Below are 57,671 nucleotides of genomic sequence, written 5' to 3'. Positions count from 1 at the left end.
AGACCTATACAGTCGACAATAGCGGCCCCATTCTCGCGTCGATTACCCGGTCCGCCCCGACAAGCGAGCTGACCAATGCCGATACGCTGGTCTGGGACTTCCAGTTCAGCAATATCTCGCCGCTCTATAATGTGAAGACGAGCGAATTCACGCTGACAGGGACGACAGCTACGCTGTCTGTCGAACGCTACAGCATCGGATTTTATGTGACGGCATCGGGCGGCGATCTTGCGAGCGTCAACGGCCCGGTCACGATCACCATGAAGGCCGGCTCAACCGACGAGTTCGGCAACCCGCTGCTGAGCGGTGAGCCGTCAGGCACGAATGAGAACAGCTATACGCTGGACAATACGGCGCCGACCATCACCAGCATCGACCTTTTCGAAGGGACGCAAAGCCCGACCGATGCCGACACGCTGGCCTGGGGCGTGCGTTTCAGCGAGCCAATGGACGGCGCGTCAGTCGGTGCGGCTGACTTCAGTGTCGCTGGCACTTCGGCAACGCTCAGCCTCGAGCCTATCAGTGCCGACTATTACAGGCTGACCTTGGCGGGCGGCGACCTTGCCGAGTTGAATGGGACGGTGACGCTGACTGTCGCAGATGCGGTCCAGTTGCTGGACGCCGCGGGCAATGCGCTCATCATCAAAACCCCGACCGGGACCAACAATAACCAGATCGTCCTGGACAATGACTCCATCGGGCCGTCGATCGTGATCTCCAGCACCGCTGCCGGCCCTGTGCCCGGGTCTTTCCCGGTCACCTTCACCTTCAACGAATACGTGACCGGTTTTGCCGCTGAAGATGTCACGGTCGCAAATGGGACGCTCGCCAGTTTTGCCTCGACGAGCGCGAAGGTTTTCACCGCTGATGTCACGCCGGCGGCCGATGGCGCCGTTACGCTCGACATTGCGGCGGATGTGGCAACGGATGCGGCCGGGAATGGCAACAAGGTGGCGGCTCAATTCTCAATCCTTGCTGACGCAACGCCGCCGGGTCTCTCCATCACTTTCCCGGATGCCGAAACAACGGGGGCGTTCACCGCGACCTTTACCTTCACCGAGGATGTGACGGGTTTCGAGCTGGCGGATATCGTCCTCGGGAATGCAGCGGCGAGCAATTTCGCGGCGACCAGCGGATCGGTCTATACGGCGCTGATCACGCCATCGGCGCCAGGGACCGTCAGCATTGCGGTCGCGGCAGCGGCGGGTGTCGACGCGGCGGGCAATGATAGCCTTGAGGCGAGTGTGTCTCTGGCCGCTGTTTCCGAAATTCCTGAAGTGGTCATCGACCTGAGTTCCGACATTGCTGACCCTGAACAGGCGGCGACGGTTGCAACCATCTCCAATCCGGGCAGCGCGCCACTTCCGTTCACGGTGCAGGTCGATGTGCCGTGGATCACGGTGACGCCGCTATCGGGCACGATCTCACCGCTTGGTACGTTCGACCTGTCGGTCAGCCTCAATGATGAGGTGAACAGCCTCGGCGCGGGCGACTATGTCGGCACGGTTACTGTGACGGTGGGCGATGCGCCTGTTGCCTTCGCTTCGCTTGGCGGCGCTGATGGTCAGCCAGTCCAGTCGGGCGGTGGCGGCGCGGTTGGCGTGGGCCTTCGGCCGGGCACGATCCTGGTGGAGCTGCCGGTGAATGTCGCCGTGCAGGAGCGTTTCGGCAATGTCCAGCTGATCGCGACGACGCCGCCGGGGCCGTCTGGTGAAGCGAGCTTTACCTATGTTTCCGACGTGCCGGCATTCAATAATCTGACCCTGTCGACGAGCAATAACCGGGCGAGTGCGGGCAGCGGCGACATCCTGTTCGGCAGCTATGACATCACCCAGACCGCGCCTCCGGGCTGGCGGGTGGAGGCCTTCAACTGCTCGGGCGATCTGGACGGCGCGACGCGCTATGACCCGGTCACCGACACGGCGACCGTGGATGTCGACCCGGGCGAGAGCATAGTCTGCGTGTTTGAGAATGTGCGCGATGAGGATGCCGTAAGGCTGGCGACCCAGCGCGCGATCCGCAACTTCCTGTTCCGCCGGGCTGACCGCATCATCGACGCTGCGCCAGAGCTGTCGCGCCGCTTTGCTGAGCGCAATTCGGCCCAGCGGGGCGGCATGTCGGCCAACGCGTCGGGGGCGGGGTTCTACCAGATGGACTTCAGTGTCTCTCTGGCTGGCGCCCGCAACGCCGTCGCCGCTGAGGAGGCTGATAGCGGCGCGCGGTTCGGCAATTCGGATGCGCCGTTCCTCGACGGTTGGGACATCTGGCTGGCGGCTGAAGCGTCCGGTGTGCGCGATGACCGGGCCGGTGAGCGGTCAAAGACCGACTTTGCCGCTGTGCAACTCGGCGTGGACTACCTCCTCGGTGACGACCTGATCATTGGTGCGATGGCCCAGTATGACTGGATGGAGGATGAGGCGCGCGAAGTCTTCACCGATGCTGGCGCTGTGCGGGGGGCGCAGGTGCAGGGCAATGGCTGGATGGCGGGTCCCTATGCCGTCTGGCGTGTGAAGGACAGCCTGACTGTCGATGGCCTCGCCATGTTCGGTGAGTCGGATAACCGCGTGAACCCGCTTGGCCTCTATAGTGATGACTTTGATACCCAGCGCATCATGGTTCAGGCCAATGTGACCGGCGAGCTTCGCTCTGGACCTTGGACGGTTCGTCCGCAGGCAGGCATCACCCAGTATAAGGAAACCCAGTCTGCCTATCTCGACAGCCTTGGTATCAAGATCCCGTCGCAGGATATCAGCCTCGGCCGCTTCCGGGCGGGGCCTGAAGTGGCGTGGCGCAATGAGTTCCGGGATGGCGGCTGGTTACAGCTGAGCGGCCGCCTCGATGCCATCTGGGACTATGACAGCGCTGACCTGCTGACTGAGAGCGGCTTCCTGAGCAGCGATGAAACCGACCTTCGTGCCGATGCGCGGATTGGCGTGGCGACACAGACCAAGTGGGGCCCTCTGGTGCGTCTTGAGGTTGGGATCGCAGGTGTGGGCGCCGGAGATTTCCGGGCGGAGACGGCGCGGCTTGAGATCCGTGTGCCATTCGGGTCAGGCGGGCTGGCGCAAGGCATCCAGCAGATGGCCTTCGGTCCGGCCGGTATGGGCATGGGCGGACGCTGTGATGTGCCGGGCGGCGGTGTGCATAGCGCCTTCGCAAGCCAGTCTGGCTGCGGCGGCGGCGAAATGCGGACTAGCTGGTAGTCTGCAAGTCGCCTAGCTGCTGGCGCCGAGCCCGGCGGCGAAAGCGATACGAAGGGCGGCAGAAAGGCTGTCCACGCCAAGCTTGTCCATCATGTTGGCGCGGTGGATTTCCACCGTGCGCGGTGAGATATCGAGTGAGTTGGCGATACCCTTATTGGTCAGCCCGTCGACGAGGCCATCAAGGATGTCGCGTTCACGCGGGCTGAGATGTGCGAGGCGCTTTTCAGCCTCGGCCTTCTGGACCGCGCCCTGGTGGAGACTGTCGAGGTGTTCGAACCCCTCATTGATCGCCTGAAGCAGGACCTGCTTTTCATAAGGCTTTTCGACGAAGTTGACCGCGCCCGCCTTCATGGCCTGCACTGCGACGGACACGTCGCCATGTCCGGTGAGGACGATGATCGGCATTTCGCAGCCGCGCTCATTAAGGGCTTTTTGAACCGCGAGGCCATTCATCTGCGGCATCTGGACGTCGAGAAGCACGCAGCCTGATTCCAGATCGTCGAGCTTTGCCAGAAAGCTCACCCCGTCCGGATGGGTCTGCACGCGGTAGCCTGCGAGGCGCAGCATGAAGCTGGCGGAATGGCGGATAGCCTCGTCATCGTCGACGAGGTGGACGAGCGGCTTTTCTGAATCGGTCATGCGTCAGTTTCTACAGGTTCAAGCGTGAAGGCGAAACGCGTTCCCGTGTCGCCTGCGGGCATTGCCTCGATGGTGCCGCCATGCGCTTCGACAATGGTGCGGCAGATGGAGAGGCCAAGGCCCATGCCCGTGGACTTGGAACTGGCAAGCGGGCGGAAGAGGTGTTCGGACACCTCCCGGTCGATACCGGGGCCATTATCTTCGATGGTGACGAGCACCATGCCGTTGCCGCCGATCATTGCGCGGATTTCGATCTTCGGATCGATTTGCGTCCCCATCGCTTCAATGGCGTTGCGCACGATGTTGATAATGACCTGCTGGATCTGGATCGGGTCGATCATCACATGCGGCGTGCTTTCCGCCACGCTGACCGAGATGGCACCTGTTGCTGTGCTCATTTCGGTCTGGACGAGGGCGACGGCGTCGCCGAGCAGTGGGACGAGATCTGTCGGACGCTTCTCGACTTCGCCGCGAGAGACATAATCTCGAAGCTTCCGGACGATCTGGCCTGCACGAACAGACTGCTTCGCCGCTTCGTTCAGCGCTTCCTGCACCATCTTCATGGTTTCTTCGTCCGGCGCGTCGAGCATGTCGCGGGCCGCTTCAAGGTAATTGGTCACGACGGTGAGCGGCTGGTTCAGCTCATGCGCGAGGGCAGATGCCATCGTCCCAACCGAGCTCAATCTCGAGAAATGGACGAGCTCGGCCTGCAGGGCCTTCATGCGCGTTTCATTGCGCCGCTGCTCGGTCAGGTCCCGCATGAATGCCGTGAAGAGATAGTGATCGCCGATCTTGGCTTCGCCGATCTTGAGGTCGATCGGAAACAGGGAGCCGTCTGCGCGCCTTGCCGTGACCGTGCGACCGATGCCGATGATGCGGCGCTCGCCTGTGCGAAGATAGCGCGAGATATAGCCGTCATGCTGCGACTTGTCGGTGGGCGACATGAGGATGCTGACATTGCGGCCGAGCAGCTGGTCCACTTCATAGCCGAACAGGGTCTCTGCCGCCTTGCTGACAGCCGTGATGATCCCGGCGTCGTTGATGACGACCATGGCATCCGGCACCGATTGGAGGATGGACCGGAAGTGCTGATGGAGCGCGTCAACGTCCATCTCCGCCATATCGTAGATCTGGTCCCGGCTTTTCAGTGTTCACACCCCGTCCGTCTGCACATTCGCAATGCGACAGGCAGGGCCGGGAGGTCAACAAGTAGCGTGACGGCAGGTGCTGATTTCTCATGGCATGACCCGGGCCAGCCGCTGCATCAGCATGCGCGCATGCTGAAGGAACGGGCTGACGATCATGACGGCGATACCGGAGACGAAGACCGGACACCAAACGCAATGCATGCCGAAAAGGCTTTGCGTGCCTGGCGCCTGGCCTGACGACGAGCACCAGGCAAGCGGCAGCAATTCACTGCGCAGGTGATGCGACTGGACTTGCGGCCACGCGATCATCGCAATGGCCAACCCGACGGTGAAGATGATGACACGGTTCATGCGGGGGCCTCCTATTGCCCGCAACCTACTGTGTCTGCGACAGGCTGGCCCATACGTATGAGCCCGTATACCGGACATCCCGGTCCTTACGTAATCCCTCAGCCATGATGAGACAGCCGCCGCTTCTGGTGGCGTCTGAATGTTGAGGGGTAGGCAAATTGAGCACCAGCATCCTTAAGAGAGGGGCAAGGGACAGCAGCACCGGAATGGTGTCGGCCTTCCTTTGCGTCTTCGCTGTCCTGGCGATCCTGATCGCCGGTAACGCAGCAGACAATCTGATGGGCGTTCACGCGCTCCTGTTCTTTTCCGCAATCATCGCCTGGCTGGTGGGGATTGCGCTCTGGGCCGGCAAGCTCGGCGACCGCAATCCCTTTGATGAGACCCAGTATGAGGACACGCTCGTCAAATTCGGTGTGGCCGCTGCCATGTTCTGGGGGCTCGCAGGCCTTCTGGTCGGCGTTCTCATCGCGTGTCAGCTGACCTGGCCAAATCTCTTCTATGTTGAGGAGCTCGGCTGGACGAACTTTGGCAGGCTACGTCCGCTCCATACGTCGGCCGTGATCTTTGCCTTCGGTGGCAACGTCCTTCTCGCCACCAGCTTCCACGTCGTCCAGCGCACCACCCGCGCGCGCCTGTTCGGCGGCATGTGGCCCTGGTTCGTCTTCTGGGGCTATCAGCTTTTCATCGTGATCGCCGCGACCGGCTATCTGATGGGCATTACCCAGTCGAAGGAATATGCCGAACCAGAATGGTATGCCGACCTCTGGCTGACCATCGTCTGGGTCGCCTATCTCATCATCTTCCTCGGCACGCTCTGGAAGCGGAAAGAGCCGCATATCTATGTGGCAAACTGGTTCTACCTGTCCTTCATCGTGACCATCGCGATGCTGCACATCGTGAACAACCTTTCGTTGCCGGTCTCGCTCGGATCGTCGAAGAGCTATCAGCTGTTCGCGGGCGTGCAGGATGCGCTGACCCAGTGGTGGTATGGCCACAATGCTGTCGGCTTCTTCCTGACGACCGGCTTCCTCGCCATCATGTATTATTACATTCCGAAGCGCGTGGACCGGCCAGTCTATTCCTACCGCCTGTCGATCGTGCACTTCTGGTCGCTGATCTTCATCTATATCTGGGCAGGTCCGCACCACCTTCACTACACCGCTCTTCCGCAGTGGGCGCAGACCCTCGGCATGACCTTCTCGATCATGCTGTGGATGCCAAGCTGGGGCGGCATGATCAACGGCGTGATGACCCTGTCGGGCGCCTGGGACAAGCTTCGCACCGACCCTGTGGTCCGCATGATGGTCGTCTCGCTCGCCTTCTATGGCATGTCGACCTTCGAAGGCCCCCTCATGTCGGTGCGGGCGGTGAACTCGCTCAGCCACTATACAGAATGGGGCATTGGCCACGTGCATTCCGGTGCACTCGGCTGGGTTGGCTTCATCTCCTTCGGGGCGCTCTACTGCCTCACCCAGTGGCTGTACAAGCGCAAGAGCCTCTACTCGATGGCGCTGGTCGAGTGGCACTTCTGGCTCGCGACGATCGGTATCGTCTTCTACATCGTGTCGATGTGGTTCGCGGGCATCATGGAAGGCCTGATGTGGCGCGCCTATAACGACTTCGGCTTCCTCGAATACAGCTTCGTGGAAACGGTCGAGGCCAAGCATATCAGCTACATCATCCGCATGGTGGGCGGCCTGCTCTACCTCAGCGGCGCTGTGATCATGTCCTACAACCTGATCCGGACCGCGATGGGCCATGAGCGCATCAACCAGCCCGCCGATGCAAATCCCGTAAGCCAACCACCGGCAGCCGCTGAGCTGCAGCCGGCCGAATAGGAGCGTCGAGAACAATGGGACTGCTCAACAAACACGGCGTGTTCGAACGCCACTCGCTCATCCTGACGATCGGCATCCTGATCACGGTCTCGATCGGTGGGCTTATCCAGATGGCACCGCTCTTCTACATGGAGAACACCATCGAGAAGGTGGAAGGCATGCGCCCCTACACCCCGCTCGAAGTGGCTGGCCGGAACATCTATCTGCGCGAGGGCTGCTATGTCTGCCACAGCCAGATGGTGCGCCCGCTGCGCGACGAGGTGGAGCGCTATGGCCACTACTCTCTGGCGGCAGAGTCGATGTACGACCACCCGTTCCAGTGGGGCTCGAAGCGGACGGGGCCTGACCTTGCCCGCGTCGGCGGCAAGTATTCCGACGAATGGCATGTCGATCACCTGATCGACCCGCGTGCCCTGGTGCCGGAATCGATCATGCCGCCCTATGCCTTCCTGGCAGAGAAGTCGCTCGACTTCCGCAATATCCAGGATGACCTGAAAGCGCTTCGTGCGGTCGGCGTTCCCTACACCGACGAGATGATCGAGAATGCCAGCATGGACCTTCGGGCCCAGGTGGACCCCGACATCTATTTCGATGAGCAGGACGCGCTGGTGGCTCGCTACACCGAAGCATCCGGCCGCGAAGGCACCGTCCAGATCCGCGACTTCGACCAGGATCCAGACCGGATCACCGAGATGGATGCGCTCGTCGCCTACCTGCAGATGACCGGCACGCTGGTGGATTTCTCCACCTACGAAGCCGAAGACCTGATGAACGCGCGCTAGGGGGAAAGTGACATGTACGAACGACTGTCCAGCTTCGCCCAGACCGGCGGCCTGATCTACTTCGTGGCGATTTTCGCCGCCGTTCTGGCCTACGCGCTCTGGCCCAAAAACCAGAAGAAATTCGACAAGGCGGCAAGCCTTCCACTTTCAGACCGGGAGCCGGGAGATGAGTGAACACCACAAGGATATCGACCAACCAACCGGCGTAGAGACCACGGGCCACGAATGGGATGGCATCAAGGAGCTGAACAACCCGCTCCCCCGCTGGTGGCTCTATATCTGGTACGGCACCATCGCCTTCTCGATTGGCTATATGGTCGTCATGCCAGCCATTCCGGCCCTGCCGGGTCTTGGCACCAATACGCGTGGCCTTGCAGGCCAATCTGACCGGATCGCGGTGGCTGAGCAGGTTGAAAGCCTGCGGTCGCAGCGTAGCGCATCTGGCGCAGCCCTACTGACGGCGAGCCTCGAAGAAATCGAGACGGACCGTGAGCTGCAGCAGTTTGCAATGGCATCTGGCGAGAGCGCCTTTGGGGACAATTGCGCCACCTGTCACGGCGCGGGCGGCCGGGGCGCGAAGGGCTATCCGACGCTCGCCGACGATGCCTGGCTCTGGTCGGGTACGCTTGAGGGCATCCAGTACACGCTTCAGCACGGCATTCGGCATGAAGAAGACCCGGAAACGCGGTTCTCCCTTATGCCAGCCTTCGGCCGCGACCGGCTTCTGGAGCGTCAGCAGATCGACGATGTCGTCAATCATGTCCTGTCGCTATCTGGCCGCGAGGTGGATGAGGCAGCGAGCAATCGCGGCGCCGATATCTATGCTGCACAATGTGCGTCCTGCCACGGCGACAACGGGACCGGCGACCGCACTGTCGGTGCACCAAACCTGACGGACGATATCTGGGTGTTCGGCGGCGAATACCGCGATGTCTACAACACCGTCTACAACGCCCGCAATGCGCACATGCCTGCCTGGGGTGAGCGTCTCGACGAGGCCACGATCAAGTCGCTGGCGGTCTATGTCCACTCGCTTGGCGGCGGGGAGTAGGGGCAGAGCCGATGAGCCGCGTCACCCTCATAACGCCAAAGTCTCCGCCACCGGCCCCTCCGCCGCAGGATCTCTATGCCAAGCGCAAGCAGATCTATCCGAAGCTTGCCCATGGCAAGTTCCGGACGGTGAAATGGGTCGCCATGGCGGGGATGCTGGGCATCTATTACCTGGTGCCATGGCTGCGCTGGGACCGCGGGGCAGGGGTTCCTGACCAGGCGGTGCTGGCGGACTTTGCGGGTGAGCGGTTCTTCTTCTTCGGGATCGAGATCTGGCCGCAGGAGGCCTATTATCTCGCAGGCCTGATGATCCTTGCCGCGCTTGGCCTGTTCCTCGTGACATCGCTGTTCGGGCGGGTCTGGTGCGGCTATGCCTGCCCACAGACGGTGTGGACCGACCTCTATATCTGGGTTGAACGGGCGTTTGAGGGGGACCGGGCGGCGCGCATGCGGCTCGATGCCAAGCCGATGAGTTTCGACAAGGCCTGGCGGAAGGTTGGCAAGCATGCGGTCTGGCTGCTGATCGCCTTTGTGACGGGCGGCGCGTTCATTCTCTACTTCCATGATGCCCAGATGATCGCGCAGACCTTCTTTATCGGCGAGGCGCCGCTCTCGGCCTACTGGTTTGCGGCCATCCTGACGGGGACGACCTATGCGCTTGCCGGGACCATGCGTGAGCAGGTCTGCACCTATCTATGCCCGTGGCCACGCATCCAGGCCGCACTGACCGATGAGCACGCCCTCAATGTCACCTATCGCTATGACCGGGGGGAGCCGCGCGGCCCTCACCGCAAGGGTGAGAGCTGGGAAGGGCGCGGTGACTGTATTGACTGCAAGCAGTGCGTTCAGGTCTGCCCGATGGGGATCGATATCCGCGACGGCGCGCAGCTTGAGTGTATCCACTGCGCGCTGTGCATCGATGCCTGCGATGAGATGATGAAGAAGGTCGAGCGCCCGACCGGTCTCATTGCTTATGACACGGACATTGCCGTTGCGCGGCGCGCAGCGGGCATGCCGGCGCAGTACCGCCTGATCCGTGCGCGGACCGTGCTTTACGCGGCGCTGATGGTCGCCATTGCGGTGCTGATGGCCTGGGGGCTGCTCAATCGAGGCACATTTGAGGTCAACGTACTGAAGGACCGTTCGCCGCCTTATGTGCGCCTGTCTGACGGCGACGTCCGCAACGGCTATACGCTAAAGCTGGTCAACAAGTCCGGCGAGGCGCGCGAAATGAGCCTTGAAGCCAATGGCATTGATGGGCTTGAGCTGGAAGTGATCGGTCTCGAAGCCACTGAGGCAGGCCGTATCTTCCTGCCAGTCGCAGCCCATGGTGTGGACCGCTACCGCATCTTCGTGACCGTGCCGCAGGAAACCGCAGGCGGGCGCGACCACTTCACCCTTCTTCTTCAGGACACAGCCACAGGCGAGCTCCATGGAAACCGCACGAGTTTCATGGCGCCGGGAGACTAGATCATGACCACCGCAACGCTCATCGACGCCCCGCGTGAACGCCAGCTCAAGGGCTGGCACGTTCTCCTGATCATGCTCGCCTTCTTCGGCGTCATGTTCACGGTGAACGGTTTCTTTCTCTATTCGGCGATCACCAGCTTCCCCGGTGAGGATGTCGAGAAGTCCTATCTTCAGGGCCTCAACTATAACCAGACGCTCGAAGCGCGCCGTGCGCAGGCAGAGCTTGGCTGGACGGTGCGGGCAGGCCTGTCGGGGCTGGAAGCTGTTGCTGTGCAGGTCGCAGATGCAGACGGCGCGCCTGTCGGCGGCCTTAGCGTTGAGGCGAAGCTGCGCCGGCTTACGACGGGCGCGCAGGATGTGACCGTCGCGCTGGCTGCTGCTGGCACGCCCGGCCTCTACCGCGCCGACCTGCCAGAGCTTGAGAGCGGTCAGTGGGAGATGATCGTCACCGCTACGGATATGTCCGGCGACGTCACAATCGAAGCGCGCAAGGATGTGAGGGTGCCGTGACCACTGCAGGTAATCCCTCTGCAGGCTGCCCCAGCGGGCTCGCACCCGCTGAACAGGCGCATGCGAGCGACATCAGCGCGTTCGTCCGCCGCTTGCCTGAGGGCAACACACTCCAGCTGACCGTGCGCGGCGCAAAATGCGCTGGCTGCCTCTCCAAGATCGAGAAGAGCGTGCAGGCCCTTCCCGGGGTGACGCAGGCGCGCCTCAACCTCTCCAATGGTCGGTTTGATGTACGCTGGCGCGGTGACCTCTCGGCAAACGACGTCGCAGGAACGGTGTCCGCGCTTGGGTATGGTGTCGCCCCCTTCGCGCCCGACGCGGCAGACAGCGCGGCCAAGAGCGAGGAGCGCAAGCTGCTTATCGCCATGGCTGTCGCAGCTTTCGCGGCAGCGAATGTCATGCTGCTCTCTGTTTCGATCTGGTCTGGTCATGGAGAGATGGGTGAGACGACCCGGCGGGTCATGCATGCGATCTCTGGCGCCATTGCCCTTCCGGCCGCGCTCTTTTCGGGCCGTATCTTCTTCCAGTCAGCCTGGTCAGTGCTTCGCCGCGGCCATGCCAATATGGATGTGCCGATTTCGCTCGCCGTGCTGCTCGCCCTTGGCGTGAGTGTCACCGAGACAATCCGGGGCGGCGAGCATGCCTATTTCGATGCCGCTGTCATGCTGCTCTTCTTCCTTCTCATCGGCCGCTTCCTCGATGCGCGCCTCCGCAGACGGACCCATGCCGCCGCGCACGATCTGGCGGCCCTGCAGGCGCGTACCGTGACCCGTCTGGAAGGCACTGAAGCGCGCTCTGTACGTGCCGATGAAATCATCGCCGGCGATATCGTGCTGGTTGCGCCGGGCGAGCGCCTGACCGTCGATATCGATGTGCTGGACGGTGTCAGCGAGGCTGATGAGAGCCTCGTCAGCGGTGAGAGCCTGCCGCGTGCCATTGCGCCCGGAGCGCGGCTCTTTGCGGGCTCAATCAATCTGACGCAGCCCCTGCGCGGGCGCGCGATCTCAGCCGCAAGCGATTCTCTGCTCGCCGATATCGCACGTATGCTTGAGGCGGGTGAGCAGCGTCGCTCCAAGTATCGCCGCATCGCAGACAAGGCGGTCTCGCTCTATATTCCGCTGGTTCACACTACCGCTGCGCTAACCCTGATTGGCTGGCTTCTGGCTGGGGCAGGGGTGCGTGAAGCGATCATGATCGCTGTCTCGACGCTGATCATTACCTGTCCTTGCGCGCTCGCGCTGGCCGCGCCTGTCGTGCAGGTGGTCGCCGCCGGTCGCCTGTTCCGTAAAGGTGTCTTCCTTCGCTCCGGCGATGCGCTTGAGCGGATTGCAGAGTGTGATCACGTCGTCTTCGACAAGACGGGCACGCTGACCCTCGGAGAGCCTGAGCTTGTCCGCAGTTCCAACGATGAGGACATCTTCCAGCGCGCCGCACGTCTTGCGCGCGCGTCCCGCCATCCGCTGTCACGCGCGCTCGTCGCCGCGGCTGGCGCAGGCAGCGTCGCTGCCCATGTGAAGGAGCATCCGGGCCTTGGTCTCGAGGCTGAGATTGATGGCGTTCGCTGCCGTCTCGGCTCTGCCGAATGGGTTGGCGAGGAAGCCTCTGCTGCCACTACCAGCCTTCAGCTCTGGTATGTCGAGGGCAATGCGGCCCCTCATCGCTTCCTGTTCGAGGATGCGCTGCGCCCCGGCGCGGGCGATGTCGTCGAAACGCTGCGTCGCCGCGGCATCAGTGTCGAGATCCTGTCGGGCGATCGCCCAGATGCGGTTGCCACGATTGCATCGGCGCTGTCGGTGACCAACTGGCGCGCGGGCGCAAGCCCGGCCGACAAGGTTGCGCGACTGGAAGAGCTGCGCGCGGAAGGACGCAAGGTTCTGATGATCGGCGACGGCCTCAATGACGCTGCCTCGCTTTCGCTGGCGCATGCTTCGCTCGCGCCGGGCGGCGCCATGGATGTCAGCCAGTCTGCGAGTGATGGTGTCTATACGGGAGCGGGCCTCGGCGCGATCCTGACCATGATCGACGCGTCGAGCCTTGCCCGCCGCCGGATGGTGCAGAACTTCTCACTGGCTGCGGTCTATAACTTCATCGCGGTGCCGATTGCGGTTGCAGGCTTTGCGACACCACTTGTCGCGGCGATCGCCATGTCGGGGTCGTCCATTATTGTGACGCTGAATGCGCTTCGGCCCGGCTGGAAGAGGTCCTGATATGGAAATGCTCGCCTTTCTTATTCCCGTTGCTCTGATGCTGGGTCTGGTTGGCCTCGTCAGCTTCATCTGGGCGGTGCGCGAAGGCCAGTTCGATGACCCGGACGGCGCCGCAGCCCGCATCCTGATCGATGAGGATCACCCCGCCGAACAGGCCTGTAAGTAGGTCTACCTAAAGACCCTCAACCGCTCCGCAGCTAGTTTTCTGCCAAGACCGAAGCAAGGGATTGGCAGGCATGAGAGACGACTGGATCGAGTTCGCTGGCGCGCAGGTGCCCCGCTATACAAGCTATCCGACCGCGGTTGATTTCGACGCATCCGTGACTGCTGAAACGGTGAAGTCATGGCTGTCTGCAATCGAGGAAGGCGAAGGTCTCTCCGTCTATGTTCATATCCCGTTCTGCCGGAAGCTCTGCTGGTATTGCGGCTGCGCGACCTCTGTCCCCAACGGCTATGACCGGATCGCTTCCTATTTCGACGTCCTTCTGAAAGAGGTCGATCTCTGGTCCGAGCAGATCGGTGAGGGCGAGGTCCGCCATCTTCATTTTGGCGGCGGCACACCGAACGCGCTGTCGCCAGACGATTTCCGGCGCCTCACTCGGCATATCCGTTCACGGTTCCGGGTTGCAGCAGATGCAGAGCTCTCAGTTGAGCTCGACCCCCGCGTCCTGAGTGACGGGATGATCGAGGCGATGGCCGATAGCGGTGTGACGCGTGCCAGCCTCGGCGTTCAGACGCTGAGCCTGCCTGTCCAGAAGGCCATCAACCGGATCCAGCCGCGCTCGATGATCACCCGGCATATCGCATCGCTTCGACGGGTCGGCATCCGGGCGCTGAATGCTGACCTCATGTATGGCTTGCCGCTTCAGACCGAAGCCGATGTTGCGGAAGCGGCCGACTATTGCGCTGAGACGGGTATCAACCGCATCTCAGTCTTCGGCTATGCGCACGTGCCTTGGTTCGCCAAGCACCAGCGCGCCATCGCCGAGGCGGACCTTCCGGGTCTCGCCCAGCGTATGCGTCAGGCTGAGGTCGCCGAACGCATCTTCGAAAAGGCAGGCTATGCGAGTATCGGTTTTGACCACTACGCCTTGCCGACCGACAGTCTTGCCATCGCGGCTGCCAATGGACGGCTGCGGCGCAATTTCCAGGGCTATACGGACGATCAGAGCCGCTACCTCATCGGTATCGGGCAGACGGCGATCTCAGGCTTCCCGCAAGGCTATGCCCAGGGCCAGAAGGGCCTTCTGGAATGGCGCAATAGCGTGCTGGACGGCGAGCTGCCTATCGCTCGCGGCATTGCGAAGACGGGCAAGGATGAGATGCGGGCCTATGCGATCGAGCGTCTGCTCTGTGATCTGAAAGTCGATCTGGGCGATGTGCTGCATCGCTTCGGCTATGACCGCCATGAGTTCGACGCTGCGCTAGCGCGGATGCGTCAGCTTGAGGCGCATGACCTGTGCGTCATCGATGGTCTGAAAGTCAGCGTGCCTGAGACCGCGCGCCTCCTTATCCGCAATGTGGCGGCCGCGCTCGACCCGCGCCTCGTCCAGGCTGCGAAGCGCCACGCCATAGCTGGTTAGGCGCTCAGCGGCTTTTCAGTTTCCGGGATTCAGGGGCAGCCGATTGCCCGGGCGAGGCTGTTGCGGTGAATTTCGCTCGTGCCGGAATAGATCGTCGCGGCGCGGGTAAAGAAGTATTTCGCAAGCGCCTTTTCATCGTGCGGCGCAGCCTCCAGCGCCACTTCGGTGATTTTCTGATGCAGCTCGCTGGCGCGTAGTTTCATCATCGCTGAACGGGAAGCGTCGTTAAGTTCCGCGTGCTCTTTTGAGAGCCTCGCCTCCAGAGCCTCGAATCCGGTTATATCTGCCTCGAGCAGGTCCAGACGGCGCTTGAGGTCAGGGTCTTTCTCTGCCGCTGCCACGAACCGCGATGCGGCGCGCCATGCCTGTCTCAGCGTTCCTGTGGTCGTGTTATTCGAGCGGGCGATCTTCATCAGGACGCGCGCGATGCGCCAGCCATCGCCGGCCTTGCCGAGCGCGCTACTTGCAGGCGCCTTCACATTGTCGAAGTGGACTTCGCAGATCTCTTCGGAGCCGTCGATACAGCGGATCGGGCGGACCTCGATACCGGGGAGCGACATGTCCAGCAGGAGGAAGACGAGCCCGTCGCGGCCGCTTGAGCCCGGCTCGCTGCGGGCCAGCATATACATATGCGTCGCCATCTGGGCGAAGCTCGTCCAGAGCTTGGTGCCATTCAGCAGGAAGTGGTCACCAGTCAGCTCTGCTTTCATGGAGAGGGCAGGGAGGTCTGACCCCGCTCCGGCCTCGGAGAAGCCCTGACACCATTCATGTTCGCCGGTCAGGATGCGCGGCAGGTAGTGGGCCTTTTGGGCGGGGGTGCCTTCCTGCATCAGGAGAGGGCCGATGGTGCGGATTCCGGACGACATGATGAGGGGCGCGTCATTGGCGGCGCAAGCCTGCTCAAAGTAGAGCCGCTCCGCCGTCGACCAGCCCGCGCCGCCATGCATCTTTGGCCAGCTTGGCGCGAGCCATCCCTTGTCTAAGAGCTTCTGGCGCCATTCCTTGCAGGCCCATGAGGGTGATTTGAGTCCGGTCGTCGCGCGTCCGGCGTCTCTCAGCTCTGGCGTCAGTTCCTCTGCCAGAAAGCGGTCTACCTCACGCCGGAAACCTTCCGTTGCGCCGCGATCTGTATCGGTCGCTGTCTGGCTAAACTGCGAAGAAAATGATCCATCCATGGGCAAGGGCCCTCACGTTTCAGCGTGGGCCTAGCAGACGCGTCATGAGGGCAATCGCCAATGAGGAACACTACCTAGCGCGGCGTCAGGCGCACCTGCGGCTGGGTTTGCCGTATGTCGGCTCCAACGGAAAAGGCCCCCTCCCGGTCTTGGGAGAGGGCCTGATCTAGTGGCGACTTTGAAAGGCTCAGAAAGCGACGGCGACGCGAGCGTTTAGGCTTTGCTGTTTTGTTCCGTCGCCAAATTGCCCCTGATAGCCGAGGCCCAATGTCGCCGTGGATGAGATATCCAGATCGAGACCTGCCTCGATGACCGCTGCATCGCGCGCCGCGGTGACACCTTGAACCGTGAAAGCAACGCTGTTCGCGAACCTGTTGGTCGAGAAAGTATCCAGGTCGCCATGGGCACGCTGCCACCCGGCGGAGGCGTGGAATCTGCCCGTCATATTCGAGAGACTGAAGGCAGAGGAGGAAAGCCGTGCGCCGAGCGTGGTGAGCGTCGTGTCAACCGTGTCGCCTTCCACGGTAAGTGCACTTGGCCCGCCATTTTCGGTGAAGCCGTCCGTTTCGATATTGACGTAGGCGACATTCGCGAAAGGCTCGATTTCGATGCCTCCCGTCGCAAAGCTGTAGCCGATCTCACCAAAGGCCTGCGCCGTCCGTGCGTCCATACTGCCCTTTGTGCGATCGATCAGGTTTGCGCTGACGATGCGGCGTGAAACCTCGCTGTCATGCCAAGTGTAGGCTGCGCCTGTGCGAAGTGACAAAGCCCCCCAATTCTTGCCGCCATAGACGCCAAGATGGACATTGTTGCTCTCACCCGATGACGCGCGCGATTCGACATCGTGACCTGACTGGCTGAAGCCGCCCATGACACCTGCACGCAAACCATTCGAGAATGTCCGGTCAGCCCCAAAGAGGATCCCTGCCTCATCAGTGTCCAGCGATACGATGGCGCCCTCTCCATCGACGCTGCCCCATCCACCGAACAGACTTGTCCAGACGGTACCCGTTTGATCGGCCGCATTGTCATCGGCCTGCTGGCGCAAGCGATAGTTGATCGCGTCCCGCGAGCGGCGGCTCTGATTGATGAAGGCCGCCTGGCGCGAGGCGTAGACTTCTCCCGAAAGAAGATCATACGAAGCCCGTGCCGTTGCAGCGTCCTGCACGATGACGGCGCCGAAGAGCGGGTCACCTAGATCAAGACTTGCAAGACTGCTCGCGACTGCGAGCTGGCTTGCCGTCTGGGCGACGTCCGTCAGCGCGACGCCGTTCCTGGTGAGCGTCAGCGCGACTGAGTTGGCGTCATAGCCGAGAGAGGCATCAAGGAAGGCGAAGTCGGAGCTGACGCTGCCAAACGTTCCATTGATGCCGCCATCCGCGGTGAGGATTGTGTAGGTGCTGCTTGCTGCATAAAGGCCGTCAAGGCCGATGTGCTGGACTGATGCACCGCTATCAATAGTGGCCGTGCCGGAGATCGCGATCAGGTCGCTTGCAGAGCCCGCCGGGTCCACTTCGACTTCATAGACAGACCCAGCGTCAAAGCTTGCATCGCCCGCGACGGTCAGCGTTCCAATTGAATTGCCAGGCGCGATGGTGCCGCTGACAGCCAGGCTGCCAACCGATCCGCTTCCTCCAAGCGCGCCATTTTCACCGATAGTGATGTCGCCGCCTAGTCCGGGCGTGGTTGCATCGCCGCCATTGATGATAAGCGTGCCCTCGGAGATCAGCGTGTTGCCGGAGAACGGATGGAGGCCGTTCAATGTAACAGCACCGCTGCCCGTTTTCTCAAGGGAGCCGTCTCCTGACAGCGTGCCATTGAAGTCACCGTCATCATCCTGATCAAAGATCAGCGCGCTTGCATTCGAGATGTCGCCGAACAGGGAGTCGGTATCGCCGATCAATGTGCCTGCCAGTATCTGCGTGCCGCCCGTATGCGTATTTGTCCCGCTGAGGCGCAGGCGCGCATTCCCCTGCTTGATCAGAATGCCAGAGCCGGAAAGATCGCCGCCATACTCGTTATCGATGCCCTGATCGAAGATCAGTACGCTGTCATTGACGATAGGGCCGACCAGTCTGCTGGAGTCGACGATGAGTGTGCCTTCGCGAATTTCCGTTACGCCTGTGTAGGTATTGAACCCGCTCAGCCGCAGACGACCGTCGCCAATCTTGATGAGACCGGCTTCACCCTCGACGCTATTGGTAAATCCAAGTTCAGTCCCGTTGGCCACATCGACAATGCTGTCGGCGGTCAGGATGACTTTCCGATCGGTGTCGAAGGACGCGGTGGTAAAGAGCCTACCGCCAGCGAGCACCAGTTCGCTCGCTACGTCGCCAAGTTGGCGATCCTCGGTTATCAGCAGGGCACCTGCTTCGATAATCGTTCCGCCTGTATGTGTGTTGTTGCCTAGCAGGCTGAGCACGCCATCGCCGCGTTTGATGAAGGTGCCGCTGCCCGAAATGCGACTTCCATATAGACCGCTGTCACTCTGGTCGAAGACGAGTTCACCCGAGTTTGCGACATCGCCCCGGATAGATGCTGAATTGCCAATCAGCGTGCCTTCGACAATTTCGTGGTTGAAGGACCCATTTGCGCCGCTCAGGCGCAGAGTACCACCGCCGAGTTTCCGGAACTGTCCTGAACCGGTCACCCGCCCTGAAAGGTGAAGCTCGGTGTCGGCAGCGACATCAACGCTGCCGCTCGTCGAGATTGACACAGTGCGCGCGCTTTCGAAGCTTTCCGTCGTTGCCAACGTGCCGCCGTAAAACCGTAGAAGTGCACTGCTGCTTCCGAGATTGGCGTCAGACGAGACCGAAATGGTTCCACCCTCAATGTCGGTTGAGCCGACGTAGGTGTTTTGGCCGGTGAGAATGAGGGTGCCCGCCTCTCTCTTTATCAGGCTCGCGGGTCCAGTGATACTCGACGAGATGGTTGCGGTCATATCTGGATCGCCGGATCCGTCGCCAACCCTGAATATGTTCTGGCCGTTCGAACCAGCAAGCCTTAGAGCGTCGCCCTGAACCAGGATGCCATCGCTGGCGAACTGCATGCCCGATGCAGAGATGTCGCCGTTCGAATTATCGACAGTGATCGTGATGTCCTGGCCCTGGAAGACGGCAAAACCGCCTTGCCATTCATCATTCGTATTCCCGTCAGGCCGGGTCCAATTTGTCTGGCCGAGGCTCCAGGTACCCGATCCTGTATCGATTGCGCCATTCGCTTCAGTCTGCGTCCCATCCCAGAACTGAACCGTGAGGACATCGGGGTCTGGACCCGGGGCGGCCGTGTCGACAACTAGATTGACGCGGTTGGCTAGCGCAGTCTGAACGATGACACTGTTTGTGCCGGCCGGCACCGAACCAACCTCCAGTCCATTGTCAGTGAGAGACCCGCCATAATCCATCAGGCGATACACGCCGGGACCGAATTGGCCTGCATCGGAGACATTCACCGTGCCATCAAGCGTCAGATCGCCAGATATGTCGAACAGGGCAGAGTCTGAAGGCGCGCCGAGGGCAACATCGACGTTCGAGCTCTCTGACAGTGTGAGGCTCCCCATTGAAAGGGTTTGGCCAGTGCCGCCTTCCAGCGTCGCGCCATCTTCGATGGTGATCAGTCCGCCGACGCTGCCCGAGCCCGAAAGACGGGCGCCTGTGCGGACATCGGCATCACCTTCTATGGAGCCATCAACGATCAGTGTCCCGTTCTCGACGGTTGTGCCGCCTGAATAGGTATGATCTGCAGTCAGACGGAGAGTGCCTGTGCCTTTTTGCGAGACACGTCCGCTTCCGAAGATTTGTCCATCAAAAGTTAGCGCGTCGCTTCGGTTGAAAACGAGAGAAGCGTTGTTTCGGACACTGCCAGTTATGGAGCCGCTTGTGCCGCCATCACCGATCTGAAGAGTGCCGCCGCTAATTGCTGTGCCTTCTGTGTAGGTATTCTCGCCTGTTAGTATTGTCGTGCCGGCACGCTGCCCAACTGACCCAGACCCGCTGATGTCGGCGGAGAGGACATAGTCGTCTTCAGTGTGGTTGAAACGGATTGCACTGAGGTCGCCACCCATGACCAGCGCGGCGGCGTCTATTGTACCGGCACCGACTGGGGCGCCTAAACTAGACCCGATATTAAGGTTACCGCGCGCAGAGCCGGACTCTGCATTACCAACCATGATCGTTCCAGCGCCATCGCCAGCGGAAATTGTTGCTCCGTCGCTGACTGTCAGACTGCTATCGCCTGCGCTTAAGAGTCCGCCAATCGTAAAATGGTTCGCAACAGAGAGAACAGAATTTGCGCCAGAGACTGTTGCGTCCCCTCTCGCATCAAAGCCCCCAATAGTGAGATTGGTCGTCTCAACGACACCGCCATCGGTGATATCGAGAGTCCCTCCTGCTTCGGCCCGTCCTATAGTGAGAGAAGATGTGGTTATCGAAGACCCAGCGCCGCTAACGACGACATGTCCACCTTCAACCACGTCGAAGCCACCGGCCGTGATTCCATTAGCGGTGACAGTACCACCATCAAGAACTTTAAGCGATGCGGAGCTGAGACTTATCGAATTCGCATTGTACGCAGCGCCGCTGCCGCTCACAGTCACACTGCCTCCGCGGCTGATATCTCCAGGAAACTCAGAGACGCCGATCTGGTCGAAGCCGGATGTGCTGATTAGCGTTCCATTTTTAATGACAACTTCGGCGCCATTGATGGACATACCCGACGTGGTTGTCAGTGTTGCATTGTCGATGACAACATCGCCGTCTGTGATGATGAAGCGGTCACTGAGTGTACTGGTCCCCGTCAGCGTGAGCGTGCCATCGTCTTCTTTTTCCAGCGTGCTGATATTTGACAGCCCATTGATCGTTGTGTCGCCATCTCCCTGGATGGTGAGGTTTTGGTCAGCACCATTCCCCGCCACACCCCCGGACAGTGTCAAGGATCCGTTGGAGGTTCTGATATCGGCCGAGCCACCAAGATTGATCACACCGGTAAAGGTGTTGTCGCCGGAGTCGCTTTGAAGAAGCGCTAACGCCGTGTTGTCACCGATGGAGTTGAGCGCCTGCTTGTCGATTGTGACGCCGCCCCGAAGTAGTAGCCTTGCGTCAGACGAAATATCGACACTGCCAGATGCGGCGCCAAGCGCATTATCGCTCTGAGCGATGAGAGTGCCGCCTGAGATTGAGGTATTGCCGGTATAGGTATTGTTACCCGTAAGAGTCAGTAAGCCCGTGCCGGACTTTAAGAGAGACCCTGATCCAGAAATCGTGTTCGAGAGCGTGTAGGTTGAATCTCGAGTTGATATGTCGAGCGTTCCATCGGTCCGGATGCCGCCCGAAATCACGCCGGTCCTTTCAATGAACAGCGAATTTGTACCGCCCGTAAAGTGGAGAGCGTATGCCGTTTCTGTGCCTGCGCCGTTGGAACCGCCTGCCACTGTGCCAAAGAGTCTGAGGTCCAGATTTGCGCCTTCCAGTCCGGTGCCGCCAGCACCGCCACCACCTGCGCCGTCGCCATCAGCGCCGCCATCGCCGCCGTTAACTCTGGAACCGGCACCGATCGCCACGATTTTTTCGGACGTATCGGTGAAAAGGAGGCCCTTGCCGCCATCCCCGCCAAAGCCAGCGGACTGTCCACTTCCGCCATCGCCGCCATTCGCGCCACTTACAACAGCTGAGAGTGTGCCGAGGGAGCCGGAGCCAGTGACAACATAGCCATAGCCGCCAGCGCCGCCGCCCCCACCGCCGGAGGTGGCTCCGCCGTTTTCTCCATCGCCGCCGTTGTAGCCGGTAACGGATCCTGCGGGCAGGCCAGCTCCCACTCCACCATGTACGCCGCCATAGCCGCCCGCTGCGGGGCTTGCGCCTGCGCCAGCACCGCCATTTCCGCTCACCTCTCCGGCACCGCCGCCGCCGCCGCCCGATGTGCCAGACCCCGCCGTTCCATTATTGCCGCTGCCTGTGGCAACGCTTTGACCGCCCTCTCCGGCGTTGGTGCCACCTCCATTGCCACCCCTCTCTGCGTGGGCAAGCCCAACCGGAAGCGCCACTATGAGGGCCAACAGCGCTGTCGATTTCATCAACTGGCCTCTGACAGCTTTCGTGGAATGTTGGCTCATGGTCCCCTCCATCGAGAATTTCCGGCGAAGGGTAAGAGTTAACCCCGATGCGCACGGCCTAACGACATTCTGAAGAAAGACGGTCTATCAAGCAGAAATAGAATGCAAGCCAAATCCAGATCGGCGCGAGATGGCTTGTCCTCTCAATATTCGCAATGGTCATAATAAAAGGCCCCCTCCCGGTCTTGGGAGAGGGCCTGATCTAGTGGCGGCGTCGAAAGCCTCAGAAAGCGAAGGCGACGCGGGCGTTTACGCTTTGCTGGTTTGAGCCGTCGTCGAACTGGCCCTGATAGGTGATGGCGAGCTTCGCCGAACCCGACAGGTCGAAATCAAGGCCGGTTTCGACCACGCCTGTGTCGCGGGCCAGGGTTACGCCTTCGATCGTAAAGGCATCGCCGCCGCTGAGACGGTTAGTCGAGAAGCTGCGCACATCCCCAAACGCGTGCTGCCATCCGATCGAGCCATTCAGGCGGCCGGTCACGCCAGCCACTGCGAAAGGATATGACAGACGCGTCCCGAGCGTGGTGAGCGTGCTGTCTGCGGAACTGCCATTCACCGTGAGGGCGCTTGGTCCACCGACCTCGCTGACCCCATCGAGATCAATGTTGACGTAAGCGACGTTGAGGAAAGGCTCGATCTGAGCCATGCCGGTGCTCATGTCATAGGCGATTCCGCCATAGACCTGCGAGGTGGTGGCATCGGCGCCAGACCGTGCACGGTCGAACAGGTTCGCGCTTAGGATACGGCGGCTGGTCGAGATATCGTGCCACGTATAGTCAGCGCCGCCGCGCAGCGAGATCATGCCCCACGCCTTGCCGCCATACACGCCGAGGTGGACATTGTCGCTCTTGGCTGAGGAGGCGCGTTGGTCGACATCGTGGCCAGAATGGCTGACGCCGCCCATGATGCCCGTCTGCCAGCCTGACGCGAACGTCCGGTCGAGGCCGAACAGGACGCCGTCAGTGTGGTTGTCCATCGTCGCCGTGTTACCCTTTCCGTCAACGGTGCCCCAGCCGCCAAAGGCGTGGGCCCAGCCGGTGAAGCCCTGACCGTTCTCTGGCTGGGCAATCTGCGAACGCAGGCGCAGGCTCGCTGCGTCACGCGTGTGGCGGCTGTCATGGATAAGGGCGGTCTTGCGGGAGGCGTAAACCTCGCCCGACACCATGTCGTATGATGCGCGGGCCGACACCTCATTCTGGACGAGAATGGCGCCGTAGAGTGCATTTCCGAAACCGAGGCTCTCAACGCTGCCCGCTGCAGCGCGCTGGTTCATCGTCTGGGCGACGTCCGCCAGGTCGATGTCATTGCGCGTGAGGGTCAGCGCGACCGAATTGGCATCATAGCCGAGCGCCGCGTCGAGGAAGGCAAAGTCGGTATCGACGCTGCCGAAAGTGCCGTTGACCCCGCCATCAGCGGTCAGGATCGTATAGGTGCTGGTCGGGGCGTAGACGCCATCGAGGCCGATATGGCGAACCGATGCGCCGCTATCGATATTGGCGCTGCCCGAGACGGCAATCAGATCGCTTGCGGTGCTGGTAGGGTCGACTTCCACTTCATAGACAGCCCCGGCGCCGAAGCTTGCATCGCCCGCTACGACTAGGGTGCCGATGGAGTTGCCCGGCTTGATCGTACCATTGACGTTGAGGCCGCCAACGGAGCCGCTGCCGCCCAGCACGCCATTTTCGCCGACGGTCACTGTTCCGCCAAGCCCGGCTTCATCCGCGCTGCCACCATTCACGACAAGCATGCCGTCAGAGATCAGCGTGTCGCCTGAGAAAGGGTGAAGTCGGTCCAGCGTGACCGTCCCGCTCCCGACCTTCTGGAGGGAACCGGAACCGGAAAGCGTGCCGTCGAAGGCGCCGTCTTCATCCTGATCGAAGATGAGGGTGGCCTCATTGGCGATCATGCCCGAAAGCGACGTGGTGTTGCCGATCAGCGTCCCTGCAAGGACCTGCGTGCCGCCAGCATAGCTGTTCGCTGCGCTGAGGCGCAGGCTGCCATCTCCGAGCTTGATGAGGGCGCCAGCGCCTTCAATGGCGCCGGTGAGGTCAAGTTCAGTGTCGCCGGCGACGTCAACATTGCCGTCGGCATTGAGGACGAATGTGCGGCCAGACTCGAAGCTCGCTGTCGTTGCCAGCGTGCCGCCGCTGAAGGTCAGCGCGCCTGCATCGGCACCGAGATTTTCATCGGCAGAGACCGAGAGAATGCCGCCCGCGATTTCCGTGCCACCTTCATAGGTGTTGGTGCCAGCAAGGCGCAGCGTGCCGTCGCCGCTCTTTGTAAGTTTGCCTGCGCCCGAAACTTCGCCGTTCAGGGCAAGCTCGGTGTCAGCTTCGGTGCTGACCTCGCTGTCGCTCTCGAGCACAACCTTGCGCTCGCTTGCGAACGAGCCGGTCGTGGCAAGGTTGCCGCCAGCGATAGTCAGCGTGCTGCTGGCGCCGCCAAGATTGTTGTCGGCTGAGATGGAGAGCGTTCCGGCCTGAAGGCGCGTGCCGCCAGTATAGGTGTTGGCGCCAGCGAGCGTCAGGATGCCGTCACCGCTTTTGACGAGGCTTCCGGTGCCGGAAATCCGGTTGGCGAATGTGCCTGCAGCATCCTGATTGAAGACCAGCTCACCCACATTGGCGATATCGCCGCGAATGGAGGTGGTGTTACCTATCAGCGTGCCTGCGTTGATTTCGGTGCCACCTGTATATGTGTTCGTGCCGGTCAGGCGCAGCGTGCCATTCCCACGCTTGATGAGACGGCCTCCGCCGCCCACCGTGCCGGTGAGGCCGAGTTCGGTGTCCGCCGCAACGTCTACACCGCCGCTGGCCTCCAGAAACACCGCCCTTGCACTGTCGAAGCTTGCTGTTGTGGCCAGCGTGCCGCCTGACATGGTCAGAGCGCCGGATGCAGCCCCGAGATTATTGTCGGACGATACCGAGAGAGTTCCTGACGCGATATCGGTGCCCCGGGTGTAGGTATTATCGCCCGAGAGAACGAGCGTGCCGAGGTCCGATTTGACGAGTTCGCTCGCGCCGGTGATCACTGACGAGACCGTCGCCGTCATCGCGGCACCCGCCGATGTGCCGTCGCCGACGCGGATGACTGTGCCGCCATTCGCGCCAGCGAGGGTCAGCGCGTCGCCCTGCACCGTCATGCCGGTATTGGCGAACTGCATGCCGCCAATGGATATGACGCCATTGGAATTGTCGATCTCGACGATCCCGGCAGGGCCCTGGAAGACAGCGAAGCCGCCGTCCCAGGCGTCGTTCGTGTCGCCGTCGGCACGTGTCCAGTTGGTCTGACCGAGGATCCAGGTGCCAGAGCCGCCATCGATCGCACGATTCGCACTGGTTTGTGAGCCATCCCAGAACTGGATGTAGGGCGCGGGGCTGGGGGCCGGGGTTGGATCTGGCGTTGGGTTCGGACCAGGGGGAGGTGGAGGAGGGGGCGGCGGCGGTGTCATCCCGCCAACGACCAGATTGACCTGATTGGCAAGCGCAGTCTGAACCACGACAGCGCTGCTGCCTGCCGGTGTTGAGCCGACTTCCAGTCCATTGTCCGTGAGGTTGCCGCCATAATTCATGAGGCGATAGACGCCGTCCCCATACCCGCCGCTATCGGTTGCGTTTACGGTGCCGTCGAGCGTGAGGTCGCCGGTCACGTCGAACAGGGCGGTCGTCGAAGGCGCACCGAGCGCGACGTCGATGACCGACCCGCTTGAAAGGGACAGAGCCCCCATCGACAGGCTTTCCTCGCTGCGGCCTTCCAGCGTGCCGCCATTCGCGATGGTGACGAGCCCGCCGACACTGCCATTGCCCGACAGGCGTGCACCTGTATCGACATTGGCGTCGCCAGCGATGGAGCCATCGATGACAAGCGCGCCGTCAGAGACGGTCGTGAGACCCGAATACGTGTTGGCATCCAGCAAGCGAAGTGTGCCTGCGCTCGTCTTGAAAACGCTGCCAGTTCCGGAGATAATGCCGTTATAGGTCAGGTCGTCGCTACGGCTGAAGACGAGCGAACTATTATTGACCACATCGCCGAGGATCGAGCCGGTGGTGCCACCATTGCCGATCTGAAGCGTACCGCTAGAAATGAGCGTGCCGCCAGCATAGGTGTTCTCGCCAGTCAGGATGGTTGTGCCGGCAATTTGGCGAAGTTGGCCTAGGCCGCCGACCTGCGAGGAGAGGACGTAGTCGCTATCGGTATGGTTCAATACGAGCGTGCTGCCGCTCGTGTCGAGCTGAAGCGCTGCTGCATCTACGATGCCCGCACCGACCGGCGCATCGCCTTCACTCGCCCCGATCTCAAGCGTTCCGTCGGTCAGAACATTGCCGACTAAAATTGAGCCAGTGCCGTTTCTGGCAGAGACCGTACCTCCCTCGCTAACGGTCAGGATGCCATCAGCGTTGCCGAAAATACCCCCCACACGAAAGTCGCCAGAAGATGACAGGCGCGAGTTCGCCCCTGTTACGCGAGCGGTTCCCGGTCCTTGCGTCCCACCAATGGAGATGAATCCTGCATCGACCGAACCGCCGTCGGTGACTTCCAGCGTTCCCTCGCCTTCTCCTCCGCCAGCATAGAAAAAGTCTGTTGTTACAGTTGAGCCGGCACCGCTGACACGCATGGCTCCGGTGGTGGCTGCATCATTTCCTCCAACGGTAATAATGTTCGCATCCACCGTACCGCCACCGACAACCTGCATTTCACCGTCATCACCCGCATTGGTGCCAACCTGTATCCGGTCTGCATTGTACAGACCATTTGCGCCGCGAACTGTCAGCAGCCCGCCGCGGATCAGGTCCGTGCCAGCGGCCCTGTTGACCGTCCCATTCTCGACCAGGATTTCACCGTCGAAAATACCGATGCCGGTATTCACCGTATTCGTGCCTGACAGGGTCAACGTCCCACCAAGGCGCTTTTCCAGAATGGTGATATCCGACAGCCCGTTGATGGTGGCATCGCCATCGCCCGTGACGTTGAGCTGTTGCGGCGTGCCATTGCCTGTAACGCCGCCAGCCAGCGTGATTGAGCCTGCATCGGAGGTAATGTTCGTCGTGCCGTCCAGGTTGACGGCGCCGTTGAAAGTATTGTCGCCAGACACGTTTCTGATGAGGCCGGCACCCGTGTTCGCGCCTGTTGCGTTGATTGCCTGCTTGGTGACCGTGACGCCGCCCTGGAATTCGAGCGTTCCATTGGCCGACACCTCAACTGTCCCGGTTGGTGAGCCGAGCGCGCCGTCGCTTTGAACGTTTAATGCGCCGGCTTGGATGAGAACCTCGTTCTGAATTGAGTTCGTGCCGCTCAGCGTCCACGTCCCTGCGCCATCCTTGATGAGGTCGACGATCTGCGAGCCGAGGTCACCGCTCACAATGCCATCTCCATCGCCGCCGAGTGCGAGATCGACGTTTACGGGGCTGCCACCGCCCAATTCACCATTGATATCACCCGCGAGGGTGAGTGTCCCCGCGTCTGAGTTAACGCGGGTGTCGGTATTGAGAACGAGGTCGCCAGTAATGGTGTTCTCGCCCGCAATATTGCGGATTGAGCCGGTATTCGCGATGCCGTCGCCAAATATGACAATCGAGTCCCCAGTCGTAATCCCTCCCTGTAGATGAAGGGCTGCGTCTGCAAGCACAACGGTCAGCCCAGAAGAGTCTCCAAGTGCTTGGTCGCTGCGGATGTTCACAACGCCCCCGCGAATGCTCAGCATGCCGAGGAAGGTATTGTCGCCGCTGAGGACAAGCGTGCCGTCCCCGGTCTTTGCGAAGCCCCGATCACCTGAAATGTTGCCCGAAAGCACAAATTCAGTTGAGGCGGCGACATTGATATCGTTGCCACCGGTGCCGAACAGGAGTGTTACGTCGCGTGCAGAAGCGAAGCTCGCTGTTGTTGCCAGCGTGCCACCACCCAAAGTCAGCGTGCCCGATGATGCGCCGAGATTGTTGTCGGCCGAGACTGAGAGCGTGCCGTCTGTAATCGTGGTGCCGCCAGAATAGGTGTTGGCTCCGCTTAGCGTTAGCGTGCCGGAGTCCGATTTGGAGATCGAGCCCGTGCCGGAAATGATGTTTGAAAGCGTGTAGGTCGCATCATCGTGGGCGATGTCCAGAGCGCCATTGGTGCGGATGCCGCCGGTGATCACCCCTGTAGATGCAATGGAGAGCGTGTTCGTGCCGCCAGTGAAGTTGAAGGCGTTCGCTGTTGCGGTCCCGATACCATTCGAGCCGCCTGCGACCGTGCCCGCGAGTGTTACATTGAGGTTGGAGCCTTCGAGACCGGTTCCACCTGAGCCGCCTGCGCCCCCATACGGGCCACCATTCGTCCCTCCATTGCCTCCGGTTACGGTTGTGCCAGTTGCGATTGTGAAAGTCGCGCCAGCCTCGTCGGCGAAAACGAGGCCTTTGCCCCCGTCGCCGCCCGTGCCGCCCGAAAACCCGTTCAAACCATCGCCGCCATTGCCGCCGCGGCCTCCGGCGGTGTCAACGGACAACGTTCCCAGACTTCCTGTCCCAGTGACAACATGACCATAGCCTCCAGCGCCCCCGCCGCCGCCATTCCCCGAGCGGCTGCCCCCCGCTCCGCCATTGCCGCCGTTTCCGCCCGTTACGCTGGTTGTCGCAAGACCGGGCCCGACGCTGCCGTGGGCCCCGCCCCCGCCGCCACCACCACCCGCAAATACGAGACCCGTTGAGTTTTGTCCGTCTTGACCGTCGGCGCCAGCCGTTTGTCCGCCTTGGCCTCCGTTTGCATCTTGTGAATTGCCGCCATTGCCACCAATTTCACCGGCCCCGCCGCCGCCCGCATCTGAGATGCCGCCGTTGTCTCTGCCAGCTTCGCCAGTGCCAAGCGTTACGCTTTGCCCACCCGGTCCGTTGGCTCCGCCATTACCTCCCTTCTCGGCATGGGCGAGCCCGGCAGGCATCACAGCCACCATGGCCGCAAGCGCGCTCGAAATCATAAGTCGGCCTTTGACGGCCTTGGTGGTGCGTACGGTCATTTCTGGTCCTCAGATGCTGGGGCGTATGCCGAAAACGGCAGAAACCGGTCGCGCAGATTGAGCAGACAGGGTTCACCCGGTGGTTCAGGCGGCTTTCGAGCGCAGGCACGCATTCGCTACCTGAGGTCGTCTCGCCGCCCGGGAAATGAACCGCAGGCGCACGCGACAGCAATGGCCAGTATTTGAATATGAAATATTTGTCGGGTGAATATCGAGCCGATAACGTACGAAAAAACGCCTCCAGCTGTATCTTGTATTGCGTATTGCTGGATTATGCATAGAGCAGGCACTAGATCATCTAATATTCTCTGTGGGAATGATTTAACAATGTCTAAAGAAGCTGTAGCCGAGCGCCATGTTCGGGACTTGAGGCGGATCGATCTCAACCTGCTTGTGGTTTTCGAGGCGATCTTCAAAGCTGAGAGTGTCAGCCAGGCCGCCCAGACGCTCGGCATGGCGCAGCCGACGGTCAGCAATGCTTTGAACCGGTTGCGAGAGCAGTTTTCTGACCGTTTGTTTGTGCGCTCTGATCGCGGGGTTAGGCCAACGCCGCTTGCCTTGAGCCTTGCCGGACCGATCTCGGATGCGCTGAACCTGCTGCGGAGCGGCCTGCAGGCAGAGGCGGACTTTGACGTCGCGACGGCAAACCGGCACTTCAAGCTGGTGCTGCATGATTATAGCGTGCCGTCTGTTTTGCCCCCGCTTCTGAAGCTGCTGGACCATCGCGAATCCAGCTGCAAGCTGGAAGTCATTACGCCGGACTGGCAGCGCCCGCATGATGCGCTGACGAATGGCGCAGCCGATCTCATGCTGGACGTGTACCCGGTGAAGACGCCGGGCCTTGTGTTTGAGCCGATAACGGATGTTGAGGCGGCCTATATCGTTCGCGAAGGTCATCCGGCCGTGACGCATGAGATGACGAGGGAGCATTTCGAAACGCTGGGGCACGCGGTGTTACAAACGCCAATCCAGCAGCGCCTGCAGGTGCCTCATATGTTGATGGCCGAACAGCTGAAGCGCAGGGAGGTGTGCATTCTGCCGAATGCGTCGGATCTGGCGCTGACCGTTGCGACGACTGACCTGATCGCGGCCGTCCCGAAACGCTTTGCAACGCTGGTGGCGCCGTTCTACCGTCTTCGGGTGCTGCCGGCGCCGTTTGATTATCCGAAGTTCAAGATGTTCCTGTCCTGGTCGAGTGACAAGAATGATGACCCCGGCCTGCGCTGGATCCGCAATGTGATCCGCAACATCTTCATCGACTAGTCGAAAGAGGCTGCCGCGCGAGGCCGGGTGTCTATATTCGGGCGAGCTTATTCGCCGCTGACGATGGTCATTTCCTCGATCAGGCGATCGGCGTCATCAACCTTGTCCATGACCCAGAGCATGTAGCGGGAATCGACATGGATGGTGCGCGTGGTGCGCGGGTCGAAGTCCCAGTCGGAATTCACGCTCTCGATCGTGCCATCGAAGAGAAGGCCGACCAGTTCGCCCTTGCTGTTCATCGTCGGTGAGCCGGAGTTGCCGCCGGTGGAGTCGAGGTCAGACAGGAAGTTGACCGGCACCGAGCCAAGCGTGTCGAGCGCGTACTGGCCGTAATCGCCTGCCTCGATCAGGTCGAGCTGGCGCTGCGGCGAGTTGAATGGCTCTTCGCCTGTGTCTTTCTCGGTGATGCCTTCCAGCGTCGTGAACGGCGTGTAGACAAGACCATCCTTCGGTGAGCCACCAAGGACGGTGCCGTAGGTGACGCGAAGGGTCGAGTTGGCATCAGGATAGGCTGCGAAGCCTTCGCTGGCCTGCCAGTCGATGATGGCCTGCATATAGTCAGGGCGCAGCGACGCCATGCGACCTGCGCGGTCCTTGGCGGCGGCTTCCATCTCGCGGTCAGTTTCATAAAGAGCAACGGCGAGTTCGATGAACGGGTCATTGCTGTCTTCGAAGAAGCCTGGCTCCTGCTCCATCAGCGAGAGGCGGAACTCGGTCTCGTCGAGCTCAGTTTCGGCGTAATAGGTATCGAGAATGTCCGACACCGCGTCTTCGTCCCAGTTTTCCGGCAGGCCGAGGGCTTCATCGAAGGCCGCAACCCGGACTGTGTCGCTTGCCGTCATGTAGTCCTTCAGGAAGAGCATCCACTCTGCCTTTTCGACGGCCGGGTCGAAGCGGCGATCAAGCGCCTGCAGACCCTGGCGGAAGAAGGTCATGTCGCGTTCCTGATAGCCGCTTTCACGCTCTTCATTCGGCTTCTGACGCTCCAGCGACAGACGGTAGAGGCGCTTGGCGGCAGACAGAAGCTGCGAGCGGTTGGCGTTGGAATAGCCCCAGTTCTCACGGCTGACCTCTGCACTCTCGGCGCTGAGGGCGTCGAGTGCAGCAAGCGTCTCTGCATAGTCTGTATCGCCGGTCTGCTCCGCAATCCAGGCGTTGAGCGCTTCTTCGCGCTCTGCGCGCCGGCCCACGAGGTCAACGCGGCGCGCGCCTTCGATCTGCCCGCCAAGGTTCTTCATGTAGTTGTTGAGACCGGCGAGGCGTGACTCATACTTGATGCGCGCGTCAGAGCCAGCGGGTGCTGCGTCTTCGATGGCGGCGATCCAGTCTGCGAGAAGCGCCTGAAACTCCGGATACTGCCAGTTGAAAGTCTGCTCGACCTCGGTGAGGCGGGTATAGCGCTGGGTGGAGCCTGGATAGCCGGCCGCCATGACGAAGTCGCCATCATTGAGGCCGCCCGCCGACACTTTGAGGAAGTGCTCTGGCTCAAACGGGACGTTTTCTTCGGCATAGTCTGCTGGCAGGCCGTCCGGGCCGACATAGGCGCGGTAGAAGGCGAAGTCGCCAGTGTGGCGCGGCCACATCCAGTTATCGATGTCGCCGCCATATTTGCCGATGCTGTCGCCCGGGCCGTAGACGAGACGGACGTCGCGGATCTCCAGACGGTCGATCAGCTTGTACTCAAGGCCGCCATAGAAAGAGGAAACCTGGCAACGGTGCCCGGCCTGCGCTTCACACTCTGCGACGATCGCTTTCTCGGCATTGTCGACAACGGCGAAGATTTCCTCACCCGACATGCCTTGCTCGATATTGCCGCGCACGCGTTCGGTGACGTCCTCTACATTCACCGTGACATAGACGCGCGTGCCGGGTGCAGCAGCGCGTTCGTCTTCAAGGCTGTCGGCCAGGAAGCCCGTTTCAAGGAAGTTCTCTTCCTCGGTGGAGTTGTACTGGATGGAGCCGCGGGCGCAGTGATGGTTGGTCACGACAAGACCGGTCGGCGACACGAAGCTGGCGGTGCAGCCGCCGAGCGAGATGACGGCGCCCATGGGGAATGCGGTGAGATCGGTCAGCGAGGCCGGGTCAAGCTCCAGCCCGGTTTTGCGAAGGTCATCTGCAATCTGAGGCAGCTGGTCCGGCGTCCACATGCCTTCCTTCGCTGATGCTGTCTGGGCGATGCCAGCAATACAAAGCGCGGCCACTAAAACAGTGCCAAGGCGCGCGCCCAGTTGTTTGGTCTCAGATTTTCTGGATGACATGAATAGCTCCGGTTTGGGCAAAAGGATGCAAATGAAACTATTCGTTATCCGCCCAATGGAGATGTCACAAGCCGGAAGCGGCAATGTGCCCTTGTCTGGCGTAAATGTTGCGCAACTGGACCGCGCTCACGCCTCGGCTCGTTCAAAAGAAGACGGCCGGAAGCGCGCTACGCTCCCGGCCGTTTCTGTCGTATCGACTAGTGGTCGCCCTGGATCACCAGCGTGACATTGCCGCGTCCGGACTGGCGGACATTTGCGGTCTGGCCTTCGCCGACCTGGATCACGCCGAGGCCGTTATAGGAACCGGTCTGTGTGGTGACGGCCGTGTGGCCGTTGCCGATCTGGGCGACACCGGTCGTGCTGTTGTAGGCGTTCTGATAGGTGTCGGCATAGTTGTAGGCACCGTTCTGGCCAACGACCGTGGAGTTGCGGCGGCCATGCTGAGCCACGATGGCGTCATTGCTTCTGCCGTACTGGCCAACGGTCGCGCCGTTACGTGCGCCGTTCTGATAGGTGCTGATGAACTGGCCATAGCCGTTCTGGCGAACAGACAGCGACTGCTGGTAGCCGGTTTGACGCCCGGCAATCTCGTTCGAATAGCCGGACTGGTTGATGCGCACATTGTTGCGCGACTGGGCGTCAGCGGTCGAAACAGTGGCGGCGATGGAAACAACGCTGAGCGATGCGGCGAGAAGAATACGGAGGTTCATTTTGAGTTCCTTTCAGGTTCAAGTGCACGCGAGGGACGCGTCACATTTTCCTGTTTAGGAAGCCGCCACTTAACCAAAACGGAGTGGGGCGTTCACCTTCCGCTCACCGAATTCGCCCGTATGTCGGGTGGCTGATCTGGTCACGCTCTGATGGCCTTGGAAAAAGCAAAAAGCAGGAAAGGCGGGCGGCCTTTCCTGCTTTATCGAAGCAGCCCGATTTCGGCTGCCTGTTTAGAAACCGCCCTGAATGACGAGCTTCACTTCACCGTCTCGCGTCTGGGTGACGTTGGTCGTCTGGCCGTTGCCGACCTGAATGACGCCGAGCGCGCTGTAAGATCCGGTCTGCGTTGTCACAGCCGTGTTGTTCGACCCCATCTGGGCGACGCCGGTAATGTTGTTGCTGCCGGACTGGTAGGTGCTGCTGCGGTTATAGGCACCGAGTTGTCCGAGAAAGGACCGGTTGCGCCAACCGTCCTGCGTCAGGGCCGCTTCGTTCCTTGCCCCATACTGGCGGATCGCAGCGACGGTCCGGGCGCCTCTCTGGGCTGCCTGAATGTACTGCCCATATCCGTCCTGCTTTACAGAGAGTGAGACCTGATAACCGCTCTGACGGCCTGCGATCTGGTTATTGGTGCCGGTCTGTTCGATGCGAATCTGACTGCGAGGCTGTGCGTCGGCAAGTGGGGCGGCGACAGCGACGGAGGCAATACTGGCCGAAGCGGCGAGAAGCAGGCGGAGTTTCATTTTCAATTTTCCTTTCAGGGTCGAGGGCGCGCTGGCAACGCGCGGAGATGCCTGCCTAGAAGGTCTGCACTTAACCAAGCCGGAGTTCGCCGTTCAGCCTGTGGTCACCTCCCGCGCCCACACGAAGCGACTTTCAAGCCTGCGCTGACGCAGCGAAAATGCTTGTGCGCAATATCAGAACATGTTCTAATTTTTGTCAAAATAGGACGGGAGCGAAACATGACTGACACCACACTATCGGTCGTCCGGAAATCCATCAGGCCGCAGGCTGGCGACAGCTGGGCCACGATTGCCGAGCGGGAATTGCCAAAGCTGAAAACCGAAGATGGCATTGCCAGCCTGCAGAGCTGGAACCTTCACGTTTATATGCGCGCGCCGGCGCCGGAAGGTAGCCCACGCGCCGGCAATCCGATCCTGCCGAGTGACGTGATCTTCATCGAACCACCCATGGCGGCCGCATGAGCGGCGCAATCATCAAGCACGTTCAGATCGCCGCCGCCCATGATGGTATCGCCGAACTTATAGTGACGCTCGCCTTCGAGAATGGTGGGCAGTCACTCGTGACGCTTGATGAGTACGCAACAAGCCAATTGATGGAGTCGACCGGCGCAGACCAGCCGGAAGACCTGACAGGAACCGGGTGGGAGCGTGTGCGCGACGCACTCGCCGCCTCTTCGGCCCGATATCTCAACGAAAAAGAACAAGACCAGAGGGAAACGCCCCATGTATGATCTCATTATCCGCAACGGCACTGTCGTCGATGGCTCCGGCCTGCCAGGCTACCAAGCCGACGTCGCTGTCAAAGGCAACCGCATCGCCAAGATCGGCAAGATTGCTGAAACCGCAGACAAGGAAGTCGACGCGGCCGGCAAGGTTGTCGCGCCAGGCTTCATCGACCCCCACACGCACTTCGATGCGCAGCTTCTCTGGGATGGCGCGGCGAAGCCTGCGCTTTCGCACGGGGTGACCACCATCGTGCCCGGCAATTGCTCTCTCTCGCTGGCACCCCTGAAGGCCGACCACCGCATGCGCCTTGTCGGCATGTTCAACCAGATCGAGGAAATGCCGTACAAGGCTTTCCGCGAAGGTGTGGTCTGGGACTGGGAAACCTTCTCTGAATATATCACGCGCATCCGCAAGGGCCTCGCGATCAATGTCGCGCCACTCGTCGGCCACAGTGTCATCCGTCTCTGGGTGATGAATGATGCGGCGACAGAGCGGACCGCGACTGACGCGGAAATCGCGGAGATGCAGGACGTCCTGCGCGAATGTCTCGACGCTGGCGCGGCGGGCCTTTCCACCAGCTATGTCGACATGGACGAGACGCTCCAGCCCGTGCCGAGCCGCTATGCCGATGCGCGCGAAGTTGATGCGCTCGCGGCTGTCCTCGGCGAGTATGGCCGCATGCTGCAGATCGTCCCGGAATTCTACGATCCGGACCTGACGATTGCGCGTCTCGACCAGCTGGCGGAAATGTCGATCAAGTATCAGATCCCGACGACCTTCTCGCCGCTCTTCGTGAACTCGGACAATGTCGATGCTGTGGACAAGGTGATGAACCGCGTCGATGAGCAGTTTGCGCGCGGGGCCCGCGTGTGGCCGCAAGTCCAGACGCGCCCGATCGACATCTCCTTCTCCTTCGCCGTGCCGAGCCTCCTCTTCATCCGCTACCCGAACTGGTATCGGATCATGCGCTTCGGCACCCCGGCGGAAATCAAGGCGCACTTTGCCGATCCGGAGAACCGGAAAGCACGTGCCGCTGAGGTTGCGGACGCCAAAGACCTCTGGCCGCGCCTCGTGCTGCGTCAGGTCAAGACAGAAGCCAACCAGAAATATGTCGGCAAGACGCTCGCTGGCATCGCTGCCGAGCGCGGTGTCACACCGGTCGAAGCCATGATCGACATTTCGGTTGAAGAGGACCTTGAGGCGCATTTCCTCGCGGCTGACATGGGTCACAATAATGACGACAAGGTCGTCAGCCTGCTGAAGCATCCCCGCGTCCATATCGGCGCGAGCGACGGCGGCGCGCACATCCTGTCATTCTCGACCTATGGCGATACGGGCTACCTGTTCGGCCACTTCGTTCGCAATCTGAAGACCATGCGGCTTGAGGATGCGGTGAAGAAGGTAACGTCGGACACGGCGTCCATCTGGGGTATTCCGGAGCGCGGCCTTCTGCAGCCGGGCTATATCGCAGACATCGCCGTCTTCGACCCGCAAACGGTTGACCGCGGTGTTGAGAAGTTCGTCCAGGATGTGCCGGGCGATGGCAGCCGCTATGTGCGCGATTCACATGGCGTCGATACGGTCATCGTAAGCGGTGGCATCGCCTGGTCGGCTAAGGGCGGCTATCAGGAAGCCCGCGGCGCGGTCCTGCCGGGCGAGACGTCCCAGCAGCCTGAGCTGGTCGCAGCCGAATGAGCTGGCCCGGGGTGAGCGAGCGCCGGGTCGCAACAAACGGCATAGAGCTCAACATCGCAGAAGCAGGGGAGGGGCCTCTCGTCCTGCTTCTGCATGGCTTTCCGGAGTCGTGGTATTCCTGGCGCCATCAGTTCAAACCGATCGCCGATGCTGGCTATCACGTCGTGGCACCGGACATGCGCGGCTATGGCAAGTCCGACAAGCCGCATGAGATCGAGGCGTACAATCAGGTTGAAGTCCGCAAGGACATTATCAATCTGATCCCAGCGCTTGGCTATGATGAGGCAATCGTCATCGGTCATGACTGGGGCGCGCCGACGGCGTGGGCGACGGCCCTCCATCATCCAGATAAGGTGCGTGCAGTCGGGGCGCTGTCGGTGCCCTTCATGCCGCGCTCTCCGGTCCAGCCGATGCCGGCCATGCGCGAGATGTTCAAGGGCCAGTTTTTCTACCAGCTCTACTTCTTTGAACCGGGCGTCGCCGAGGCTGAATTCGAGGCCGATATCCGAACGGCGTTGAAGAAGTTCCTGGTTCTTGCGGGCGGGGAGACGGACCTCACACAACTCACGCCGAAAGGCCCGGACGACGACATGTTCAGCAGTCTGCCAGATCCTGAAACGCTTCCGCCATGGCTGAGCGAGGAAGATCTCGACTTCTATGCCGGCGAGTTCGGGCGGTCAGGTATGCGCGGGCCTCTAAACTATTATCGTAACCACGATCTTGCCTGGAAGCTGACCGAGGGCGCGCCTGAGCATATCGACCAGCCCGGTTTCTTTCTTGGCGGGGCCAATGATGGGGTGATCATGATGGCCGCTGAGGCCTATCAGGCCATGCCAAATTATGTGCGTGACCTGCGCATCAATGAGCTCATCCCTGGCATCGGACACTGGACGCAGCAGGAAGCGCCGGAAAAGACCAATGAGGTCATTCTTCGCTTCCTGAAGGAGGTGGATGGATGACGGAAACAGTTCTCGTCATCGGCGCAGGCATTGGCGGGCTCTGTACCGCGCTGTCGCTTGCGCCAACCGGTCGGCAGATCACAATACTGGAGCGGGACGCGCCGCCGCCAGCTGATGATCCGGACGTGGTCTTCCTGGACTGGCACCGGCGGGGTGCAGGGCATGTCCGTCAGAGCCATGCCTTCCTTGCCCGGCTTCGCAACATCATCAAGCAGCATCACCCAGACCTGCTTGAGGAGCTGAAGGCCCTCGGCACACGCGATCTCACCTTCGACATGATGCTGACCGAGCAGCAGCGCGATCGATATGAGCCGCTGCCAGAGGATGCTGATCTTACAATCATTACCAGCCGCCGGACGACGCTCGAGCTTGCCATTCGTCGTTATGTTGAAGGGCTGGAGAATGTAACGATCCGATCCGGCTTCTTTGTACGCAAACTGTCCACCCGGGCAGGGGAAGGCAGCCTCATCAAGGTTTGCGGTGTGAGCGGAGAAGAGAATAATGAGCCGGTGGTTCTCTCTGCCGACATTATCGTCGATGCCAGCGGCAAGTCAGGTTTCCTCATCCAGCAGCTGATGGATGAAGGCGCGGCAATCGCTGAAGAGAGCGAGACGGCGGGTATTCTCTACTTCACCCGCCACTACCGGCTGAGGCCGGGACAGGATGAACCGTCGCGGACGGAGAACCCGCCTGCGAGCGGCGATCTTGGCTATATCAAGTTCGGTGTGTTTCCTGGCGACAATGGCTGTTTCTCGGTCACGATTTCCGTGCCTGAGGTGGAGCTGGAGCTGCGCAAGGCGATCATGAACCCCGACGTCTTCCACGCCATCACGCTGCAGCTTCCAGGGATCGAGCCGTGGACCAATGAGAGCCGTTCCGAACCGCGCGGCAAGGTGCATGGCATGGGAGACCTTCATAGCCGCTGGCGGGACATGGTCGTCGATAATGTACCGGCGACGCGCAATTATTATCCGCTCGGCGATACGCTGGTGAGAACTAACCCACTCTATGGCCGCGGGTGTTCATTCGCGGCTGTGAGCGCAGAAATGTTGCGCGAGACGCTGGAAGAGACGTCGGATGCGACCGAGCGTCAGCGTGTCTATCATGCAAAGCTGCGCACAGAGCTTCGGCCCTATTACATGAACCAGCGTGCGCAGGACCGTTCTGCCATCAAACGGGCTGAAGCTGCCTTGACACCGGGCTACAAGAAGAGCTGGCGCGGCAAACTGGTGGAAAGCTTCTTCGAGGATGGCGTACGGATCGCGCTGCGCTCTGACGTCGATCTTCTTCGTCAGGCGATGCGGGGCTTTCACATGCTGGAACATCCCAACAAATGGCTGGGCAAACCCGCAAATTTGGGACGCGTGCTCTGGTACTGGTCGCGTGGAAAGAAGCGGAATGCGGCAGCCTATCCACCCAAGCCCGGGCCGGAGCGCCAGCAGATGATGGTGGCACTTAACCTCGACCCAAAGGCCGATATGCGCCAGACACCCGTTGAGGCCGGACTTGCGGCCTGAGGGATCGGCAGTGAAGGGGCTTCAAACCGTGGAAGACTTGGGCAAGCGCGAGCAGGCCAAGGCGCGGCGGCGTACTGATATTGTGCGTGCGGCGCGCGACCTCATCCGCGAGACGGGCGAAACCGACCTCTCCATGCGGACGCTGGCACAGCGCGCAGGCGTCAGCCTGTCAACGCCCTACAACCTGTTCGGGTCGAAACGCGCTGTCGTACTGGCCGTGCTTGAGGATGAGCGCGATTTCGCTGAGCGTTTCCGCAAGCTTGATAGTGGCAACAGTATCGACCGCATCTTCGGCGCGCACGACCTTGCGTTCAGCTATTATACAAGCGACCCGGAATTCTATCGCACGCTCTGGCGCGCGCTGCTGTCCACCTCCGGACAGGATGACACCGGGCTTGCAACACCAGAGCGGCTCGCCCAGACGCGCGCGATCTGGCTCGGCCTTGTCAGCAACGCCGTTCGTGATGGCTATCTGGCGGAAGATATCCCGGCAGAGCTGATTATGCAGTCCATGGCGCATGTGACCGGCGGCGCGCTTCTTTCGTGGGCGATGGGAGGGGTATCGACCTCTGCACTGACGCCCACGGTCGGCATCGGCTATGCGCTCTGTCTGAAGGGATCAGCAACGCCGCAGGGGCAGAAACTGCTTCAGTCGAAGATCGAAGCGTATCAGGCCCAACTCTCAAAGGCTGGCCCCCATATCACTGAGCGCGCCCCGGAAACCCTGTAGGCGGGTCATTTCTAGTCTCTCGCAGGAACGTCCCTCACGAGGCGAAAGCCGATGTGCGAGGTCGCGAAAGCGATGTCCTGGGCCTGTCTCGCTGCAGGTCTGAAGCGATAACAGAACGATGTGCTGCAGAGATAAGAGCCGCCTCTTATCGTCACGACCGGTATGCCGGGCTGAGCCGGATCAAAGCCGGCCGGCTGGGCGCGGGCCTGATCTGCGCGGCGGTAGGATGGCGCATACGGGGTCGCCGTTAGCTCCCAGACATTGCCGATCATGTCATAGAGGCCGAACTCATTCGCAGGATAGGTCCCGACGGGGGCGAGACCTGCGAAACCGTCGTCTCCGGTATCCTCTATGGGAAAGATGCCTTGCCAGGTGTTGGCCAAAGGACCTGAACTTCCTTCGCTGTCCGGGTCCCAGGAGAGCAGCCGACCTTCATGACCGCCGCGGGCCGCATGTTCCCACTCCGCTTCCGTCGGAAGGCGTCCGCCTGCCCAGGCTGCAAAGGCTTGCGCATCTTCCAGCGTTACATGAACGACGGGCCAGTCGGGCGAAGTGTCATCGCTCGCTGCCGCTCCGGCTGGCGCGCGCCAATTGGCTCCGTCAATAAGCTTCCACCAGATTGGATTGGCCGTTCGCATGCGCTCAGGCGGTGTGAAGACGGCAGACGCTGGCGGAACGTCGATGCCGGGGCCTTCTGGTTCATCGGCCCGCCATCCCCTTTCTGCCCGGGTGACGTAGCCGGTCTCGTCAACGAAACGGGAAAATTGCGCATTCGTGATTTCAGTTTGCGTCATTTGCAGAGGTTCGACGCATGCCTCGTGGACCGGCGCCTCTTCCGGATAAGCCCTCGTCTCGCCCATCTGGAAACAGCCGCCCGGAACGTCGGTCCAGACAAGATCACCAGCGCTTTCCGCCGCTGCTGAACTGGCGACAACGAGGAGTGTGATGGAGCAGGACCAGGCTTTCATGAATGCCTACCGAGCTCGCATCGTCCGCAACAGGCGCCTTGCCCCAATGAAGAGCAGCGCCAGAATGACGAGAAGCAAAAGGCCCGCGATCAGGAACCAGTACCAGTAATACTCCCAGAGCTTTTCGCGAATGTTGTGCGCGATTTGCTGTTCGACCTGATAACCTGGTGGCAATTCAAGCACGCCGACCCGCTCAGCATATTGACGATACGCTTCCATGAGGTCGGCCTTGAGATCCGGCATTTCAACTGAGAGGTCAGCCGTCTCGCCGGGGTCATTCTCCATATCGAACAGACGCCAGACGCTGTCGCCATGCGGAGGAAGATTACGCACGAGTTTGTAGCGGCCGCGATAGAGAGCAGCCTGCCCCGAAGTGCTAAAGCCGACGGCTTCATGTTCGCCATAAACGGTTCCGGCCTCGCCATTCAAAAGCGGCAGCAGCGACCGACCTGTGATTGGCTTTGTGCCGGGAGCATCACTTTCTGCTCCGGCGAGTTCGAGCAGGGTTGGCGTCACGTCTGCCATTGTCGTGAAAGCTGAGACCGTTGAAGCCTCTGGCAGCCCCGGGCCCGACATGATGAGGGGAACGCGCAAGCCGCCATCGCCAGCGTGAAACTTGAACAGATTGTTCGGTCCCGCCATCGCGCTCGCGCCACCAGAGCCAAGCGCGACATAGCTACCGCGCTCGCCCAGTGTGTCATAGTCGCGGGAATATCCTTTCAGGTCGAACCACAACTGGAGCTGTGTATCCCATGGGTCGCCGCCTTCAGGTCCATTGTCTGAAGTGACGACGAAGACAGTGTTTTCGAACTGACCGGACGCTTTCAGATAGTTGATGAGGTTGCCCACCTCGGCATCCATGGCTTCCAGCGCACCTGCATTGACTGCCATGCTCTTGGCGGCGATGCGCTGCTCTTCCTCAGACAGGTCGTCCCAGCGCGGGATTGTTTCGGGCTGAGGCGCCAGCGCGGCGCCCTCTCGAACGAGCCCCAACTCCTGAGCACGGCGCCACCGCTGTTCACGAATCCCGTCCCAGCCATCGCGGTAGGTGTCGAGATAATTGTCCGTGAAAGACTTTGGCGCTTGGACGGGGATATGGACCGCCATGAATGACACATAGGCGAAGAATGGCTCTGACTGGGCCTCATCTGCCTCCAGATAGTCCTGCATCTGCCTGACAATGAAAGTCGAGGAATAGAAGTCGTCCGGAAGGTCGGCTTTCTCCCCATCCTCGAACCAGGGCGCCTCCTTGTAGTAGGGCAGGTAGGGCTTGTCCTCCCAATTATCGGCCCCGGAGGCGTCGAGGATGAAGGAATGGTCGAAGCCATGATCCACGGGCAACTCGCCCTCGCCATGTCCCAAGTGCCACTTGCCCGTCATATAGGTCCGATAGCCTGCGCGACTGAGCTTTGTCGCGATCGTTTCGACGCCGGGTTCCAGCGCCATTGTATAGCCGGGCTGGCCGCGGTGTTCGGGTGGCAGGACTTCCGCAATGGTGCCAAATCCCGCAAGATGATTATCGAGGCCGGTGAGCAGCATGGCGCGCGATGGGGCGCAGAACGGCGTGGCCCTATGCTGGGTGAACAAGGCGCCGCTATTCGCCAACATGTCGATATTGGGTGTCGCTGCTTCCCCGCCATAGACTTGGAAGTCCATGAGAGCCGCGTCATCAACCAGAATAACGATAAAGTTCGGCCGCTCTGCATGCGCGGCAAGTGATGCCGAGAGCGCGAAAAGCGCGAGGATTGAGCGCAGGAAATATAATGCGGTCTTCATGGATCAGTTCGGCCAGTAGACATATTCGTCATCGGGACCGGCCGGATCAGCATTCGTCTTGTCGATCCGCACTGGGGTCTCGGTCGTAAATGGATAAAGAGGCGCGCGCGCGTCTGCCCAGTGGCGATCAATGAGGGCCTGCAGGTCCGCTGCTTTATCGGGATGGCTTTCGATGAGATTGAGCGTTTCGGTCGGATCCTCAGCCAGGTTGAACAGCCAGCTTTTCGATTGGCGTTCATTCACCTGCAGCTTCCAGTCACCAGACCGCACGACCTTGTAGTAGCCGCTCGACCAGAAGATCGCGTCATCCGGGCGCTCAAAAACCTCCGCCTCGCCTGTGGCAAGCGGCAGAATGTTGCGGCCGTCGATCTCTACATTCCCTGGCATGGATACGCCTGCGGCAGCCACAAGCGTGGGAAGTACGTCGATATGGGCGACAGGCTCTTCAATCACTGTGCCGGGCGCAATCCGGTCCGGCCATGATATGAACATTGGAACCCTGATGCCGCCTTCAAACAGGGTAATCTTCCAGCCCCGGTAAGGTGCATTCACGTCCGGGATGCCGATATATCCGGCGCCGCCATTGTCCGAGGTAAAGACAATGATCGTATTGTCAGCGAGGCCCTCCGCTTCAAGCTTGTCCATGATCCTTCCAACGCTGCGGTCCAGTGCGTGGATCATGGCTGCGTAGACGCGTTCGCGGTGGGGCTCGATATCGCCGACCGCCTCGAAGTCTTCGCGGGTTGCTTGCAGTGGTGAATGTACACCCCAATGAGCCAGGTACAGGAAGAAGGGACGGTTGCGATTGGCTTCGATAACGTCCAGCGCTTCGTCGGTGTAATAGTCGGTGATGTAGGAAGCGGGCTCAAACCACTCATCACCTGGCGTTTCTCCGGCGCGGTCAAAATCAGCGGCAAACTGCATCCTTGCCCAGAGGAAGATGTCGATCGGGTCGAAATCGAGTTTCGCGTTCACAACGCCCGGGTCGTCTTCTGGAAGGTAGAGCCCGCTTGCCATCAGAAGGCTTTCGTCAAACCCTTGAGACACGGCCCTGAAGGGGGTGGCCCGCCCCAGATGCCACTTGCCGATATGGACGTTGTGGTAGCCCGCGGTCTGGAGCGCTTCAGCGATGGTCACTTCTTCGCCGGGCAAGCCCATATCGGCATACTGAACACCGCTCTCATCGGCTTGCCTGTTCCACGTCATGGGCGGCAGGCCAGCGTCTTCCAGTGTATCTTCGGCAAACATCGAAACCACGCGGCCCATGCCGGGCGGCGTTGGAGTAAATTCAAATCCGGTCCGGGTCGGATATCGTCCGGTGAGCAGCATGGCCCGCGACGGTGCGCACGTTGCCGTACCTGAATAGGCGTTCTGAAAAATAGCGCCGCTGCCGGCCAGTCTGTCGATATTTGGGGTTGGCACCGCACCGTCGGCCACGCCGCCGCCAAAGGTCGAGATATCGTTGATGCCGAGATCATCTGCCAGGATAAAGATGATGTTTGGAGGTCTTGGCGTCCCGGATTGCTCGGCGGCAGGTCCCTGATTCCACTCGATGGATCGGTTCTCGGCCACCTCCACCTCTCCCTGACTGGAAACGAGGTGAAGAATGATCGCTTTTCGGTTGAGCCAGGCAAGACCGGCCAAAATGATCACCAAGCCCACTGTAGTGATGGCGATACGCTTCCACACTTGCTAGTCCCCCCAAAAGAAGCTGGCGCAACGACTATCTGGCCAGCGCCTTTTAATGTATCATATTAATGCTGCGATAGCATCAGGTGCCGGTCGAATGCAACAAAGTACGAAGTCGAATACGAAAGCAGCGCTTATCCGCGCGGCCGAACGCCTGTTTGCTGAGAAGGGCCTTGGCACGGTCTCGGTGAAGGACATTACCGTTGCGGCTGGCGCGAAGAATCCAAGCGCCGTTCACTATCACTTCGGAAATATCGAAGCGCTTATGCGCGAGGTTTTCGCGCACCGATACAAGTCGATTGAATCGGCGCGGCTTCAGCGTTTGACGGCGCTTCTCCAGTCAGGGTCTGACTGGACGCTTCAGCAATTCCTGGAAGCCGCGATCAGCCCGCTGTTCGAGTCGTGCATGGATGAAGACGGACGCCTCTATGCGAGGTTTTGTGTTCAGCTTGCGGCTGACCCCCGCTTCGACGTCATGGCCCTCGTACAGGACATCGGCATGAAAAGTGTCTTGAGCCTCCGGGAAGGGCTCGCAAGCAAGATAGGCCATGTGCCTGCTGAGGTATTGCAGGCGCGACTTCGTCTGGCTTTCAAGCTTTCCCTGATGCAGAGCGCTGACTTTGCGCGTGACCTCGAGGCGGGAACTGCCCCACCCGTCACCGAAGCGGTGAGCGAGGCGGCTGCCGGCCTTGCGGGCTTTCTTGAAGCCTGAAGCCTGCGTCATGGCAGAGGTTGAACCTCAAGACTGCGCTTGCCTAATCGCAACAGATCTTTATTAATGCATTGCATTAATGGGCGGGCTGCCTGAATGCGCCGAGCCCGCCGGTCGGCCGAGGCGGGATCCGTGGCGGGCCATTTGATAGGCGACGACGTCACTGGCTAGCGAGGTCGGGCAGGAGGGGAACATGATTTTGAGGATCGTATTGATCGTTCTCGCCACATTGGTCGTGGCAGCGCTTGTCGGCGCTTTCCTCATTACCCGGCAAGGAAAACTGGTGACGCCAGAAGGGCAGGGGGTTGTCACCATCGGCGCCAAGACATTCGAGGCATTCCCGCTCCCGGACTATGCTGCTCGCTTTGTCACCGAAGACTATAAGAGCTACCTCATAGAGGTCGAACCGGGCATCAAGATCCACATGCTGGAAGTGGGCACGGGCTATCCGGTCTTCATGCAGCACGGCAATCCGACATCAGGTTTTCTCTACCGGAAAGTGGTTGAAGAGCTTACGCTCGATCGTGTCCGGGTCATCATGCCGACACTGGTTGGTCTCGGGTTTTCATCGAAAGTCCCGGTCAGGCAGCATACAGTTGCCAACCATAATCGATGGCTCAACAAGGCTCTGAACGAACTGGACCTTGAGGGTGTCGTCTATGTCGGTCAGGATTGGGGCGGCATTATCGGCGTAGGTGCGCTCTCGCTTTCTCCGGGGCTTCTCGAAGGCGCTGTCATGATGAACACGGCGATTTATGCGCCGACCGAGAACATCAGCCTTTCGCGTATCCATGATCTGGTGAGGACGCCGATTGTCGGCGAGCTGGCCGTTGAAACCGTCAATTCCATTTTTGATCAACTGGATAGCCCTCAGCACGATCCGGATTCGATGCCCCCCGAGGTCAAGGAGCTTTATGGTCGGCCAGTTCTGGAAAGCGGCAACAAGAAAGCTCCGCTCGCCATGATGCGAATGGTGCCGCATTCACCTGATCATCCCAGCACCGCGGAGATGGCGAAACTGGTGCCATATGTTCGCAGCCTCGACATTCCGGTCGAAATCGTCTGGGGGATGAATGATCCGATTGTCGGACGCACACTCCCTTCCATGATGGAGCATTTTCCGACCGCGCCGGTAACTGAGACAGAGGCGGGTCACTTCCTCCAGGAAGAAGTGCCCGGCGTCATCGCTGATGCTGTGATGAGAGTGGTGGATGAAGTACAGGAAAGCTCTGCGCAGTCTGGCGTCATTACTGGAGACTAGCCAATCTGCGCTAACGCAAAGGAATATGATATGACCGCGAAGATCGACGTTTTCTGGTCCTTTCGAAGCCCGTATTCCAGGCTCGTCGTTCCAGACTTGCTGAAGCTGGGTGAGGACTTCGAAGTCGATATTGCTCTTCGGCCCGTACTGCCGCTCGCGATCCGCAACCCTGAGGCGCTGTTCGATGCGAACGACCGACGCGCGCCGATCTATATCGTTCGCGATAGCATGCGGCGAGGTGAGATGCTTGGTCGGCCTGTAATCTATCCGCTTCGCCCCGACCCGGTCGTACAGGACTTCGCCACCATGAAGGTCGCCGAGGAGCAGCCCTACATTTATCGGCTGACGAAACTTGGTGTGGAGGCGAACCGGCGCGGAAAGGGACTTGAATTGGCCGGTCACGTATCTGCGTTGATCTTCGGTGGCACCCAAGACTGGGACAAGGGATCAAGCCTTGGCGATGCGGTTGCGCAGGCGGGGCTGGACCTTGCGGAGATGGACGAAGCCATCGCAAACGGTGATCATGAAACGGAAATAGAGCGCAATCAGGCAGCCCTGGACGCGTCCGGGCATTGGGGCGTGCCGACCATGGTGTTCGAGGACGAGCCGTTCTTTGGTCAGGACAGGATCGATACGCTTCGCTGGCGGATGGAGAAAGCTGGTGTGCCAAAGCGCTGAAGGATGGCCATTGCCCTCGCTCGCTGAACCGCACGAAGTGTTTCAGCCGACCGTGCGGGTCAGCGCGATGAGGCACTCCATCTGCCTGCAAAGAGCGCTAGCGCCACAAGCACCAATTCGACGATAATTGCGCGTGCAACGCCCTCAGGTGGTCCCGACAGGACCACGTCAATGATGCGGCCGGTGACCGCAATCGCGTACAGACAGGCCGCGCCGTAGAACCAGTGCACCCGGCCTGTGAAAAGTGCACCGCCGCATAGCAAGGCGTTTGCCCAGGCAAAGCCGACAATGTCGGCCCTAACTGAATTTCTGCCCATGTCGCTGAGAGGGGCGAAGCCAAGCTGCTCGGCGGCCCTGTCCGGGGCGATCAACGCGGCCGCCCCGAGCAGGACTGAAAACAGGAAAACGAGTAGTCCGGCACCTTTTGCAGCCAAGGTCATGGTCTGGTCCTCACCTAGAATGTCGTTCGTTTGATTATGCGATCTGACCCGGCTGGAAGGCTGAAGAGCATGCCGTCCCGCCCGACTGTTATTGGCCCATCAAAGTGTGACCGGGCATCGCCCACGAATGCGGCCTCTATAAGTGGCACAGGAAGGGGCGGCACCAGGTGGTAGAGCACAAGATGCCTTGCACCAGCTTCCTGGGCGGCTCTGGCGGCCTCCACTGGTGAGGCGTGATAATCGAGAATATCGGTGAAGATTTTCTGGCCATTGGCTACGCCCCGCTCACCGAGTTTAGCGCTGATTGCGGTCACCATTTCCCTGTTGAGGGCCTCGTGGAACATGATGTCCACGTCCGTCGAAGCGGCGATGAATGGCGGGTGAAATATGGTGTCACCGCTCAGCGATATGGACCGGTCCTTGTAATCAATGCGATAGGCGAAAGCGGGCTCAATTGGTGAGTGATCGACGCGTATGGCAGTGATCGTCAGCTCACCATCCTGGAAGACGACGCTCTCACCTGCGGGCCCAGCTGGCAGCTCAATCTCGGTTGCGATGCCGCCAAAGCCTGCGGGATCTGCGACCTCCATGCCGTGATGGGCGAGGCGGAAGGTGCTGTCGATCCTGTAAGCGGCGTTGAACCCGTCAACGACCTCGCTTGTCCCGACAGGGCCGAATATCGCCGTCGGCGTCTTGCGCGCGCCAGCAATCCAGGACTGGAGCAGTAATTCTCCCAGGCCATCGATATGATCTGAATGCATGTGCGTGAGATAGACCGCCTCGAGCCTGCCCCACGGAAATCCCATCGTTCCGAGATTGCGCGCGCCGCCTGCGCCAGCGTCGATGATATAGGCGCGCGTCCCGGCAAGAATTCCGATGCAGGGACCGGCGCGTGTCGGATCAGACATGGGAGAGCCAGATCCACAGACATAGACATGCAGCCCGTCCGGCAGATCTGCCGTTCTGTCCACGCCTGCATTGCGCTCTACCGTGCGGTTGAAGGCGGCCATGGCAATCTGCTGTTTGAACAGGTTGAAACCGGCGAACGCCAAGGCCGCCACAATGACGATAGCGATGATTATCCTGCGTACCCAGACCATGCTTACATCCCCCAGACCCATTCAACGGCCGCTACCGACACCCTCGACGCGACATCGGGAGAAATTAATATATCACATTAAATTTGGGTAGCCAGTCTATTCTATGCCGTCCGCCGGCTCAGTACGGTGTCTCAGGCGCTCGTAGAGGATTTGCGTCTCCAGCAGGTTGGATATCCGCAACGCGATTTCGATCACATCGAAGGGTTTGGACACAAAATCCTTTGCGCCAAGAGAAAGCGCCCGGCGGCGGGCCTGAAGGGTTGTGTCGGCTGTCAGCACAAGAACGGGCCGAAACTCATCTGGTCGGCTGTGGCGGCGAAACGCATCGAGCAGCTGATAGCCGTCGATGTCGGGCATCATCAGATCGAGCAGAATGATATGTGGCTCGATCTCGACCAATTTCTCGATGGCCTGCGATGGATCAGACAGGCAGTGGATTTCGGAATAGCCCTCACGTTTGAGCAGGGTTTCCAGCAAGAGGAGGTTTGCTTCCTCATCATCGATAATCAGGACACGCCGCTGCAGGATCTGATCATATGGGACTGCGATGGAGGTCATGCCTTCTTCGAAGATTCCTTGGTGTGCTGCGCTTGGGCTCCCTCGCCGCTGGTCTGGCCAGGTTGAGCCATTTTCAGGGTGAACCAGAAGTCTGCGCCGCCGCTCATATCCTTGCGATGGGCGTAGCCGATTTCGCCGCCCATGGATTCAACGAGCCGCTTGGAGAGCGCCAGGCCAAGGCCTGTGCCCTCAACACCTTTGACCTTCTGTCGGCCCAGCCTGTCGAAGGGCGTAAACAGGCGAGAGACGTCTGCCTCCTTCACGCCGTTCCCGTCATCAAGCACATGAACACGAACCTGGTTCTCCATTTTCTCAGCAATGATCTGAACCGATGTGCCTTCGCGGTTATACTTTGCAGCATTGGAAGCGAGGTTGAGGATGACCTGCACGATCCGTCGGCGATCGCCAGTGATTTTCGTGTCTTCTGGCAGGAGTGAAAGGTCGTACTGGAGGCTGGCAGCCCTCAAGATCGGACCAGAGAGGTCGTAAGCTTCAGCGAGGACATCGTTCAAGCTGAGGTCTTCTTCTTTCAGCTCAGCGCCGCCTGCCTCGATGCTGGAAATGTCGAGCAGGTCATTGATGAGGGAAAGAAGATGACGCCCTGCCTTCAGGATCTGGTCAACTGACGTCTGGTGCGTCGGAGAAAGCTCTCCCCGGTCGAGCTCCAGCACTTGCGCAAAGCCGAGGATGGCGCTCATTGGTGTGCGAAGTTCATGGCTTGTGCGTGACAGGAACTCACTTTTTGCGGCACTCGCGGCGACCGCCTGTTCCCTCGCCAGCTTCAGGAACTCTTCGGCACGCTTGCGTTCTGTCATGTCGCGAGTGACTTTCGCGAAACCTCTGAGCTCACCCGTCTCATCGCGAAGCGCCGTGACCACGACATTGGCCCAGAAGCGCGTGCCATCCTTACGCATGCGCCAGCCTTCATCCTCCGTCGTGCCATCACGCCGTGCGCGCTCAAGTATTTCCTTTGGAAGGTAATCGCGCGTCTCTTCCGGATAAAACGTACCGAAGAAGCGGCCCAGTATCTCGTCGGCGCGCCACCCCTTGATGCGCTCTGCGCCAGTATTCCAGCTTGTGACATTTCCTTCGGGGTCGAGCGCGAAAATCCCATAGTCGCGTACGCCTTCCACAACGAGCCTGAACCGTTCTTCGCCCTCTCGAAGGTCGCGTTCGCGAGCCCTGAGCAGCTCGCTGGCGCGGTCCACTTTTTTTGCGAGCCTGCCGATCTCGTCACGCTCATCCGGAAACGGGTTTAGCGGATCGCCAGCCTGTAGCTTTTCCGCGTTTACCTGAAGCATGCGAACACGGCGCACGATGCCGGTTGAGAACAGGAAGACGGCAGTAAGGCTGCCCAGCAGTCCAACAATGGCGCTGATTGCGGTCAGTGCGAGGAAGCGTGCGCGGACGGTGTCGACACGCGCGCGCCGGTTGTCGAGCAGGATGCCTTCCTGGCGCTGGATTTCTTCAATCTGACTGCGCAAATCATCAAGAACGGCCTTGTTTGCCACAAGGGCGGAAAGCACTGCATCGGACCTCGCCGGACGCTCCCCTTCACGGCGGGCGAGCGCAATCAGGGCATCGAGGCCTGCCTGTTTCTGCTCAGTGATCTCCAGAAACCGTTCGAACTCACGCCGGACGCCTTCGTCCTCAATCGCTTCATCGAGGCGTGCCAGGGTCAAAGGCAATTCGCGTTCGGCCTTGTAGAAAGGTTCGAGAAAGCGGTTCTGATCGGTTAGCAGATAGCCGCGTACGCCGCTGGCGGCTTCTGCAAGAAGCGCATGGACCTGATAGATGTCGCGCTGAATTGCGAAGGCGCGTCGTACATCGTCCTCAGCCCGCGCCTCTGCATCGCTTGCGATATAAAGACTGCCGAGCGATCCAATCAGGATAACGAGGGGCAGGGCCACGAGGACGAGTCCCTTGAAGGGCAGGGAAAGGTCTGCCCAATAGCGGCCAACTCCTACTTTTCGCGCTGGTGCATCCGTCATGACGTCAGCTCTGCCTTTCCCGCCAGCGCGTAGCGAGAACGGCGGCCTGCGTACGATCAGCGACGCCAAGCTTGGCGATGAGCCGCTCAACATGCGCCTTCACTGTTGCGGGGCTTATCGAGAGTTCTCTGGCGATGGCCTTGTTCGTCATGCCTTCGGCAACATGGTCCAGAACGGCGCGCTCACGCGGTGTCAGCCTGTCGAGCGCCAGTTCGTCATCATTCGGGCGGTTTGGCCGGGAGAGGAGCGATGATAGCAAGGCTGCCGGGATCGCGGTGCCGCCAGCCATCACCTGCCGGGCCGCTTCGCAGAGATCGTCCAGCGACGCATCTTTCAGCACGTAGCCAGTCGCGCCGGCATCCAGCGCTGCGCGTACATAATCTGGATCATCATGCAGGGTCAGCATCATGATTTTCGGCGCATCCGGCAGCCGGGACACCTCCCGCGCAACGCCGAGCCCGTCCATACCCTCACCGAGCCTGATATCGAGGACGACAAGATCCGGCTGATGCCGGGCGATCATCTCGAGCGCTTCGGCGCCGTCCTTTGCCGCTGCGACCACATCCATTCCACCGCGAATGAAGGCCGATTTCAGCCCTTCTCGCGCCAGTTCGTGATCATCCACAATGAGAAGCCGGATCTGAGCGCTCACCGAATACCCTCAATTTCCGCCGTAACCTGTACGCCGCCACCCGGCATCTCGCTGACCATCAGGCGCCCGCCGATCGAGAGCATTCTCTCTTTCATCATTTCGATGCCGACTTGCTCACCGGGCAATTTGGCGGCGTCTGTGCCCGCGCCTAGTCCGACCCCGTAGTCGCGAATGGCCATGCTCCAGCGGCCCGCATCAGGAACCGCTTTAAGCGTGACATCCACACGGCACGGACCACCCGCGTGTTTCTTGACGTTTGCCAGCGCTTCCTGAGCAATCCGGTAGTAGGCGGTGGAGAGGCCAGCGGGCCACTCCATGCCAGGGTCGGCGGCCACGGACACGTCGAATCCATCTGCTCTCATCTTGTCGCTCATGACTTTGAGCGCCGAGGCGAGGCCAAGATCGTCGAGTGCGGTTGGCCGAAGCCCTGCGATCACGGCGCGAAGTTCACGTATAAGTCCCTGCGACATGCCGATGAGCCTCGACCGCTCTGCGTCGGAAATTGCTTCATCGGTGGGAATGGCTTCGAGCTGTCGAAACAGGGCGCCCGCAGTCTGGGCTACACCGTCATGCAGGTCTCTGGAGACCCGGCGACGCTCTTCCTCCTGCGCATTGAAGAGATTACCGATCACATGCTCGAGGCGGCGTTCGCGCTCCTGAAGTGTGTCGAGGAGAAAATCGTTTTCCCTTTGCTTTGCCACCCGCTGGATGGACGAGGCCATGAGCTGACAGAGAAGGGAGAGGGCCTGCCTGTCTTCCTCATCGGCGAGTGTGTCGAGGCTGCCAAGCTCTGACAGTCGAAGCGTGCCCACCCGCTCATCAGTTGAACCAGGCGCGATAAGTGGAATGCCGCCGACATTTGCTTCAAACGAGACGGCCCCTTCGCGGCTTCCGGCAAAGTGGGCTGCGCGCATCGCACTGTGCTGAAGGACCGTTGAAAGCGTGTCTCCGTCTGCAGCCGACAGGTCGCGGCTGGCCTCCACGAGAAGCCGCAGGCGTGCGGCCCGGGCTTCGGCAGACCGATAGAGATCGCGAAGTTCGGCAACCGTTTCTGGTTCTGCAGACAGGGAAGAAGGCTCTTTGGACACGCGAACTATCTAAGGCAGCCCGCGGAAAACGCATAGGCCATTCGGCCTAGGCCGCCAGACCTGCTGACTGGCCGAATTCAAGCGGGGCGCGACAGGCCATTTCTTCGCCACGGGCAATGAAGCCCGCCAGATACCGGCAGTTACGGCTCTCGCCGTGCGCCGTCAGACACAAGGCGAGTAATGACCATGATCAAATCAATTTCGAAAACCGCACTTATCGCAGCTCCGCTGGCGATCGCTTTCCCTGCCTTCGCGCAGACCCAGGCCGTCAGCTCGAGCGCTTCTACGGCATCTTCCGCGCCAATCACCAAAGCCGACGTTGCCGAAGCGCAGCAGGCTTGGGGCGAAGGCATTGTGACCATCGGCAAGGCTTTCTCTGAAGGCAAAGACTATACCGAAGCAGCTGAAGAGCACATCGAACGCTTCTATGCCTACGGTTCGCACCCGGTTCTCTTCAAGCCGACGCTGGCGGCCGAGGAGCAGTTCCGCGGCGACTTTGACGGCGCGCTCTCCTATTTTGTCGGTGGTTCCATCGATGAGGACAATGGCTTCGCGATCGCGCCATACACCAATGTTCGCTGGGAGAACGAAGCCACCTTCGTCGATTCTGACAGCGCGATGGCTATGGGCAACTACTACTTCACCCGCACCACTGGTGAGGAAGTGAAAGTCGAGTACAGCTTCGGCTATGTCCGCGACAATGAAGGTGAGCTGAAGATTGTCCTTCACCACTCCTCGCTGCCCTATGCCCCACAATAACTAGCACTCCCCATCCCTGAGAACTCGGCGCGCCAGAGTGTTCCCCTCACTCGCACTCTGGCGCGCCTTTTTTGTTGAGGTCGAAAACAATCATGTCGAACATCCGTTTATTGCTGGCGCCGGGCGTCGTCGCCGCGTGCGCATTAGCCCTTTCATCCGAGGCCAATGCCCAGTCCCTGACCGGGAATGTCGGCTCCGCCGGGATCTCTGACGGCGAGCAGTCAGTTGAAACCCGTTTTGGGGTCAATGACGCTGGCGATGCCGCAGCTCGTATCCACTATGATTATGCGGCGACCGGCTGGTACCAGCTGCGCCTGATCAGTTCCTTCTCCCGTCCGGAAGATGAGGATTGGGATTTCAGCGCCTTCACTGTCGAGAACTGGTTTCAATGGAGCGAGGAAGCGCGCTCCGGCGAAGGCTTCAATGGCGGTCTTCGCCTCGCTTATGGCTTTGCCGATGGCGGCGGTCCTGACGAAGCTGAAGTAAGGCTGACCATCACTGACAAGTTTGCCGGCGCCTGGGAATGGCGCGCCAACGCAATTGGCGAAGTTGAAACCGGTTCGGGAAGCCAGGGAGGCGTGGAAATAGAGACACGCGCCCAACTCACACGCGCGATCGATACAGACATGCTTGGTTCATCCGGCGCCCGCTTCGGCGTGGAGATCTTCAGTGAATGGGGCAACAGCCGGGATATTGGTGGCCTCGATGAACAGGCCCACCAGATCGGTCCAGTCCTGAAGCTCGACTGGTCAAATGGCGTCTTCCTGCAGTCGGCTATTCGCGCCGGGCTCACAGAGGCGAGCGACGACGCAATGTTCAAGGTCTTTATCGGCCGGGAATTCTGACGCTTCGCGATGTCTGACAGCGGTTGGACATAAACCTCGAAGACAAGAAAACCGCCCGGGCTCAATGTCCGGGCGGTTCGCTTTTATGGTCCTGTCAGGCAAGATCTTAAGGCCCTGCCAGAACAGTTTGGAGACTCGGGTTCAGGCGAGGGCTTTTGAGCCATCCGTCTGCGTCGCCGGCCTGGGCTCAGCAGGCACACTCATGCGCGCGGCGAGCTTGAGGGCGATAACACCAGCGATCGCCGACAGGATCGAGCCTGCAAGGACCCCGATCCGGACCTGGTCAAGGCTATCTCTCGCGTCGAAGGCCAGCATGCCGATAAACAGGCTCATCGTGAAACCGATACCGGTCAGACATGCGACGCCGTAGATATGCGCCCAGTTGGTGCCTTCTGGCCGGCGCGCGATGCCCGCTTTGACCGCAAGGAAGGTCGCGCCGAACACGCCGATCTGTTTGCCGATGAAGAGGCCTGCGGCAACGCCAAGCGTGATGGGGGCGGCAAGATCCTCGAGCGAAAGCCCGGTGAGCGACACACCCGCATTGGCAAAGGCAAATATCGGCAGGACACCGAATGCGATCCACGGATGCAGGCCATGCTCCAGCTTGTGAAGCGGAGACTGGGCCTCCTTGGTCTTACCGTGGATCGGGATTGCGAGTGCGGTCAGGACGCCTGCAAGGGTCGCGTGGACGCCAGATTTCAGGACGCAGACCCAGATAAAGAGACCAATCAGTGCATATGGCGTGATCGTCTTTACCCCGGCGCGGTTGAGCACGACGAGCGCGGCCAGGCCAATCGCGGCCAGGCCAAGCGCCATGGTTGACAGATCGGACGTATAGAAGAGGGCGATAACCGTAATGGCGCCGAGGTCATCAATGATCGCGATCGCGAGCAGGAAGACTTTCAGCGATGTCGGCACCGACCGGCCGAGGAGCATCAGCACACCAAGCGCGAATGCGATATCGGTCGCAGCCGGGATCGCCCAGCCATTGAGCGTCTCCGGGGTCGACCAGTTTATTAGTACATAAATGATCGCAGGCCCGGCCATGCCGCCAATGGCGGCAATCAGCGGAAGGGCGGCTTTGTCGAAAGAGGAGAGCTCACCCTCGAGGATTTCTCGTTTGATCTCCAGGCCGATCAGGAAAAAGAAGACGGCCATCAGGCCATCATTTATCCAGAGCAGGAGAGGCTTTGCGATCTCAAGCGCGCCGATCTGAACGACGACCGGAGTCGTCAGAAAGCCGCCATAGAGCCCGCTCAGCATGGAGTTGCTGGCGATCAATGCCATCAATGCGGCCAGCATCAGCAAAACGCCGGCCGACGATTCCAGTTTGAGGAAGTTCTGTATCCTCGCGACGATCAGGGACATGAATCTGTTCCTTCTAGCAGAATGAGCAGCCAGGACGCGCAACAAGGCCCTGGCTGCGATTGGAATTGAAGATGGAAGGGTGGTTACCAGTCGAGGTCGTGAAACCTGTTCGCGCCGCGCTTCTTCTCGCGACGTGGCGTCTTGGGGTGGTAGGCTCGCTCGCGCGCTTCCTTGAGGCGCGATCTTCGACCGCGCTCGTGCACGTCGCTTTCACCCATCACCTTGTCGGAGAATTCAGAGAACATCTCCATAAGCCAGTTCATTTAAGTCATCCTCTTTGGTTTGAAGTGGAAATGGCAATCGCTATCGATAAGCTCAAATCGTCGTTATCTTTTGACGGCATAGTTATTTGCTATGGTAGGGTGGCTGATCGTTTCTGATGCCTCACAGCCGAACGGGGCGGCGGTGGTCATCAGGCAATCAGAGGCTATCCCGGCGGACAGGGTGCCAATGGGCAAGTGCGCTGAGGACACCCTTCACGTTCTCGATCAGCCGTGCCCGGTCCTTTATGGGACCAAAATATCGAAACTTGCACAGCCATTTTGCCTGTCCGGTCTCATCCACGACCGGTGTTGGACGCTCAAGTATCTCAACGGGTGCCCAACTGATCAGGGACTCGGCATGGAAGGCGAGGCTCTCACCGGAACGAGACCATTCCGCGAGCATCCAGAACTCATCGCCTGATCTCGGTTCATTCAGGACCGCGTTTTCAGTATCGGCGGATGTATCGTCCAGGACATAGGCGAGCCTAACGGTCCGGACCGGTGGATCTGTCTGTTTTCGGACAACGCTCATACTTGTCTCCTTCTGTTGAGAGACAAGCTAGGAAGCTCAATTCAATCTGAAAAATTGAATAAAACAGATGGCTTGATCATAAAAAGCTATGACTGGGTTTCTAGCGTCGGCCCACAAGAACCGAGACGGCCGCTGTTTTCAGCTCTTCAGCGAGCTTTAGCAGGCGATCGCGCAAAGGTGAGGTCTGGCGCCAGATCAGCGAGATTTCACGTCTCGCGAGAGGGTCATCAATCTTCCTGACGACGAGATCGGGGTCTCTCCTTGCCTCGGTAAGTGCATAAAGGCTGGGCAGAACCGCCACGCCCGCACCCATCTCCGCCATTTGGCGGACCGCGTCGAGACTGGTGCCCTCATATTCACTGCTCACATGCGCGCCTGCCGCTTCGGCGATCGTCTGGATCTTGTGATTGAAGCGGTGACCATATCCCAGGGTCAGTAGCGGTCGCTCTTTCAGATCGGCCAGCTTGATGTCGCCTGAGCTTTGCGCAATCGGATCGTCAGGCGCTGCGCATATCCAGAACTCCTCTTCGAAGAGAGGAACGTGCTCGGCATTGGCATGGTCCTCGATCGTCGAGATCACCGTATCAAAGCGGCCGTCATGGAGGTGCTCCTCGAGATCGATCGTCCGTTCTTCGCGAACGCCCAGACGGAAGTCGGGGTATTTCGCATGGAGATGCCGCGTGACGGCGGGCAGCAGGTATGGGCCAATGGTTGGCAGCACGCCCAGCCTGATGCGACCGTTGAGGGCGTCATGTTCTGATGCGAGCACGGCTTTCAGATCCTCAACGTCGCGCAGGATCAACCTGGCGCGGCGGACCGCTTCCTCGCCGAGAGGGGTGAGGAATGCACCGTGGCGCCCACGTTCGATCAGCACATTGCCGAGATATGCTTCCATATCTGCGATCTGCGCAGACAGGCTCGGCTGGCTTACATTGGTGCGCTTGGCCGCCTCGCCGAATTTCCCGGTGTCAGCAATCGCTACCAGATACTGCAATTGTCGAAGTGTCGGCCGCATTCATAATCTCCGCCTATCGTGTTGAGAGAAACTTTCAGTTGGAACTATGGACTAGCCTGTCGCAAATCAAGGGCGTCCGCCACGGAGCGGATTTACCAACGGAGAAAAATAATGAGAAATCTGCAGTCGCCCCCTCCCGCCTACGTTTCGACGAAGGCCGGTTCGCCGGCACTGCTTGCGCAGAGCCCATCCTTCCTTCGCCGTCTCTGGCGTGAACGACGGGCACGCCGCTACGCCTCATCACGGTTCTGATCTGCCCCCTGAAGATCAAGACCAATTAGCTGGGTCGGGCCTACCCACCCCCCTCCCCGCCTCGAAACCCAG

General features: G+C 60.4%; 44 protein-coding genes (1 of these 44 running past the window's edge). 22 read left to right on the top strand and 22 right to left on the bottom strand.

Annotation, left to right across the window (positions count from 1 at the left end):
• Positions 1-3,203, top strand: the 3' portion of a protein-coding gene (locus KUV46_03250; GenBank protein ID QYJ01420.1) for an autotransporter domain-containing protein. The gene continues 1,144 nt to the left of window position 1, outside the view; 3,203 of the gene's 4,347 nt are visible here — the last part of the coding sequence; its start codon lies off the left edge, out of view; it ends in the stop codon at positions 3,201-3,203.
• Positions 3,204-3,215: 12 nt separating this feature from the next.
• Here KUV46_03250 and KUV46_03245 read toward each other — a convergent pair whose 3' ends face one another.
• From KUV46_03245 to KUV46_03235, 3 genes are all read right to left on the bottom strand, one after another.
• Positions 3,216-3,842, bottom strand: coding sequence for a response regulator (locus KUV46_03245; protein ID QYJ01419.1), 627 nt, complete (start codon positions 3,840-3,842; stop codon positions 3,216-3,218).
• Positions 3,839-4,963 (bottom strand): PAS domain S-box protein, encoded by a 1,125-nt coding sequence (locus tag KUV46_03240; protein ID QYJ01418.1) that lies wholly within the window; start codon positions 4,961-4,963, stop codon positions 3,839-3,841. The genes KUV46_03245 and KUV46_03240 overlap by 4 nt, the downstream gene beginning before the upstream one ends.
• A gap of 114 nt (positions 4,964-5,077) precedes the next feature.
• A complete protein-coding gene (locus KUV46_03235; GenBank protein QYJ01417.1) occupies positions 5,078-5,341 on the bottom strand; it encodes a hypothetical protein in 264 nt (87 codons plus the stop codon).
• Between the two features lie 206 nt (positions 5,342-5,547).
• Here KUV46_03235 and ccoN point away from each other — a divergent pair, with 206 nt between their 5' ends.
• From ccoN to hemN, 9 genes are all read left to right on the top strand, one after another.
• Positions 5,548-7,179, top strand: a complete 1,632-nt coding sequence (gene ccoN, locus KUV46_03230; GenBank protein QYJ01416.1) for a cytochrome-c oxidase, cbb3-type subunit I — start codon at positions 5,548-5,550, stop codon at positions 7,177-7,179.
• A 14-nt stretch (positions 7,180-7,193) separates the two neighbouring features.
• Positions 7,194-7,961 carry a cytochrome-c oxidase, cbb3-type subunit II gene (gene ccoO / locus KUV46_03225; GenBank protein QYJ01415.1) on the top strand — a complete coding sequence of 256 codons (768 nt, stop codon included), beginning with the start codon at positions 7,194-7,196 and terminating at the stop codon, positions 7,959-7,961.
• 12 nt (positions 7,962-7,973) lie between these two features.
• A complete protein-coding gene (locus KUV46_03220) occupies positions 7,974-8,135 on the top strand; it encodes a cbb3-type cytochrome c oxidase subunit 3 (GenBank protein ID QYJ01414.1) in 162 nt (53 codons plus the stop codon).
• On the top strand, positions 8,128-9,012 hold the full coding sequence (ccoP, locus tag KUV46_03215; GenBank protein ID QYJ01413.1) for a cytochrome-c oxidase, cbb3-type subunit III: 885 nt from the start codon (positions 8,128-8,130) through the stop codon (positions 9,010-9,012). The genes KUV46_03220 and ccoP overlap by 8 nt, the downstream gene beginning before the upstream one ends.
• 11 nt (positions 9,013-9,023) lie before the next feature.
• Positions 9,024-10,481, top strand: a complete 1,458-nt coding sequence (ccoG, locus tag KUV46_03210; GenBank protein ID QYJ01412.1) for a cytochrome c oxidase accessory protein CcoG — start codon at positions 9,024-9,026, stop codon at positions 10,479-10,481.
• A gap of 3 nt (positions 10,482-10,484) precedes the next feature.
• A complete protein-coding gene (locus KUV46_03205; GenBank protein ID QYJ01411.1) occupies positions 10,485-10,991 on the top strand; it encodes a FixH family protein in 507 nt (168 codons plus the stop codon).
• A complete protein-coding gene (locus KUV46_03200; protein ID QYJ01410.1) occupies positions 10,988-13,198 on the top strand; it encodes a heavy metal translocating P-type ATPase in 2,211 nt (736 codons plus the stop codon). The genes KUV46_03205 and KUV46_03200 overlap by 4 nt, the downstream gene beginning before the upstream one ends.
• A 1-nt stretch (position 13,199) precedes the next feature.
• The gene (ccoS, locus tag KUV46_03195) at positions 13,200-13,364 is read left to right on the top strand and encodes a cbb3-type cytochrome oxidase assembly protein CcoS (protein QYJ01409.1); all 165 of its coding nucleotides are present in this window, start codon (positions 13,200-13,202) and stop codon (positions 13,362-13,364) included.
• A gap of 70 nt (positions 13,365-13,434) precedes the next feature.
• Positions 13,435-14,781 carry an oxygen-independent coproporphyrinogen III oxidase gene (gene hemN, locus KUV46_03190; protein QYJ01408.1) on the top strand — a complete coding sequence of 449 codons (1,347 nt, stop codon included), beginning with the start codon at positions 13,435-13,437 and terminating at the stop codon, positions 14,779-14,781.
• Between the two features lie 29 nt (positions 14,782-14,810).
• On the opposite strand, the gene KUV46_03185 is transcribed toward hemN, so the two are convergent.
• The 3 genes from KUV46_03185 to KUV46_03175 form a co-directional block, all read right to left on the bottom strand.
• Positions 14,811-15,956 carry an acyl-CoA dehydrogenase family protein gene (locus tag KUV46_03185; protein QYJ01407.1) on the bottom strand — a complete coding sequence of 382 codons (1,146 nt, stop codon included), beginning with the start codon at positions 15,954-15,956 and terminating at the stop codon, positions 14,811-14,813.
• Positions 15,957-16,143: 187 nt separating this feature from the next.
• On the bottom strand, positions 16,144-22,026 hold the full coding sequence (locus tag KUV46_03180; GenBank protein QYJ01406.1) for an autotransporter domain-containing protein: 5,883 nt from the start codon (positions 22,024-22,026) through the stop codon (positions 16,144-16,146).
• Positions 22,027-22,288: 262 nt separating this feature from the next.
• Positions 22,289-29,050, bottom strand: coding sequence for an autotransporter domain-containing protein (locus tag KUV46_03175; protein QYJ01405.1), 6,762 nt, complete (start codon positions 29,048-29,050; stop codon positions 22,289-22,291).
• Between the two features lie 327 nt (positions 29,051-29,377).
• Between KUV46_03175 and KUV46_03170 the strand changes: the two genes are divergently transcribed.
• Entirely contained in the window at positions 29,378-30,313 is a 936-nt protein-coding gene (locus KUV46_03170) for a LysR family transcriptional regulator (protein ID QYJ01404.1), read from the top strand.
• 47 nt (positions 30,314-30,360) lie between these two features.
• Here the strand turns inward: KUV46_03170 and KUV46_03165 are convergent, their stop codons facing one another.
• The 3 genes from KUV46_03165 to KUV46_03155 all read right to left on the bottom strand — a co-directional run bounded on the left by KUV46_03165 (position 30,361) and on the right by KUV46_03155 (position 34,025).
• Positions 30,361-32,571: a S46 family peptidase gene (locus KUV46_03165; protein ID QYJ01403.1), complete on the bottom strand. Its 2,211-nt coding sequence runs from the start codon at positions 32,569-32,571 to the stop codon at positions 30,361-30,363.
• Positions 32,572-32,768: 197 nt separating this feature from the next.
• Positions 32,769-33,281: a hypothetical protein gene (locus KUV46_03160; GenBank protein ID QYJ01402.1), complete on the bottom strand. Its 513-nt coding sequence runs from the start codon at positions 33,279-33,281 to the stop codon at positions 32,769-32,771.
• A 231-nt stretch (positions 33,282-33,512) separates the two neighbouring features.
• Entirely contained in the window at positions 33,513-34,025 is a 513-nt protein-coding gene (locus tag KUV46_03155; protein QYJ01401.1) for a hypothetical protein, read from the bottom strand.
• A gap of 219 nt (positions 34,026-34,244) precedes the next feature.
• Here KUV46_03155 and KUV46_03150 point away from each other — a divergent pair, with 219 nt between their 5' ends.
• Genes KUV46_03150 through KUV46_03125 form a run of 6 tightly spaced genes read left to right on the top strand, consistent with a single transcriptional unit; the run spans position 34,245 to position 39,652 of the window.
• Positions 34,245-34,487: a hypothetical protein gene (locus KUV46_03150; protein QYJ01400.1), complete on the top strand. Its 243-nt coding sequence runs from the start codon at positions 34,245-34,247 to the stop codon at positions 34,485-34,487.
• A complete protein-coding gene (locus KUV46_03145; GenBank protein QYJ01399.1) occupies positions 34,484-34,756 on the top strand; it encodes a hypothetical protein in 273 nt (90 codons plus the stop codon). The genes KUV46_03150 and KUV46_03145 overlap by 4 nt, the downstream gene beginning before the upstream one ends.
• Positions 34,749-36,446, top strand: coding sequence for an amidohydrolase family protein (locus tag KUV46_03140; protein QYJ01398.1), 1,698 nt, complete (start codon positions 34,749-34,751; stop codon positions 36,444-36,446). The genes KUV46_03145 and KUV46_03140 overlap by 8 nt, the downstream gene beginning before the upstream one ends.
• Complete coding sequence (locus tag KUV46_03135; protein ID QYJ01397.1) at positions 36,443-37,405, top strand: alpha/beta hydrolase; 963 nt, start codon at positions 36,443-36,445, stop codon at positions 37,403-37,405. Before KUV46_03140 ends, KUV46_03135 begins: the two co-directional genes overlap by 4 nt.
• Complete coding sequence (locus KUV46_03130; GenBank protein ID QYJ01396.1) at positions 37,402-38,922, top strand: FAD-dependent oxidoreductase; 1,521 nt, start codon at positions 37,402-37,404, stop codon at positions 38,920-38,922. Before KUV46_03135 ends, KUV46_03130 begins: the two co-directional genes overlap by 4 nt.
• Before the next feature lie 28 nt (positions 38,923-38,950).
• A complete protein-coding gene (locus KUV46_03125) occupies positions 38,951-39,652 on the top strand; it encodes a TetR/AcrR family transcriptional regulator (GenBank protein QYJ01395.1) in 702 nt (233 codons plus the stop codon).
• An 11-nt stretch (positions 39,653-39,663) separates the two neighbouring features.
• Here the strand turns inward: KUV46_03125 and KUV46_03120 are convergent, their stop codons facing one another.
• Genes KUV46_03120 through KUV46_03110 form a run of 3 tightly spaced genes read right to left on the bottom strand, consistent with a single transcriptional unit; the run spans position 39,664 to position 44,049 of the window.
• A complete protein-coding gene (locus KUV46_03120) occupies positions 39,664-40,620 on the bottom strand; it encodes a formylglycine-generating enzyme family protein (GenBank protein ID QYJ01394.1) in 957 nt (318 codons plus the stop codon).
• 6 nt (positions 40,621-40,626) lie between these two features.
• Entirely contained in the window at positions 40,627-42,396 is a 1,770-nt protein-coding gene (locus KUV46_03115) for an arylsulfatase (GenBank protein ID QYJ01393.1), read from the bottom strand.
• A gap of 3 nt (positions 42,397-42,399) precedes the next feature.
• Positions 42,400-44,049 (bottom strand): sulfatase, encoded by a 1,650-nt coding sequence (locus KUV46_03110; GenBank protein ID QYJ01392.1) that lies wholly within the window; start codon positions 44,047-44,049, stop codon positions 42,400-42,402.
• Between the two features lie 133 nt (positions 44,050-44,182).
• Between KUV46_03110 and KUV46_03105 the strand changes: the two genes are divergently transcribed.
• From KUV46_03105 to KUV46_03095, 3 genes are all read left to right on the top strand, one after another.
• Positions 44,183-44,797, top strand: a complete 615-nt coding sequence (locus KUV46_03105) for a TetR/AcrR family transcriptional regulator (GenBank protein QYJ01391.1) — start codon at positions 44,183-44,185, stop codon at positions 44,795-44,797.
• 193 nt (positions 44,798-44,990) lie between these two features.
• Complete coding sequence (locus tag KUV46_03100) at positions 44,991-46,058, top strand: alpha/beta fold hydrolase (protein QYJ01390.1); 1,068 nt, start codon at positions 44,991-44,993, stop codon at positions 46,056-46,058.
• Positions 46,059-46,088: 30 nt separating this feature from the next.
• Positions 46,089-46,736, top strand: a complete 648-nt coding sequence (locus KUV46_03095; protein QYJ01389.1) for a DsbA family protein — start codon at positions 46,089-46,091, stop codon at positions 46,734-46,736.
• A 59-nt stretch (positions 46,737-46,795) separates the two neighbouring features.
• On the opposite strand, the gene KUV46_03090 is transcribed toward KUV46_03095, so the two are convergent.
• The 6 genes from KUV46_03090 to KUV46_03065 all read right to left on the bottom strand — a co-directional run bounded on the left by KUV46_03090 (position 46,796) and on the right by KUV46_03065 (position 52,565).
• A complete protein-coding gene (locus tag KUV46_03090) occupies positions 46,796-47,176 on the bottom strand; it encodes a hypothetical protein (GenBank protein ID QYJ01388.1) in 381 nt (126 codons plus the stop codon).
• A 14-nt stretch (positions 47,177-47,190) separates the two neighbouring features.
• Complete coding sequence (locus KUV46_03085; GenBank protein QYJ01387.1) at positions 47,191-48,276, bottom strand: MBL fold metallo-hydrolase; 1,086 nt, start codon at positions 48,274-48,276, stop codon at positions 47,191-47,193.
• Positions 48,277-48,372: 96 nt separating this feature from the next.
• Positions 48,373-48,834 (bottom strand): response regulator, encoded by a 462-nt coding sequence (locus KUV46_03080; GenBank protein QYJ01386.1) that lies wholly within the window; start codon positions 48,832-48,834, stop codon positions 48,373-48,375.
• Entirely contained in the window at positions 48,831-50,825 is a 1,995-nt protein-coding gene (locus KUV46_03075) for a PAS domain S-box protein (GenBank protein QYJ01385.1), read from the bottom strand. The genes KUV46_03080 and KUV46_03075 overlap by 4 nt, the downstream gene beginning before the upstream one ends.
• Before the next feature lie 4 nt (positions 50,826-50,829).
• On the bottom strand, positions 50,830-51,477 hold the full coding sequence (locus KUV46_03070; GenBank protein QYJ01384.1) for a response regulator transcription factor: 648 nt from the start codon (positions 51,475-51,477) through the stop codon (positions 50,830-50,832).
• On the bottom strand, positions 51,474-52,565 hold the full coding sequence (locus KUV46_03065) for a hypothetical protein (GenBank protein ID QYJ01383.1): 1,092 nt from the start codon (positions 52,563-52,565) through the stop codon (positions 51,474-51,476). The genes KUV46_03070 and KUV46_03065 overlap by 4 nt, the downstream gene beginning before the upstream one ends.
• Before the next feature lie 186 nt (positions 52,566-52,751).
• Between KUV46_03065 and KUV46_03060 the strand changes: the two genes are divergently transcribed.
• Entirely contained in the window at positions 52,752-53,324 is a 573-nt protein-coding gene (locus tag KUV46_03060; protein QYJ01382.1) for a phosphoribosyl-AMP cyclohydrolase, read from the top strand.
• 92 nt (positions 53,325-53,416) lie between these two features.
• The gene (locus tag KUV46_03055; protein ID QYJ01381.1) at positions 53,417-54,169 is read left to right on the top strand and encodes a hypothetical protein; all 753 of its coding nucleotides are present in this window, start codon (positions 53,417-53,419) and stop codon (positions 54,167-54,169) included.
• 141 nt (positions 54,170-54,310) lie between these two features.
• Here the strand turns inward: KUV46_03055 and nhaA are convergent, their stop codons facing one another.
• The 4 genes from nhaA to KUV46_03035 form a co-directional block, all read right to left on the bottom strand.
• Complete coding sequence (gene nhaA, locus KUV46_03050; GenBank protein QYJ01380.1) at positions 54,311-55,537, bottom strand: Na+/H+ antiporter NhaA; 1,227 nt, start codon at positions 55,535-55,537, stop codon at positions 54,311-54,313.
• 83 nt (positions 55,538-55,620) lie between these two features.
• Positions 55,621-55,800 (bottom strand): hypothetical protein, encoded by a 180-nt coding sequence (locus tag KUV46_03045; protein QYJ01379.1) that lies wholly within the window; start codon positions 55,798-55,800, stop codon positions 55,621-55,623.
• 157 nt (positions 55,801-55,957) lie between these two features.
• The gene (locus KUV46_03040; protein QYJ01378.1) at positions 55,958-56,332 is read right to left on the bottom strand and encodes a hypothetical protein; all 375 of its coding nucleotides are present in this window, start codon (positions 56,330-56,332) and stop codon (positions 55,958-55,960) included.
• 100 nt (positions 56,333-56,432) lie between these two features.
• Positions 56,433-57,347: a hydrogen peroxide-inducible genes activator gene (locus KUV46_03035; protein ID QYJ01377.1), complete on the bottom strand. Its 915-nt coding sequence runs from the start codon at positions 57,345-57,347 to the stop codon at positions 56,433-56,435.
• Positions 57,348-57,671 lie beyond the last annotated feature (324 nt).

Origin of the sequence: Thalassovita mediterranea (assembly GCA_019448215.1) — a bacterium.
Classification (GTDB): domain Bacteria; phylum Pseudomonadota; class Alphaproteobacteria; order Caulobacterales; family Hyphomonadaceae; genus Henriciella.
The sequence above is the reverse complement of the archived record's forward strand: the minus strand, read 5'-3'. Positions and strand labels throughout refer to the sequence as shown.

Coding starts and splice junctions, on each gene's coding strand:
- KUV46_03035 (QYJ01377.1), bottom strand. CDS start 57,347: ATGCGGCCGACACTTCGACAATTGCAGTATCTGGTAGCGATTGCTGAC.
- KUV46_03080 (QYJ01386.1), bottom strand. CDS start 48,834: ATGACCTCCATCGCAGTCCCATATGATCAGATCCTGCAGCGGCGTGTC.
- KUV46_03165 (QYJ01403.1), bottom strand. CDS start 32,571: ATGTCATCCAGAAAATCTGAGACCAAACAACTGGGCGCGCGCCTTGGC.
- KUV46_03120 (QYJ01394.1), bottom strand. CDS start 40,620: ATGAAAGCCTGGTCCTGCTCCATCACACTCCTCGTTGTCGCCAGTTCA.
- KUV46_03105 (QYJ01391.1), top strand. CDS start 44,183: ATGCAACAAAGTACGAAGTCGAATACGAAAGCAGCGCTTATCCGCGCG.
- KUV46_03205 (QYJ01411.1), top strand. CDS start 10,485: ATGACCACCGCAACGCTCATCGACGCCCCGCGTGAACGCCAGCTCAAG.
- KUV46_03095 (QYJ01389.1), top strand. CDS start 46,089: ATGACCGCGAAGATCGACGTTTTCTGGTCCTTTCGAAGCCCGTATTCC.
- KUV46_03060 (QYJ01382.1), top strand. CDS start 52,752: ATGATCAAATCAATTTCGAAAACCGCACTTATCGCAGCTCCGCTGGCG.
- KUV46_03160 (QYJ01402.1), bottom strand. CDS start 33,281: ATGAACCTCCGTATTCTTCTCGCCGCATCGCTCAGCGTTGTTTCCATC.
- KUV46_03090 (QYJ01388.1), bottom strand. CDS start 47,176: ATGACCTTGGCTGCAAAAGGTGCCGGACTACTCGTTTTCCTGTTTTCA.
- KUV46_03135 (QYJ01397.1), top strand. CDS start 36,443: ATGAGCTGGCCCGGGGTGAGCGAGCGCCGGGTCGCAACAAACGGCATA.
- hemN (QYJ01408.1), top strand. CDS start 13,435: ATGAGAGACGACTGGATCGAGTTCGCTGGCGCGCAGGTGCCCCGCTAT.
- KUV46_03185 (QYJ01407.1), bottom strand. CDS start 15,956: ATGGATGGATCATTTTCTTCGCAGTTTAGCCAGACAGCGACCGATACA.
- KUV46_03100 (QYJ01390.1), top strand. CDS start 44,991: ATGATTTTGAGGATCGTATTGATCGTTCTCGCCACATTGGTCGTGGCA.
- KUV46_03245 (QYJ01419.1), bottom strand. CDS start 3,842: ATGACCGATTCAGAAAAGCCGCTCGTCCACCTCGTCGACGATGACGAG.
- KUV46_03175 (QYJ01405.1), bottom strand. CDS start 29,050: ATGACCGTACGCACCACCAAGGCCGTCAAAGGCCGACTTATGATTTCG.
- KUV46_03055 (QYJ01381.1), top strand. CDS start 53,417: ATGTCGAACATCCGTTTATTGCTGGCGCCGGGCGTCGTCGCCGCGTGC.
- ccoN (QYJ01416.1), top strand. CDS start 5,548: ATGGTGTCGGCCTTCCTTTGCGTCTTCGCTGTCCTGGCGATCCTGATC.
- ccoG (QYJ01412.1), top strand. CDS start 9,024: ATGAGCCGCGTCACCCTCATAACGCCAAAGTCTCCGCCACCGGCCCCT.
- KUV46_03115 (QYJ01393.1), bottom strand. CDS start 42,396: ATGAAGACCGCATTATATTTCCTGCGCTCAATCCTCGCGCTTTTCGCG.
- KUV46_03180 (QYJ01406.1), bottom strand. CDS start 22,026: ATGAAATCGACAGCGCTGTTGGCCCTCATAGTGGCGCTTCCGGTTGGG.
- KUV46_03075 (QYJ01385.1), bottom strand. CDS start 50,825: ATGACGGATGCACCAGCGCGAAAAGTAGGAGTTGGCCGCTATTGGGCA.
- ccoS (QYJ01409.1), top strand. CDS start 13,200: ATGGAAATGCTCGCCTTTCTTATTCCCGTTGCTCTGATGCTGGGTCTG.
- KUV46_03140 (QYJ01398.1), top strand. CDS start 34,749: ATGTATGATCTCATTATCCGCAACGGCACTGTCGTCGATGGCTCCGGC.
- KUV46_03235 (QYJ01417.1), bottom strand. CDS start 5,341: ATGAACCGTGTCATCATCTTCACCGTCGGGTTGGCCATTGCGATGATC.
- KUV46_03240 (QYJ01418.1), bottom strand. CDS start 4,963: ATGGCGGAGATGGACGTTGACGCGCTCCATCAGCACTTCCGGTCCATC.
- KUV46_03045 (QYJ01379.1), bottom strand. CDS start 55,800: ATGAACTGGCTTATGGAGATGTTCTCTGAATTCTCCGACAAGGTGATG.
- KUV46_03150 (QYJ01400.1), top strand. CDS start 34,245: ATGACTGACACCACACTATCGGTCGTCCGGAAATCCATCAGGCCGCAG.
- KUV46_03145 (QYJ01399.1), top strand. CDS start 34,484: ATGAGCGGCGCAATCATCAAGCACGTTCAGATCGCCGCCGCCCATGAT.
- KUV46_03220 (QYJ01414.1), top strand. CDS start 7,974: ATGTACGAACGACTGTCCAGCTTCGCCCAGACCGGCGGCCTGATCTAC.
- ccoO (QYJ01415.1), top strand. CDS start 7,194: ATGGGACTGCTCAACAAACACGGCGTGTTCGAACGCCACTCGCTCATC.
- nhaA (QYJ01380.1), bottom strand. CDS start 55,537: ATGTCCCTGATCGTCGCGAGGATACAGAACTTCCTCAAACTGGAATCG.
- KUV46_03170 (QYJ01404.1), top strand. CDS start 29,378: ATGTCTAAAGAAGCTGTAGCCGAGCGCCATGTTCGGGACTTGAGGCGG.
- KUV46_03085 (QYJ01387.1), bottom strand. CDS start 48,276: ATGGTCTGGGTACGCAGGATAATCATCGCTATCGTCATTGTGGCGGCC.
- KUV46_03130 (QYJ01396.1), top strand. CDS start 37,402: ATGACGGAAACAGTTCTCGTCATCGGCGCAGGCATTGGCGGGCTCTGT.
- KUV46_03040 (QYJ01378.1), bottom strand. CDS start 56,332: ATGAGCGTTGTCCGAAAACAGACAGATCCACCGGTCCGGACCGTTAGG.
- KUV46_03155 (QYJ01401.1), bottom strand. CDS start 34,025: ATGAAACTCCGCCTGCTTCTCGCCGCTTCGGCCAGTATTGCCTCCGTC.
- ccoP (QYJ01413.1), top strand. CDS start 8,128: ATGAGTGAACACCACAAGGATATCGACCAACCAACCGGCGTAGAGACC.